We start from the raw sequence: 57,671 nt of genomic DNA on the forward strand, positions 1-57,671 counted from the left end.
GCGCGCGTCGGCCGGGGGGGGGCTGCTAGGACCAGGTCCTTGACCGCGGCGGCTGCCAGCCGGCCAGCCCCGGCCGGGCCGGCCCCCCCCCGGGGGGGGCCCCCCGGGGGGGGGCCCCCCCCGGGGGCCCCGCCTCTCGTGGTGCGTGCGGTCAGCCGCGCGCGAAGGCCTGTTCCAGCAGGGTCTTCTGCTGGGCCTGGTGCAGCTTGGCCGTACCGGCCGCCGTCGAGGCCGACGCCGGGCGGGAGACCACCTTGACGTACGGCACGTCCATCGGCAGTGCCAGGTGGATGAAGCCCCACGCGCCCTGGTTCTGCGGCTCGTCCTGGACCCAGACCACCTCGGCGTCGCCGTACTTGGCGAGCTCCGCGCGGATCTGCTCCTCCGGGAACGGGTAGAGCTGCTCCAGGCGGACGAGCGCCACGCCCTCGTCGCCGCGCTTGGTGCGCTCGGCGAGCAGGTCGTAGTACACGCGGCCGGTGCACAGGATCACGCGGTCCACCTTCGCCGGGTCCGCGGTGGTGTCCGCGAGAACCTCGCGGAACGTGCCCTCGGTGAAGTCCTCCGCCGCGGACGCCGCCGCCTTGAGGCGCAGGAGCTGCTTGGGCGTGAACACCACGAGCGGACGGCGCGGCCGGGCGTAGGCCTGACGGCGCAGCAGGTGGAAGTACGACGCCGGCGTGGACGGCTGCGCGGCCGTGATGTTGTTCTCGGCGCACAGCTGCAGGAACCGCTCGATGCGGGCCGACGAGTGGTCGGGCCCCTGGCCCTCGTACCCGTGCGGCAGCAGCATGACCACCGAGGACGACTGGCCCCACTTCTGCTCGGCGGACGAGATGAACTCGTCGATCACCGTCTGGGCGCCGTTGACGAAGTCGCCGAACTGCGCCTCCCACAGCACCAGGGCGTCCGGGCGCTCCACGGAGTAGCCGTACTCGAAGCCGAGCGCCGCGTACTCCGACAGCGAGGAGTCGTAGACCCAGAACTTGGCCTGGTCGCTCGACAGGTACAGCAGCGGGGTCCACTCGGCACCGGTCTCGCGGTCGTGCAGCACCGCGTGGCGCTGCACGAACGTGCCGCGGCGCGAGTCCTGGCCGGCGAGGCGCACCGGGGTGCCCTCCACGAGCAGCGAACCGAAGGCCGCGAGCTCGCCGAAGCCCCAGTCGATGCCGCCTTCCTTCGCCATGAGCTGGCGCTTCTCCAGGAGCTGCGCGAGCTTGGGGTGCACCGTGAAGCCCTCGGGGGGAGTGGTGTGCACGTCGCCGACGCGCTGCAGCAGCTCCTGCGAGATCGCGGTCTGCCAGCCGACCATCGTCCCGGCGTCCTCACGCTGGGACTCGGGCCGCTCCAGGCCGGCGAGGTGCTCGGTCTGCGGCGCGGGCGTGAACCCGGACTTGGTCTCGGTGAACACCCGCTCGAGCTGCGACTGGTAGTCCTGCAGTGCGCCCTCGGCCTCCTCGACGGTGATGTCACCGCGCGCGACCAGGTTCTCGGTGTAGAGCTTGCGCACCGAGCGCTTGGTCTCGATGAGGTTGTACATGAGCGGCTGCGTCATCGACGGGTCGTCGCCCTCGTTGTGCCCGCGGCGGCGGTAGCAGATGAGGTCGATGATGACGTCCTGGCCGAACTGCTCGCGGAACGCGAAGGCCAGCTCGGCGGTGCGCACGACGGCCTCGGGGTCGTCGCCGTTCACGTGCATGACCGGGACCTGGTAGCCCTTGGCCACGTCGGTCGCGTAGGTGGTCGAGCGGGACGCCGTCGGGCCGGTGGTGAAGCCGACCTGGTTGTTGACGACCACGTGGATGGTGCCGCCGGTGCGGTACCCGCGCAGCTGCGACAGGTTCAGCACCTCGGGGACCACGCCCTGGCCCGCGAAGGCGGCGTCTCCGTGCACCAGGATCGGCAGCACGGAGAAGCCGTCGCCACCGAGGTCGATGCGGTCCTGCTTGGCGCGCACGATGCCCTCGAGCACCGGGTCCACGGCCTCCAGGTGCGACGGGTTGGCCGCGAGGTAGACGCGCGTGGTGGCGCCGGACTCCGAGGTGAACGTGCCCTCGGTGCCGAGGTGGTACTTGACGTCACCGGAGCCCTGGACGCTCTTCGGGTCGAGCTGGCCCTCGAACTCCTTGAAGATCTGGCCGTAGCTCTTGCCCGCGATGTTCGCCAGCACGTTCAGGCGGCCGCGGTGGGCCATGCCGATGCCGACCTCGTCGAGGCCACCCTCGGCGGCCTTCGACAGGATCGCGTCGAGCAGCGGGATGAGGGACTCGCCGCCCTCCAGCGAGAAGCGCTTCTGCCCGACGAACTTGGTCTGCAGGAACGTCTCGAACGCCTCGGCGGAGTTCAGGCGGCGCAGGATGCGGAGCTGGTCCTCGCGCGGCGTCTTGGCGTAGCCGGCCTCCAGGCGCTCCTGGAGCCACTTGCGCTGCGCCGGGTCGGCGATGTGCATGTACTCGATGCCGATGGTGCGGCAGTACGAGTCGCGCAGCAGGCCGAGGATCTCGCGCAGCGTGGCCTTCGGCTTGGTGCCGAAGCCCGCCGTCGGGAAGGTCCGGTCCAGGTCCCACAGCGTCAGGCCGTGGTTCTGGATGTCCAGGTCGGGGTGCTTGCGCTGGCGGTAGGCGAGCGGGTCGGTGTCCGCCATGAGGTGACCGCGCGAGCGGTACGCCTGCACGACCTCGGCGATCTTGGCCGGCTTGGCGGCCTCGACGTCGGCGTCGACCGTGTTGTCGCGCACCCAGCGGACGGGCTCGTACGGCACGCGCAGGGCCGCGAAGACGCGGTCGTAGAAGCCGTCCAGTCCGAGCAGCTTCTCCGCGATGATCTTGAGGAACTCGCCGGACTGCGCGCCCTGGATGATGCGGTGGTCGTAGGTCGACGTGAGCGTCATGACCTTCGAGACGCCCATCCGGGCGAGCTGCTCCTCGGACGCGCCGGCGAACTCGGCCGGGTAGTCCATGGCGCCGACGCCGACGATGGTGCCCTGACCCTGCATGAGCCGCGGCACGGAGTGCACGGTGCCGATGCCGCCCGGGTTGGTCAGCGAGATCGTGGTGCCCTGGAAGTCCGGGACGCCGAGCTTGCCGCCGCGAGCCTTGCGGACCAGCTCCTCGTAGGCCGCCCAGAACTCGGCGAAGTCGAGCTCCTCGGCCTTCTTGATGCTGGGCACCAGGAGCTGGCGCGAGCCGTCGGGCTTGGCCAGGTCGATCGCGAGGCCGAAGCCGACGTGCGCGGGCTGGTTCACCCCCGGCTTGCCGTCCACCTGCTCGTAGTGGGCGTTCATGACGGGCATGTCCGCCAGCGCCTCGACCAGCGCGAAGCCGATGAGGTGCGTGAACGAGATCTTGCCGCCACGGCCGCGCTTGAGGTGGTTGTTGATGACGATGCGGTTGTCGACCATCAGCTTGGCGGGCACGGCGCGCACCGAGGTGGCGGTGGGGACCTCGAGAGAGGCCTCCATGTTCGTGACCACGCGCGCGGCCGGGCCGCGGAGCTTCTGGACGTCGTCGACGGCGTCCGGGTGCGCCACCGGGCGCTCGAACGTGTCCGCGTAGTGCGTGGTGGGCGGGGTGGCGATGGGGTTCGCCGGGTTGATCTTCGGGTCGGCCGGGAGGACCTTCTCGCGCACCGGCTGGCCGGCCTCCGAGGCGGCGGTGCCGCCCGTGACCGGGGCCTGCTGCGCGGGTGCTGCCGGCGCGGGGGCGGCCTCGGCAGGTGCCGCGGGGGCGGCCGCCGGGGTCGCGGTGGGGGCCGCTGGACCGCCGTCCTTGGCGGACCCGTTCTCCCCCGGGGTGTAGTCGGCGAAGAAGTCCCACCACGCGGGGTCCACCGCGTTCTTGTCCTTCAGGTACTGCTGGTAGAGCTCGTCCACAAGCCACTCGTTGGCTCCGAATGACGAGCTCGCCACGCTGATCGACTCTGAACCAGCCTTAGGGGACACGCGCGGATCGCCCACCTTCACCACAGTTGCGTTCGTAGCGCGCCACGTCTGGTCGCGGCGCGCGCAGCCCGAATGTTTTCGGACCCTCCAAGGGTAGGCCCTTTCAGCCCTCCGGTGGGGTGTGGTCGCACGGGCCCAGCCGTGTGCCACGGCACCAATGAAGGTGGTTCGTCATGCTTCCCGCAGCCAGAGCAAAACGCGGGCAACATTCGCCCTCGAAGAGGCCAACGCCGCGTTACGGGGTTTTGTTGCAGGCTGGACGTTCTTTGCGTGTGTGACGGAAATCACGGGACTCCGTCTCACGCTCCGACCGACAGGACCCCTAGGCTGCTGGGTTTCCTGCGGGCTTCGCCCGGTTCACACCGTGTGCGTGGTTGTGACACCCGGTGCCGGGTGTGCCCGCGCGGGGAGGGTGACGCGCATCGTCGCGCCCCGCTCGGAGTCCACCACCTCGACGTGCCCGCCGTGCAGCTCGACCGCCCAGCGGACGATGGCGAGGCCGATCCCGGTCCCGCCGCTCGACCCGACCGTGCCGCCGGCGGTGCTGCCGACCGTGCTCCCGGCCGTGCCGCCCGCGGCGTCCGCGAACGGCTCTGACGACGAGCCGTTGCGCCCCCTGCCGTCGCCGGACCCCGTGCCGCGGACGAACCGCTGGAAGATCCGCTCCCGGTCCGCCGCTGCGATCCCGGGACCCTCGTCACTCACCTCGAGCACGACGTCGGCCCCCTCGCTCCCGTCCACCGGGTAGGCGTCCAGGCGCACGACGCCACCGGCCGGCGAGTGCCGGATCGCGTTCTGCAGCAGGTTGGTGACCACCTGGCGCAACCGCTCGGCGTCGCCCTCGATCACCAGGTCCTCCGGGGTGACGTCCACGACGTAGTGCAGGTCCTTCGCCGCGTCGACCATCGACAGGTCCTCGGCGCAGTCCTCCAGGAAGTCGCCCACCGCGATGGTGCCGACGTTGAGCGCCGACGCGCCCGCCTCGATGCGCGACAGGTCCAGCAGGTAGGTGACGAGCCGGGTCAGCCGCTCCGTCTGCGCGTGGGCCTGCTCCAGGGCTGCCGGGGTGGGCGGCACCACGCCGTCGACCATGTTCTCGAGCTGGGCCTGCAGGGCGGCGACCGGCGTGCGCAGCTCGTGCGACACGTTGGCGATCAGGTCCCGGCGGGTCTGCTCCACCGACGCCAGGTCCTCGGCCATCCGGTTGAAGGCGTGCGCGAGCTGACCCACCTCGTCGCTGCTCGTGGCGCGCACCCGGCGCGTGTAGTCGCCGTCCGCCATGGCCTGGACGGCCTCCGTGATCTCGCGCAGCGGCGACGTCATGCCGCGGGCCAGGACCTGCGTGACCAGCAGCGACAGGATGATCGCGAGCGGGAACGTCCGGCTCGGGCCCAGCGACGCCTGCAGGCCCAGCCACGTGATGAGCACGGCGGCGGTCACGGTGGCCGCCACCAGCACGCCGAGCTTGATCTTGAGCGAGCTGAGCGGGTCGAGCGGGCGCACGTCCGGCACGCGGGGACGGGGCACGTGCGGCCGCATCATCGGGACACCTGGTCGTGAGACCCGCTCACTGGCCGGCGGGCGGCTCGAACGCGTAGCCCACGCCGTGCACCGTGCGGATCAGGTCGGGGCCGAGCTTGCGGCGCAGCGCCTTGATGTGCGAGTCGACGGTGCGGGTACCGCTCGCGTCCGCCCAGTCCCACACCTCGGCGAGCAGGCGCTCGCGCGTGAGCACGGTCTTGGGGGACCCGGCGAGCATGACCAGCAGCTCGAACTCCGTGGGGGTCAGGTGCACCTCGTCGCCGGCCCGGTACACGCGCCGCTGGGCGCGGTCCACCGTGACGTCGCCCATGGTCATGGGCGGGTCGGCCGGGGTGGTGGCGGCGGCCTGCGCGGCGCGGTCCACCCGCCGCAGCAGCGCCTTGATGCGGGCCACGAGCTCGCGCATCGAGAACGGCTTGGTCATGTAGTCGTCGGCGCCCACACCGAGGCCGACCAGCATGTCCGTCTCGTCGTCGCGCGCCGTGAGCATGAGGATCGGGGTCGGGTGCTCGGCCTGGATGCGGCGCGTCACCTCGAGGCCGTCGATCCCGGGCAGCATCACGTCGAGCACGACGACGTCGGGGCGCAGCCGCGAGGCCGCGTCGACACCGGACAGCCCGTCGCGGGCCACCTCGACGCGCCAGCCCTCGGCGGACAGGCGCTGAGCGATCGCCGTGGCGATCGTCGGCTCGTCCTCGACCACGAGCACGGTCGCGCTCTGCTGGCCGGTCGAGGCTGCGGCCGACGCCGTACCGGGCTGCTGCGGGGCCCCAGACGGCTGGGGAATACCAGATGACATAGGTCAATCATGCCCGTACTTGCCTGACAAGACACTGAGACGAGCCTGAGAGTCCGCCTCCCGCTACGATCTGTCGCACGATGATCGAGCGATATCCCGACCGGAATTCCTGGAAGATCCTGCACCCCCCGAGTGCCTTCCGGAGCGCGAGATGACCGGCGACTGGATCATGGTCGCCGTCGGCGTCATCCTCACAGCAGGTACTGCTGTCTTCGTGGCAGGGGAGTTCTCCCTCGTCACCATCGACCCCGCCGTGATCGGCGACTCCGACGACTCGGAGGGGGACAGACCCGGCCGGACCGGGTCCGGATCCACCTCCGCCCATGCCGCCCGGCCCGCGCTGGGGCACGGCATGCGGGACCGCAGCGTGCGCACCGCCCTGCGGCACCTCTCCACGGAGCTGAGCTCCGCCCAGGTCGGCATCACGCTGACCACGATCCTGCTCGGGTACACGGCGCAGCCGGCCCTGAACTCCCTGCTGTCGGCGGCCCTCGGCACGGCGTCCGTGCCGACCGCGGTCTCCGCCGGCCTGGCGGGGGTCCTGGCGCTCGTCCTGGTGAACGCCTTCTCGATGGTGTGCGGCGAGCTGATCCCCAAGAACTTCGCGCTCTCGGCCCCGCTGGCCACCGCGCGCCTGGTGGTGCCGGTGCAGCGCGTGTTCACGATCACGTTCAAGCCGCTCATCGCGGTGCTGAACGGGTCCGCCAACGCGCTGCTGCGCCGCCTCGGCGTGGAGCCGCGGGAGGAGCTGTCCGGCGCGCGGTCTGCGTCCGAGCTCGCCTCGCTCGTGCGGCGCTCCGCCGAGGAGGGCACGCTCGAGGAGTCGGTGGCGACCCTGCTGACCAACTCGATCGAGCTGGACACGCTCAGCGCCCGTGACGTCATGACCGACCGGCTGCGCATGTCCGTGCTGGACCGTGGTGCCACGGCGGCCGACGTCGTGGCGCTCGCCCGGCGCACGGGCCACTCGCGGTTCCCCGTGATCGGCGAGGATCGTGACGACGTGGTCGGCCTGGTGCACCTGCGGCGTGCCGTCGGGGTGCCGCACGACCGGCGCGACGAGGTCCCCGCGGCCGCGCTCATGGTGGAGGCCCCGCGGGTCCCGGAGACCGTGCGTCTCGGCCCGCTGCTCGTGGAGCTGCGCGAGCTCGGCATGCAGATGGCGGTGGTGGTCGACGAGTACGGCGGCACGTCCGGCGTCGTCACGCTGGAGGACGTGGTCGAGGAGCTGGTGGGCGACGTCGCGGACGAGCACGACCCGCGGCGCGCCGGTGCCGCCCGGGCCGCCGACGGGTCCTGGATCGTCCCGGGCGTGCTGCGCCCCGACGAGCTGATCGAGTACACGGGCATCGAGGTGCCGGAGGGCGCGGCGTACGAGACGCTCGGCGGGCTCGTCATGGCCGAGCTGGGACGGATGCCCGCCGTCGGCGACGAGGTCACCGTCCGGAACGCGGCGTCGCGCGTGACCCTCCGGGTCGAGGCGATGGACGGGCGGCGCGTCGAGCGCGTCCGGGTCCGGCCGCTGCCCGGCGACGGCACGGGCGACGACGCGTCGCGCATCGAGAAGGGCACGAACCGATGAGCACGACCACCGCACTCGTCGTCGGGCTCGTGCTGCTCGCGGGCAACGCGTTCTTCGTCGGCGCCGAGTTCGCCGTCATCTCGGCACGGCGCAGCGCCATCGAGCCGCTCGCCGCGGCGGGTGACCGCCGCGCCGCGACCGTGCTGTGGGCGATGGAGCACGTGTCGCTCATGCTGGCGTGCGCGCAGCTCGGCGTGACCGTCTGCTCCACGGGTCTCGGCATCGTGGCGGAGCCGGCGCTCGCCCACCTCCTGGAGGGCCCGCTGCACGCCCTGGGCGTGAGCGACGAGCTCACGCACCCGATCGCGCTGGTCGTCGCGCTGTCGCTGGTCGTGTACCTGCACGTGGTGCTCGGCGAGATGGTGCCGAAGAACCTCGCCGTGGCGGGTCCGGACAGGGCGGTCATGTGGTTCGGGCCGCCGCTGGTGCTGCTCGGACGGGTGCTGCGCCCCGTGATCGGCGCGCTGAACTGGATCGCCAACCACGCGGTGCGCCTCGCCGGTGTGGAGCCGAAGGACGAGGTGGCCTCGGCGTTCACGGCCGAGGAGGTGCAGTCCATCGTGGAGCACTCCCAGGCCGAGGGCGTGCTGCGTGACGAGCAGGGCCTGCTCGCGGGTGCCATCGAGTTCTCCAACCGCACCGCGGGCGACGTGATGGTGCCGGTCGACGGCCTGGTCGCCGTCGACGAGGCCAGCACGCCCGACGACATCGAGCGGCTCGTGTCCAGGCACGGCTTCAGCCGGTTCCCGGTGGTGGCCCGCCGGGACGAGGGGGACGAGCTGGTCGGGTACCTGCACCTCAAGGACGTGCTGTACGCCACCGGCCCGGCACGCTTCGAACCGGTGGCCGCCTGGCGGGTGCGCGCCCTGGCCGCCGTCGCACCGGGCGACGAGGTCGAGGACGCGCTGCGCGTCATGCAGCGCTCCGGGGCGCACCTGGCCCGGGTGGAGGACGCCGAGGGGCAGGTGCTCGGCGTCGTCTTCCTGGAGGACATCCTCGAGGAGCTGGTGGGCGAGGTGCGCGACGCCATGCAGCGTCGTTGATCGCGGGTTGACCGTCCGCCGGCTCCCGGTCGCGCACGGGTAGGGAACGCGTCACGCACGGGTAGCGCACTTCGCCCGTCAGGGCTTGGCAGGGGGCTCGACCAGGGTTAGTGTCGCGTGCGACATGTTCACCGCGAGGGGCCGCGGACACACGATGACGGAGGGCCAGTGGAGTCCACGGCTGTGACCAGCGTGCAGCCCGCGCCCATGACGCGCCGGGCACGGCGTGAGGCGGAGCAGCAGGCCCAGGCGCTCCGCGCCCGCGGAGCACGGAACCACCCGACGCACCCGCCGGTGGCACATCCTCCCGTCACGCACCCGCCTGTCACGCGCCCGCCCGTGCCGCACCCGCAGGCCTCCGCGCCGTGGTCGGCCGCGGGCAACCGGATCGCCGCGGAGACCCGGGTCGCGTTCGCGCAGCCGCCCGTCCCCGCGTCGCTGATCACCCACCAGACCCTTCCCGTGGCGCCGATGTCGGTGCCGCTCCCGGCCGTGCAGGTCACGCCGCTGCCCGCGGCGGCTCCCGGCCGTCCGTCGGTGCCGACGGCGCGGCCGCCCCGGCTACCGCACCCCTCGGGCGAGATCCCGCTGCTTCCGCGGCCCGTGCCGGCCACGCCCACCGCGCCGCCGGCCGCCCGGGGTACGGCCTCGTTCGACCAGCTCGTCACCGGCGCGATCCCGCGGCCGGTCCGCGCACCCTCGGTACTCGCGGGGCAGCGCCTCATCTCGCGGGCCACGGTCATCGGCACGCTTGCCGCGGCGACCATCGCGGCCCCGTTCGCCCAGGGCCTGGCCCCGTCGGGCGAGTCCCCGTTCGAGGTCGAGGCGCCGCCGACCGGGCCGAACGTGCTCGACCTCGTGACCCAGCCCGTGGAGCGGCCCGAGACGTCCGGCGCGGTGCTGCGCGCGGAGGCGATGACGCGGCCCGAGTCGGCGGCGAGCCGGTCCTTCGACCGCAGCCCGCTGCCGGACTGCGACGTCGACGCGCCCGTCGAGGGCACCAACGGTGCGCTCGCGGACCACTCGCTGTGCGAGCTGTGGCAGGCGGGGGAGTACCTGCGGCCCGACGCCGCGATGTCGCTCAGCGCCCTCAACGAGGCGTTCCGCGCGTCGTTCGGGCGCGAGATGTGCCTCGTGGCGAGCTACCGCGACCTGGACACGCAGTACGAGCTCAAGGCGTCCCGCGGCTGGTACGCCGCGTCGCCCGGCACGTCGATGCACGGCTGGGGCCTCGCGATCGACCTCTGCTCGAAGGAGACCGGCGACAGCGAGGTCTTCTCGTGGCTCTGGGCCAACGCGCCGTCCTACGGGTGGCAGAACCCGTCGTGGGCGCAGCTCGGAGGCAGCAAGTACGAGCCGTGGCACTGGGAGTTCGTGTCCGGCGTCGTCGAGAAGGGTGAGTGGCACGGGTAGAGCCCGGTGCCCGCGCCCGCCCCTGTCAGAGGCGTAGGTGCGTGTTGGGCCCGAAGTCCTGCCGGAACACGGGGCCCTCGCTCGCGAGCTCCGCGGCGAAGGCCGGGGCCCAGCCGCTGTAGGGCTCCATCGCGAGGGACTCGTTCGAGAAGCGGCGGTCGTCGGTGATCTCCGTGACGCAGAAGTCCGGGATCTGCAGGCCCGTGACCGGGCCGGAGCGCTCGCACTCGGCCACGACGAGCGGGTGGTTGGCACCGCCGAACACGTCGATGGACCAGCCGTCCGCGCCCAGCCACGCGGCGTACCGCACCTTGACGATCGGGGCACCACCGCGGCGCACCAGCTCGACGCCGACGTTCGGGTCCAGCTCGCGCTCCGCCTCGTACCGGGTACCGCCCACGGCGGGACCCTTCACGGTGACGGCGGCGAAGTCGATGTCGGCGGTGTGCGCCCGCAGGAGCTCCGCCGGGTCGGTGTCCGCCGTCAGGTCGGCGTCGACGTCGCCGGCCTGGACCCGGACGCGGAGGGCGTAGCCGTCGTCGGCCAGGAAGTAGGACTGCACGATGAGGGCGGGTGCGTCCCGGAGCTCGTCCGGGAGGTCGCGCACGAAGAACCGGCGCTCGAACTCGAAGTCGGCGTAGCCGCGGTCGGGATCGGTCTGGCCGGGTTCGTAGCGGTCGTCGCTCATGAGGCCCCTCGCCCTGCTGGGTGCGCGGTGCTTGTCCGCGGATGATTCAGGAAGTCTACGCAACCGGGGCGGTGTCAGGCGTGCGTCCCGCCACGAACTGGGACAACGTGGCCGAGAGCTCCTCCGGGCGCACGGCGATGCTGCCCGGCTTGAGCACCACGGGCGTGCCCACCAGCGACGCGTGCACGGACGCCGCGACGCGCCGGACGACGGTGCGCTGGCGGGCGACGACAGCCCGCGGGTCGGCGACGTCGACGGCGAGCACCCGGCGGAAGGCCAGCCGTGCCTCGCGGACCCCGGTGACCTCTGACCAGAGCACCTGCTCGACGCCGAGGTTGGGCAGCCAGTCGACCAGGCCGTCGCCGTCCAGCGTGAGCACGGGCCAGGTGGGCAGGAGGAGACGGCGCAGCACGATGAGACCGAGTCCCGTGAAGACGAGGACGCCGATCGCGCTCACCGACACCACGGCCAGCGCCGCGCGGGAGCCGCTGGTCTGCGCGAGGCCGAAGCCCAGCCAGGCGACGACGGCGCAGAGCGCGACCAGGGCCAGGGCGCCGAGCGCGAGCAGGAGGACGTGGGCGCGGGACGGGTAGAAGTCCACGGACTCGTCGGGCATACCGGGACAGTAGCCGCAGCGTGGGATGTATCGGTAGTTCAGCCGACCAGGAGGCGTGCGCCGGCCACCGCGGTCATCACCAGCACGACGGTGCTGAAGACGGGGCCGGAGACGCGGTGCGCCACTAGGCGGCCGAGCAGGAGGCCCGCGACCAGCCCCGGGAGCAGGACGAGCGAGATCCGGAGGGAGTCGGCCGAGACGAGGCCGAGCCCCGCGCTGAACGGCAGCTTGGCGATGTTCACGGTGAGGAAGAAGAGCGCGACCGTGCCGAGCAGGCCCGCGCGGGAGACGCCGGTGCGGAGCAGGTAGAGGCTCATGGGTGGGCCGCCGGCGTTCGCGATCATGGTCGAGACGCCGGCGATGGCGCCCAGGGTAGCGCGGGTCAGGCGTTCGCGGGCGTTCGGTGTGCTGCTGTGGGCTCCGGTGGCGGTCTCGGCACCCGGGCGGCCGGCCGCGCGTCGTGCGGTGACCTGCCGCACGAGGTCGCCCAGTCCCGCGAGGAGGAGCAGGGCACCGACGATCCGTGCGCTGACGTCGGGCGGGGCCCAGCGCAGGGCGGCGAAGCCCACGACGAGGCCGAGGGTGACGCTGGGGAGCAGGGTACGCAGGATCTGCCACCGCACGTCGCGGCCGTAGGTGGCGACGGCGACGAGGTCACCGACGATGAGCAGGGGCAGCGCGACGCCGGCCGCCGGGACGGGCGGGAGGACCGACGCGATGACGGCGGCGCCCAGTGCGCCCAGGGGCGGCAGGCCGGTCTTGGCCAGGCCCATGAGGAGGGTGGCGAGGGTGCCGCCGATGACGACGGTGGTCGTGAGGTCGAGGGTGGGGGTCATGACGGGGCGGACATTACGGGGTGCGGTGGGTGATGTCGGTGCCGGTGGCTGGTCTGGGTGCTGCTTGCCTGGCATCCTGACCTGCCGTGACGCAGTTTCCTGGGGGCGTTCCACTCATGGGATGGCTTCTCGTCGCGTCGGGTGTCCTCGGGGCGATTCGTCTCTGGCGTGAAGCCAAGAAGTACCGCACGAAGGCAGTCCCAAGGCCTGGCGGGCGGATGGCCAGAATTAGTGAGGGACTGGCACTCGCCCTCGCGTGGCTCATGGGCGGGGCGCTGGTTCTCTTTCCTGTGGCCCCGGCGGCTTCCGTGGTGATGGCGGTGGTCGCCGTTCTGTGCCTTCCCGTCGTAGTCGTCTGTACGGGGCTGGTTGCTCTCTTCCGGGTCGATGAACTCGCCGAGTGGATGGGCTGGCCACGATCTGAGGGACGGTGGCGCCGTGGCGTTCTCCAGGGCGTGGGTTTGGCGCACACCGTCGGGGGCGTCGGGATCTCGGTGATCATTGTGCGCGCGGCCCTGGCGCTACTCGATGGGTGAAGAACGTGTCTGCCGGCGATCTGCCAGGGTCGCGTTCGAGCCGTCAGATGACGGGACGAAGGTGCGCTTCTACCCAGTCATTGCGCCCAGAATCCCGCTCGGTTCTGGGCGCAATGACTGGGTAGAAGCGCACTTCCCGTGGACGGCCGCGGACAGTCGGCCACCCGCCGGGCTCGCAGCGAGGGATTCGCCGACCGGTTGACCCAGAGTGTCGGAGGCAGAGTGTCGGAGGCGCGCCTCGACCCACGCGCGCGCCGCGCACTGTGAGGCGTGGTGGGGAACTGTGCCCGGCCCTGGACAGTGAAAGGGCCCCTCATCTGGCGTTATGCCTGATGAGGGGCCCTTTCTCGGTGGGTGCGCCTGAAGGGATTCGAACCCCCGACCTTCTGCTCCGGAGCCAAGCTGGGTCGGTTTTGGGCGCCGGTCGGCTAGTGCGCGCAGCGATCCCGTCGTCCAGACCTGTTCCGGGGCGTCCAGCGTAGGACGCTGCTGTAAACCAGCAGATAGTCCAGCAGACGGGGGCTCCGAAGCGGCCAGGTCAAAAACCACCCGCTGTCCCCGTTCGGTCGTGGACCAAGCCGGGGCATGCTGTGCACGTGATGTCATCGGAAACGGAGCCCCTGCGTCCTGAGCTCTGGGATCATGTCCTACCCGCAATCAAGGCTGCTCGTGACGCTGGCAGGGCCTATGCCCGCAGCGGCCGGTACGTCCCTCGACTCCCACTGGTCGAGTACACGCAAAATGACGCTGGTTGGCCCGACGTGACACGAGACCGACTGGGAGCCGGTTCGGGCCGCGGGCCGATGAACTGGTGCGACCTGTTCTCGTTCCACGACGGACCCACCACCCATGTCTTCGTCCCAGCCGAGCCCGATCTGGCCCGTGCCGTGCATGACGTCGTACGGATGGCGTTGCGTGACCCTGACCTCCTGCGTGGGCTCAGCCGGATCGCGCCACTGGTCCCAGAGGAAAAGCGTCAGGGGCAACTGGAGTGGGAACTGATTGGACAATTCATCGGGCGCATACTTAACCGCGCTGACGCTGTCCATGCCGAGACCGATCAGGAACTCTTCGCGATCTACCGTCAAATCGAGCAGGCGCGATTCGCTCCACGGCTCACTGGGGATGTGATTATCCCGCTAGTGGCGGTCAGCTTCGATACGACGGAGCCAATCCATGTGGACGGGGAAACTTGGATCGAGCCCTTGACCGAGGCTGACCACCGCTCCCGGTCTATGAACTGGATCAGGCACGACGGTGTATCAGCGTGGGTCGCGGCGGCGGCAACCCACGCCGTCGTCACACGAGGCGTGACGTTTGCCAATCAGGTCCACCCGTTGGGAGTGGGATCGCAAGGGGGTTTGCCCCCGGAATTTCAGTATTCGATGGCTCACGCTGTTGCTGAGGCAACCTATATCGTGGCAGGTTCAGTTACGGGGCACGCGCAAGTTCTGGTTCGACCCCACGGTTGGGCCGACGACTGGCTTCACGACTTGCCCCCGCTCTGGTCCGCATGGGAGGCCCGGGCATACCCAGAGTCACTAAACGAGCGGTCGTGGCTCAACGAGCGGACGCCTATCAGTGGTGAGCAAACTGCTGAGGTGGCTCAGGTATCGAAGGCCCTGCGCACGGCGCCGGCGAACGTCAAACTCGCCGCTCGTCGCTGCCGACAGAACGTATTCCGCGGAGATGTTGAGGACATGGTGCTTGATTCCGCGATCGGGCTGGAAGCGCTCCTCGGCAAGGACCGTGATGCGCTGACGCACCGGATGGCGCAACGTGCGGCACTTATTTTGGCCGAAGATGTCGAACCGTCATTGACCTATGACGTACTCAAGCAATTTTACGGTATCAGGTCGACAATCGCTCACGGCGGAAAGCCAAAGCGATGGACGCTGAAGGTTGGAGACGTAAATCTGGATGTGGCTCAGACGGGCACCTTCTTCCTGAAGATGCTACTCCGAAATATTCTGCTGGCGAAGGAGCCATGGACTGCCGAGTCAGTCGATGAACTGATGCTAGAGCGATTTGCTCGGGAGTGAATCAATGCTCTTTGAGGTGCCGATAGAGCCGGGCGCAAATAATTGCGCTGGCTCGTGCTGGCGCTGCTCCCGTTCGGCCTTAGGGGCCGAGATGCGGTTTCAAGGCCTTCCTAGGCGGCAGTTCGGCGCTCCAGGTCGACCGTTACAAGGGTCTTGTCGTCATGGACTTTGGAGCGTGGCCATTGCTGACCGCTGAGGTCAGCCTCGGTTCCGCCGGGTGAACATGCAGGGCGTACCCCAGCAGTTAGTCCAGCAGTAGCGGAGAACTCATCAATCGATCAGAGAATGAAGAAGGCCGTGACCAGCGTTCGCGCTGGTCACGGCCTGTTTTTGTCTGTGCGCCTGAAGGGATTCGAACCCCCGACCTTCTGCTCCGGAGGCAGACGCTCTATCCACTGAGCTACAGGCGCGGGGCCGTCGGCAGAGAGACCTTGCTCTCGTAACGGCCGAAGCGAGACTACCAGGTAAGCGGCCCGTCATGTGCATCGGTGCGCGTGACGTGCGCCAGGCCCGGAGCGATGCTGCAGCACGGCGCACGGGCCGCGTCACCGCCGCCCGCCACCTGTGGACAACCGGGGCGGCCGACCCGGACCGGCCCGTAGAATCGATCCGTGACCCCCACCGAGCTCTCCGAAGCGCTGAGCGCTGCCCTGGCCGCGGCCGTCGCCGACGGCACACTCGCCCTGCCTGCCGACGCCGTCCCGGCGTCGGTCCACGTGGAGCGACCCAGGCAGCGAGAGCACGGGGACTGGGCCACGAACGTGGCCCTCCAGCTCGCGAAGAAGGCGGGCACGACGCCGCGGGCGCTCGCCGAGGACCTGGCGGCCCGCCTCGGGGCGACGCCGGGCATCAAGTCCGTGGGCGTCGCCGGCCCGGGCTTCCTCAACATCACGCTCGACGCCGCGGCGGCGGGCGAGCTGGCGCGCACCATCGTCGAGGCCGGCGCGGCGTACGGCCGGGGCGACGCCCTGACCGGCCAGGTCATCAACCTGGAGTACATCAGCGCCAACCCGACCGGGCCCCTGCACATCGGGCACACCCGCTGGGCCGCGCTGGGCGACTCCCTGGCACGCATCCTGCGCGCGGCCGGCGCCGACGTCACCGCCGAGTACTACATCAACGACGCGGGCGCCCAGATGGACCGCTTCGGCGCATCGGTGCTGGCGCGGGCCACGGACGGCGAGGTCCCCGAGGGCGGCTACCGCGGCGAGTACGTCAAGGAGCTCGCGACCAAGGTGCTCGCGGACCGCCCCGACCTGCCGGAGCTGCCGCACGACGAGGCCGTCGCGGTCGCCCGTGAGGCGGGCTACGCGCACCAGCTCGCGGAGATCCGCGAGGTGCTGGAGAACTTCGGCGTGCACTTCGACGTCTGGTTCTCCGAGCGTGACCTGCACAGCTCCGGTGCCGTCGAGAAGGCCGTCGCCCGCCTGCGGGAGCAGGGGCACGTCTTCGACCAGGAGGGCGCGGTCTGGCTGCGCACCACGGACTTCACGGACGACAAGGACCGCGTGATGATCCGGGCGAACGGCGAGCCCACCTACTTCGCCGCCGACGCCGCGTACTACCTGTCGAAGAAGGACCGCGGGTTCCCCGGCAAGATCTACCTGCTGGGCGCCGACCACCACGGCTACATCAACCGCCTCAAGGCCATCGCGGCCTGCGCGGGGGACGACCCGGAGACCAACATCGAGGTGCTCATCGGGCAGCTCGTCAACGTCGGGGGCGCCAAGCTGTCCAAGCGCGCCGGCAACATCATCGAGCTGCGCGACCTGGTCGACTGGATCGGCAAGGACGCCGTGCGCTACTCGCTCGCGCGCTACCCCGCGGACACGCCGCTGGAGCTGCAGGGCGAGGACATGCTCAAGCAGACCAACGACAACCCGGTCTTCTACGTGCAGTACGCGCACAGCCGGACCGTGCAGATCGGCACCAAGGCCGAGGAGCGGGGCGTGCGCCGCGCGGACGGGTTCGACCCGGCGCAGCTCTCGCACGCCTCGGAGACGGCGCTGATCGGCCGACTCACCGAGTTCCCGCGGATCGTCGCCCAGGCCGCGGAGCTGCGCGAGCCGCATCGCGTGGCCCGCTACCTGGAGGCGCTCGCCGGCGACTTCCACTCCTGGTACAACGACGACGAGAAGCTGCGCGTCACGCCGTACCCCGACGAGGACGTCACGGACGCCCACCGGGCCCGCCTGTGGCTGAACGACGCCGTCCGCACGGTGCTGGCCAACGGCCTGGACCTGCTGGGCGTGAGCGCACCGGAGCGGATGTGACCGGCGCGCCCTGGTCCACCGGGGTCGGCCGGCTGCCCGACGGCGCGCTGGCCGTCGCCGGCGTCGATGTCCGCGACCTCGTGGCCGAGCACGGCACGCCGGCCTACGTGCTGGACGAGGCCGACTTCCGGGCGCGCGCCCGCGCCTACCGCACGGCGTTCGAGGCGGCGTTCGGCGCCGTCGGCACCGGCGTGGACGTGTACTACGCCGGCAAGGCGCTGCTCACCGTGGCCGTGGCGCGCTGGGCGCGCGAGGAGGGCCTGCGGGTGGACACCGCCTCGGGCGGCGAGCTCGCCGTCGCGCTGCGGGCCGAGGTGCCTGGTGCGGAGATCGGCCTGCACGGCAACAACAAGTCCGACGCCGAGATCCGGCGTGCGCTCGACGCCGGCGTGGGCCGCATCATCGTGGACTCGCTGGTCGAGATCGAGCGCGTGGCGCGGCTCGCGGGGGAGCGCGGCGTCGTCACACCGGTGATGGTCCGCGTGACCACGGGCGTGCACGCGGGCGGGCACGAGTACATCGCGACCGCGCACGAGGACCAGAAGTTCGGGCTGTCGGTCAACGCGGCCGACGGGGCGGAGAGCCCCGCGATGACCGCGCTGCTCGCGGTGCTCAAGCACCCCGAGCTGCGGCTGCTCGGTATCCACTCGCACATCGGCTCGCAGATCCTCGACCCCGACGGCTTCGAGGCGGCGGCGCGTGTGGTGCTGCGGCTGCGGGCCGACCTGGCCGAGCGGTCGGGCGTGCTGGTGGACGAGGTCGACCTCGGTGGTGGGTACGGCATCGCCTACCTGCCGGGCGACGTCGCGCTCGACCCCGAGCGGGTCGCGAAGGACATCGCACAGTCCGTGGCGGGTGTCTGCCAGGAGCTGGGCACCAACCTGCCGCGGTTCTCGATCGAGCCCGGCCGGGCGATCGTCGGGCCCGCGGGCCTCACGCTCTACACGGTCGGCACGGTCAAGCCGGTCACGGTCTCGGCCGACGGCGGAACCGACTTCACCCGCACCTACGTGTCGGTCGACGGCGGCATGAGCGACAACATCCGCCCCGCCCTGTACGGGGCTGCGTACCACGCGGAGGTCGTGGGGCGGTCCTCGGACGCCGAGCCGATCCTCGCGCGCGTGGTGGGCAAGCACTGCGAGTCCGGCGACATCGTGGTGCACGAGGTGCAGCTCCCGGCCGACGTGCGCGCGGGCGACCTGCTCGCCGTCGCCGCCACGGGCGCGTACGGGCGCTCCATGGCGTCGAACTACAACATGCTGCCCCGCCCGCCCGTCCTGGCGGTGTCCGACGGCGCCTCCCGGGTGCTGGTGCGGCGGGAGACCGAGGACGACCTGCTCGGGCTCGACCAGGGCTGACCCGCCCGATGACCTGACGGCACGGCGTCGAGCGGGCATGGCAGTCCGGCCACGCATCCGCTCGACGGTGGTGCGCGGTCTCCGGCCGTCATGGTCCCGGTCACCTCCGCCGGGTGGCTGCCTGCGCTGCGTCCGCCGTCACCACGCCAAGCCCGACACCGCGCCGGCCTCGCCCCGGGGGTGGTGGGGTGCGGAGAGAGAACGGCGGCCGGTGCGGCGTCGGGCGGATGGAAGGGGCGCCCCGACCGACGGCGGGGCGCCCCGGCTCTGTGACCGGTCGGATGACCGGCCGCGTGACCGGTCGGATGACCGGCCGCTCGACCGGTCCGATGACCGGCCGCGCGTCCGGTCGAGGTGCTACGGCCGGTCGACCGCCGAGTCCACCAGGTGACCCTGGTAGGCGGGGCTCGTGAGGAACGGCGGGAAGTCGTCCTGCAGGGCCACCTGGCGGAAGATCGCCGCCGCGTCCTCGAGCCGGTTCCCGTGCTCGTGCGGCAGCGACGCGACGACGTCGAGCAGGATCGCCTCGACGCGCTCGCGGGTCACGGGCTGCTGGTCGTCCTCGGTCACGGTGCCGGACGCGATCCACTGCCACACCTGCGACCGCGAGATCTCCGCCGTGGCGGCGTCCTCCATGAGGCTGTCGAGCGCCGCGGCCCCGGTACCGCGCAGCCAGGCGTCGAGGTAGCGGACGGCGACCGACACGTTCGACCGCAGGCCGGCCGAGGTGACCGTCGCACCGGCCCGGCGGGCCGAGGCGATGTCGAGCAGCTCGTGCTGGCCCACCGTGACGTCGTCCCGCAGGCGCGACACCTGGTTCGGCGCGTCGCCCAGGACGGCGTCGAACTCGGCCTGCGCCACCGGGATGAGGTCGGGGTGGGCCACCCAGGTGCCGTCGAACCCGTCGGACGCCTCACGCTTCTTGTCGGCGCTCACCTGGGCGAACGCCCGCTCCGTGACCTCCGGGTCGCGGCGGTCGGGGATGAACGCGCTCATGCCGCCGATGGCGTGCGCCCCGCGCTTGTGGCACGTCGCCACGAGCAGCTCGGTGTACGCGCGCATGAACGGCGCGGTCATGGTCACCTGGGCGCGGTCCGGCAGCACGTACGACTCCCCGCGGGTGCGGAAGCACTTGATCACCGAGAACAGGTAGTCCCAGCGGCCCGCGTTCAGGCCCGCGCAGTGGTCGCGCAGCTCGTAGAGGATCTCCTCCATCTCGAAGGCCGCGGGCAGGGTCTCGATGAGCACCGTGGCGCGCACGGTGCCGCGCGGGATGCCGAGCGCGTCCTGCGCCACCTCGAAGACCTCGTTCCACAGCCGTGCCTCCCGGTAGCCCTCCAGCTTGGGCAGGTAGAAGTACGGGCCCCGGCCGCGCGCGACGAGCTCGGCCGCGTTGTGGAAGAAGTAGAGACCGAAGTCCACGAGGCTGCCCAGGGCGTTGCTCGTGATGCCGTGCGCGTCCGTGTACCGCAGGTGGGCCTCGTCGAGGTGCCAGCCGCGCGGCCGGAACACGATGGTCGGCAGGTCGGTGATGTCCGACGACCGCAGCCGGTACTCCTTGCCCGCCTCGTTCGTGAACGCGAGGGTGCCGCGGATGGCGTCGTGCAGCGCGAGCTGTCCCTCCACCACGTTGGGCCACGTGGGGCTGGAGGCGTCCTCGGCGTCGGCGAGCCAGCACCGGGCGCCCGAGTTCAGGGCGTTGATCGTCATCTTGGGGTCGGTGGGGCCGGTGATCTCGACGCGGCGGTCCTCCAGCCCCGGCGCGTTCCGGGAGCCGGCGACCCGCCAGTCCGGGTCGTCCCGCACCGGCCGGGTGGAGGCCCGGAAGTCGGGGTCGGTACCGTCCGCGATGTCCTGCCGGCGCAGCTGGCGCTGGGCGATCAGGTCGTCGCGGGCGGCGTCGAACCGGTCATGGAGCAGGGCCAGGAACCCGAGGGCCTCCGGTGTGAGGATCTCGTCGTACCGCGGCCCCACGGAGCCGGTCACGGTGATCACGCCGCGGCGGGCACCGGTCCCGGAGGCGCCCACCCCGCCGTTCGGCAGGGTGCTGGGCGCCGAGCTCCGCGGCGCGGGGGCGGCGGCCTCTGACGTCCGGGCGGGGGCGGGCGACGGCGCGGGGGCGGGCGACGGCGCGGCCGGCGCGGAGACCGACGCCGTCCGCGACGCCGGAGGTGTGCCGATACCGGCCAGGCCGGCGTCGGCGTCGTACGGGCTGGTGCCCTGGGCGCGGGTGTCGATGGTGGCGGTCATCAGAACTGCGCCTCCTCGGTCGAGCCGGTCAGTGCGGTGGTGGCCGAGTCCGGGTTGAGCGCGGTGGCGACCCGGTCGAAGTAGCCCGTGCCCACCTCGCGCTGGTGCTTGGTGGCGGTGTAGCCGCGCTCCTCGGCGGCGAACTCCAGCTCCTGCAGCTTCACGTAGGCCGACATCTGCTCGCGGGCGTAGCCGTGGGCCAGGTCGAACATCGAGTAGTTCAGGGCGTGGAAGCCGGCCAGGGTGATGAACTGGAACGTGAAGCCCATGGCGCCCAGCTCGCGCTGGAACTTCGCGATCGTGTCGTCGTCGAGGTGCTTCTTCCAGTTGAACGACGGCGAGCAGTTGTAGCTCAGCATCTGGTCGGGGAAGTCGGCCTTGACGGCCTCGGCGAACTTGCGCGCCAGCTCCAGGTCCGGTGTGCCCGTCTCCATCCAGATCAGGTCGGAGTAGGGCGCGTACGCCTTGGCGCGGGCGATGCACGGCTCGATGCCGTTGGTGACCTTGTAGAAGCCCTCGTTGGTGCGCTCGCCGGTGATGAACGGGCGGTCGCGCTCGTCGACGTCCGAGGTGATCAGCGTCGCCGCCTCGGCGTCGGTCCGGGCGATCACGATCGACGGCACGTCGGCGACGTCGGCCGCGAGACGGGCGGCGTTCAGGGTGCGCACGTGCTGCTGCGTCGGGACGAGCACCTTGCCGCCGAGGTGGCCGCACTTCTTCTCCGAGGCGAGCTGGTCCTCCCAGTGCACGCCGGCGGCGCCCGCCTGGATCATCGACTTCATCAGCTCGTACGCGTTCAGCGGGCCGCCGAAGCCGGCCTCGGCGTCGGCCACGATCGGGGCGAGCCAGTCGCGCGTGGGGGCGCCGTTCTCCGAGACGTCGATCTGGTCGGCGCGCAGCAGGGCGTTGTTGATGCGGCGCACGACGGCCGGCACGGAGTTGGCCGGGTAGAGCGACTGGTCGGGGTACGTCTGGCCGGAGAGGTTGGCATCGCCGGCGACCTGCCAGCCCGAGAGGTAGATGGCCTGGAGCCCGGCCTTGACCTGCTGCACGGCCTGGTTGCCGGTCAGCGCCCCGAGGGCGTTGATGTAGTCCTCCTCGTGCAGCTGCTTCCAGAGGCGTTCGGCGCCGCGGCGGGCCAGCGTGTTCTCCTCGCCGACCGAGCCGCGCAGCGCGACGACGTCCTCGGCGGTGTAGGTGCGCTCGATCCCGGCCCAGCGGGGATCGGACGCCCAGGACCGCCGCAGCTCGTCCGCGGTCTGCACCTGGTCGCCAGCGCGGGGAGTCGCCGGCACCGCGGTCGTCGCGGACGTGGTCGCCTCGGACGTGGGATGGATCGTGGGTGCGCTCATGGCGGGTCTCCTTCTCGGGACGGAACGTTGTCACCGCGTCTGCCGGTGACGTGTTACGACCTTCCGCCCCGCACAACCCCCTTCTCAAGCAGATCTGAGTAGAAGTTCTTCTGTTCTTCTGTTGATCGGAAGGCTTTCCGTATGTCACCCTCGGGCATGGCAGGAACCCCAGGAAATCGCAGAACCGCGCGAAACGCGACATCCTCGCGTTCTCCGCAGAGCGGTCAAAACGCTTCTAGGGTCACGGCGGCGACCACGGCGACGACGCCGCCGGACGCCGAGCCGGACGCCCTCACGATCGGTCGCCGCATCCGCCACCTGCGCACCGGCAAGGGCATGACCCTGGAAGACCTCGCGGCGGCCATCGATCGTGCTCCGTCGCAGGTCAGCACGCTGGAGAACGGCAAGCGGGAGCCCAAGTTCTCGCAGCTCCAGGCCATCGCGCGGGCGCTCGACGCCGGCGTGGACGACCTGCTCTCGGCCGAGCCGCCGTCGGAGCGGGACGCGCTGGAGATCGAGCTGGAGCGCGCGCAGCGCGGCCCCCTCTTCGCGTCGCTCGGTATCGACGGCGTGCGCATCGGCAAGTCGCTGCCCCACGACGCACTCTCGACGATCCTGGCGCTGCACCGCGAGCTGGAGCGCCTGCACACCGAGCGTGCGGCCACCCCGGAGGAGGCGCGCCGGGCCAACGGCGAGCTCCGCGACGAGATGCGCGCCAAGGACAACTACCTGCCGGAGCTGGAACAGGTGGCCAAGGGCCTGCTGGCCGACGTCGGGCACACCTCCGGGCCGCTGCCCCAGCGCATGGCCGCCGAGATCGCCGCGCACCTCGGCTTCACGCTGCACTACGTGAGCGACCTGCCGCACTCGACGCGGTCGGTGATCGACACCCGCAACCGGCGCCTCTACCTGCCGTCCAAGGGGTTCCGCGGCCGGTCCAACACCCGCTCCGCGCTGCTGCAGGCACTCGCCTCGCACGTGCTGGAGCACACGGAGCCGGGGCACTACGGCGAGTTCCTGCGGCAGCGGGTCGAGGCCAACTACCTCGCGGCCGCGCTCATGGTGCCCGAGAAACCGGGCGTGAAGTTCCTGCGCGACGCCAAGGACGAGCGGGCGATCGCCATCGAGGACCTGCGTGACGCGTTCGGGGTGTCGTTCGAGACCGCCGCGCACCGCTTCACCAACCTCGCCACGCGCCACCTCGGCATCCCGGTGCACTTCATGAAGGTGCACGAGTCCGGGATCCTGCACAAGGCCTACGAGAACGACGGTGTCCGGTTCCCGTCCGACGCCCTGGGCGCCGTCGAGGGCCAGCACGTGTGCAAGCAGTGGACGGCGCGCCGGGTGTTCGACGTCGAGGACCGGTTCAACCCGTATGCGCAGTACACCGACACGTCGTCGGGCACGTACTGGTGCACGTCCCGCGTGGAGAACACCTCGGACGGCGCCTTCTCGGTGTCGGTCGGCGTGCCGTTCGCGCACGTCAAGTGGTTCTCCGGGCGGGAGACCACCCAGCGCGCGGCCTCCCGTTGTCCCGACGAGTCGTGCTGCCGGCGTCCGCCCGCGGAGCTGTCGGAGAAGTGGGGCGACTTCGCCTGGCCGTCCGCGCGGCCGCACGCGTCGATGCTCGCCGCGATGCCCTCGGGCGCGTACCCGGGCGTGGAGACGACGGAGGTCTACAAGTTCCTGGAACGGCACGCTCCGGAGGACTGAGCCCCCCCGGACCGACGAGCGCGGACCTGGTGGCGGATTCGGGGCTCTTACCGCCACCAGGTCCGCACTCGACGTCAGGGGGAGGTCGTGAGCCCCAGCATGTGGTCGCGCTGACGGGCCATCTCGTCGGCCAGCACCTGCACGACGGCGGCCACGGCCGGCCGGCGCCACGACTCGCTGCGGATCACGGCCCAGTAGGGCAGCCGCTCGGTGACCTCGTCGGGCAGGAGCCGCACCAGGTCGTCGTGCCGGTCGGCCATGAAGCAGGGCAGGAAGCCCAGTCCAGCGCCGGCGCGCGTGGCCTCGACGTGCACGAACACGTTGGTCGACGCCAGGGCGTCCGGCATGCCCGGGACCAGGCGCCGGGGCGCGTCGAGGTCGTTGACCTGGAGCATCGAGTCGACGAAGTAGACCAGCCCGTGCCGCGACATCTCCTCGACCGTGGCGGGCGTGCCGTGTCGCGCCAGGTAGTCCCGCGAGCCGTACATCCCGAGCACGTACTCACCCAGGCGCACGGCCTTGGCCCGCTGCACGTTGGGGTCCCCCACCACGACGTCGACGTCGACCCCCGACCGGTGGTGGGTGGCCACGCGGGTGACCGTGACGAGCTCGACGGACAGCTCCGGGTGCTCCCCGCGGAGCCGGGCGATCGCGGGGGAGGCCACGTAGGCGCTGAACCCGTCGGTCGCCGTCATCCGCACGACGCCGGTCACCGGGTCGGCCTCGGTGTCGCCGCCCACGAGCCGGTCCACGGCGTCGGACACGGCCTCCCCGGCCCGGGCCGCGCGCCGGCCGAGCGCCGTCAGCTCCCAGCCGTCGGCGCCCTTGACCAGGAGGCGTCCGCCCAGGGCACGTTCCAGCGCCGTGATGTTGCGGGCGACCGTGGTGTGGTTGACGCCGAGCGCGCGGGCCGCCGTCGTGTACCGGCCGGTGCGGGCCACGGCCAGGAGCACCAGGAGCTGGTCGGCGACCTGGCCGGCCGGCGGGTCGTTGCGGGCTGACATGCGGTGACGCTACCAAGTGTGCATTCCTGCACACGCCGTCTGCCGAGTTCGTCATTGCTGCGCACAGTGCTTCCGGGAAAACTCGGGCGGGTCATCCGTGGCGGTCCGCGCGGACCACACCGGGCCGGCCACGTCCCGTGTCAGAGTCGACACCTAGGAGCAGCAGCATGTCCGCACAGCAGAGCCAGGGCGCACCGGGGGACCGGTCGCTCATCCGGCGCATCGTCGCCGCCTCGATGGCCGGCACCGTCGTCGAGTGGTACGACTTCTTCCTCTACGCGACCGCCGCCGCGCTCGTGTTCAACAAGGTGCTCATGCCCGAGACGGGCAACGCCTACGACGCGATCATCGCCGCGTTCGTCACCTACGCGGTGGGCTTCGTGGCCCGTCCGCTGGGCGGCGTCATCTTCGGCCACCTGGGCGACAAGCTCGGACGCAAGTACACGCTGCAGTTCACGATCGTGCTGATCGGCGTGGCGACCGTGCTCATGGGCTGCCTGCCCACGTTCCAGCAGGTCGGCTTCCTCGCCCCGGCGCTCCTGGTGATCCTGCGCTTCGTCCAGGGCGTGGCGCTCGGCGGCGAGTGGGGCGGCGCCGTGCTGCTCGTCGCGGAGCACAGCCGCGACGACGAGCGCGCCCGCTGGACGGCGTGGCCGCAGGCCGGCGTGCCCGCGGGCAACCTGCTCGCGACCGTCGTGCTCTACACGATGTCGGCCACCCTGACCGACGAGGCCTTCCTCGCCTGGGGCTGGCGCGTCGCGTTCTGGCTGTCCGCCGTCGTCATCGTCGTGGGCTACTACGTGCGCACCCGCGTCTCGGACGCGCCCATCTACGAGGAGGCGAAGGCCGAGATCGACGAGGGCGACAAGGGCTACGGCGTGCTCGAGGTGATCAGGCGCTACCCGCGTGGCGTGCTCACCGGCATGGGCCTGCGGTTCGCCGAGAACATCCTGTACTACCTCGTGGTCAGCTTCTCGATCGTCTACCTCGGCACCGCGCTCGGCATGGACACCACGCGCATCCTCGGTGTGGTCGCGGCCGCGCACGCGTTCCACTTCGTGGTGATCCTCGCCGTCGGGCGCCTCGCGGACCGCGTGGGCCGCAAGCCGCTGTACATCACGGGCGCCGTGCTCGGCGCCACCTGGTGCTGGTTCGCCTTCCCGGCCATGGACACCCAGAACGCCTGGGTGATCCTGGTCGTACTCATGGCCGGCCTGCTGTTCCACGCGCTGATGTACGCCGTGCAGCCCGCGATCATGGCCGAGATGTTCCCCACCCGGATGCGCTACTCCGGCGTCTCGATCAGCTACCAGGTGACCTCCATCGTGGCGGGCTCCCTGGCGCCGATCCTCGCCACCACCTGGCTCAAGAACACCGGCTCCTGGTGGCCCACCGCCGTCTACATGGGCGTCGCCGCCCTCATCACCCTCGTCGCGGCGATCGCGCTGCGCGAGACCAGGGGCGCATCGCTGCACGCCCTGGACGCCGAGGACCAGGCACGCGAGCAGGCGCTCGCGGCGAAGGGACTCGCACGGGACTGAGTCGCGCGGGCTCCCGGTCGTCAGGCGGCCGGGAGCCCGCCGGGCGGCCCGCCGGGCGGCCCGCACGGCCGCGAGCACGCGGGCGAGAGGACGAGCGGTGGAGGCGTACGTGGTGGAAGGCCGAGGAGAAGGACCGACGATGGAGCTGACGCTGACGGGCCGCCGGGCCCTCGTGACGGGTGGCGCGAGCGGGATCGGCGCCGCGTGCGCTCGCGAGCTCGCCGCACGCGGTGCCCACGTGACGGTGGCGGACGTGGACGGCGACGGCGCCAAGGCCGTCGCCGAGGAGGTGGGCGGCGAGGCCTGGGTGGTCGACCTGTCCGACACCCGGGCCCTGGACGACCTGCGGCTGGACACGGACGTGCTGGTGAACAACGCGGGCATCCAGCGCGTCAGCCCCATCCAGGACTTCGTGCCGGACGACTTCCGGCTGGTCCAGCGGATCATGCTGGAGGCGCCGTTCCTGCTGGTCCGCGCCGCCCTGCCGGGCATGTATGCCCGAGGCTGGGGGCGGGTGGTCAACATCTCGTCGGTGCACGGGCTGGTGGCCTCGCCGTTCAAGGCGGCGTACGTGGCGGCCAAGCACGGCCTGGAGGGCCTGTCCAAGGTGACGGCCCTGGAGGGTGGCGAGCACGGCGTCACGAGCGTGTGCGTCAACCCCGGCTACGTGCGCACGCCCCTGGTGGAGAAGCAGATCGCCGAGCAGGCTCGGGTGCACGGGATCGGTGAGTCCGAGGTGATGGCGAAGGTCATGCTCGCGGAGTCCGCGGTCAAGCGGCTCGTGGAGCCGCACGAGGTGGCCGCGCTGGTCGGCTGGCTCACAGGCCCGGACGCCGCCATGGTGTCCGGTGCCTCGTGGGCCGTCGACGGCGGCTGGAGCGCCCGGTGACCCCCGGGCACCCGGGGTGTGACACTGGCTCATGGCACGACCTGCCGGTACTGACCTGATGAAGGAGTCGACGATGACTGGAGCACGCACCGGGTTCGACAAGGTGGTCGCCAGCGCGGCCGAGGCGGTGGCCGACATCCCGGACGGCGCCTCGCTGGCCGTGGGCGGGTTCGGGCTGTGCGGCAACCCGATCGCGCTGATCGAGGCGCTGCTGGCGCAGGGCACCAGCGGCCTGTCCGTGGTGAGCAACAACTGCGGCGTGGACGACTGGGGTCTCGGGGTGCTGCTCGGCGCGCAGCGCATCGCCAAGATGACCAGCTCCTACGTGGGCGAGAACAAGGAGTTCGAGCGTCAGTTCCTCTCGGGCGAGCTCGAGCTGGAGCTCACCCCGCAGGGCACGCTCGCCGAGAAGCTCCGCGCCGGTGGCGCGGGCATCGCGGCCTTCTTCACGCGGACGGGCGTGGGCACGCAGGTGGCCGACGGCGGCCTGCCGCGCAGGTACGACGGCGCGGGCGGCGTGGCGATCGCGTCGCCGCCCAAGGAGGTGCGCACGTTCGGCGACGATGGCGCCGAGTACGTGCTGGAGGAGGCCATCAGCACCGACTTCGCGCTGGTGCACGCCCTGCGCGGCGACCGGCACGGCAACCTCGTGTTCAACAGGTCGGCGCGCAACTTCTCGCCGCTCGCCGCGATGGCGGGGCGGGTCTGCATCGCCCAGGTCGAGGAGCTCGTCGAGCCGGGGGAGATCGACCCGGACAGCGTGCACCTTCCGGGCGTGTACGTGCACCGGCTGGTGCACGTCGGCACCGACATCGAGAAGCGGATCGAGCGGCGCACGGTGACGGAGCCCGCGCCGTCGGGCACGCCGTCGGGCACCTCGACGAGCAAGGAGGGCTGAACCATGGCACTGACGCGACAGGAGATGGCCGCGCGCGCCGCGCGCGAGCTGGCCGACGGGATGTACGTGAACCTGGGCATCGGGCTGCCCACGCTCGTGCCGAACTACGTGCCGGCCGACCGGCACCTGGTGCTGCAGTCCGAGAACGGCATCCTCGGGGTGGGCCCGTACCCGACCGAGGACGCCGTGGACCCCGACCTGATCAATGCGGGCAAGGAGACGGTGACCCTGCTCCCGGGGTCGTCGATCTTCGACTCCGCCACGTCGTTCGGGATGATCCGCGGCGGCAAGATCGACGCCGCGATCCTCGGCGGCATGCAGGTCTCGGCCACGGGCGACCTGGCCAACTGGATGATCCCCGGCAAGATGGTCAAGGGCATGGGTGGGGCGATGGACCTCGTGCACGGCGCGGGCCGGGTGATCGTGCTCATGGAGCACGTGGCGCGCGACGGGTCACCGAAGATCCTGCGCGAGTGCTCGCTGCCGCTGACCGGCAAGGGTGTGGTGAACCGGATCATCACCGACCTGGCGGTGCTCGACGTGACGCCGTCCGGGCTGGTGCTCCGGGAGCTCGCGCCCGGCGTGACGGCCGAGGAGGTCGTCGAGAAGACCGAGCCGGAGCTCGCCGTCGAGCTGGTCGGCTTCGCGGGCTGAGCTCGTGCGTGACCGGTGCGCCCTCGACCGCGGGGCTCGCCGGTGAATCCGGGGGATACGCTGGGAAGAACGGCCAAAGGAGGTCTCATGAGTGACGCATTTTCCGCCCCCACGGGTGCCACGAGCACCGGTCCGGGCGCCACTGGTTCGGGCGCGACACACGGCGCCGACGACGTGGTGATCGTCTCCGCGGCACGGACGCCGCAGGGACGGCTGAAGGGTTCGCTGTCCGCGCTGAGCGCCGTGGAGCTCGGCGCCGTCGCGGCACGCAAGGCGCTGGAGGGCGCGGGTGCGCTCGCGGCCGACGTGGACAAGGTGGTCTTCGGCCAGGTGATCCAGGCGGGCGCGGGGCAGAACCCGGCCCGGCAGACGGCCGTGGCCGCCGGGGTGCCCTGGGACGTGCAGGCCGTGACGGTGAACAAGGTCTGCCTGTCCGGGCTGACGTCGATCATCGACGGCGCCCGGCTGCTGCGCACGGGCGAGGCGTCCGTGGTGCTGGTGGGCGGGCAGGAGTCGATGACCAACGCCCCGCACATCCTGGCGGGCGCGCGGACCGGGTTCGGTTACGGCTCGGCCGAGCTGGCCGACTCCGTGGCGCACGACGCCCTGACCGACGCGTTCGACGACGTCTCCATGGGCATCTCGACCGAGGAGCACAACACCGGCGACGTGTTCGTGTCGCGCGAGGAGCAGGACCAGATCGCGGCGGCCTCGCACCAGCGTGCCGCTGCCGCGGCGAAGGACGGGTACTTCGAGGCGGAGCTGGCGCCCGTGTCGGTGCCGCAGCGCCGCGGCGAACCCGTCGAGGTGCGCACCGACGAGGGAGTGCGGCCCGACACGACGCCCGAGTCGCTCGCGCGGCTGCGCCCCGCGTTCACGAGCGACGGGACGCTGACGGCGGGCAACTCGTCGCAGATCTCGGACGGCGCAGCGGCGCTCGTGCTCACCACGCGCGCCCGGGCCGAGGCGGCTGGGGTGCCGGTGCTCGCGACGGTCCGCTCGCACGGCCAGGTGGCCGGGCCGGACAACTCGCTGCACTCCCAGCCGGCCCGGGCGATCGGTCAGGCCCTGGAGCGTGAGGGCTGGTCGGCGTCCGACCTCGACCTCGTGGAGATCAACGAGGCGTTCGCCGTGGTGGTCGGGGTGTCCGCGAAGGAGCTCGGCGTGCCGCTCGACATCGTCAACGTGCACGGCGGCGGCATCGCGCTGGGACACCCCGTGGGGGCGTCCGGCGCGCGCATCGCGGTGCACGCGGCGCACGAGCTGGCCCGGCGGGGCGGTGGCCGGGCCGCCGTCGGCCTGTGCGGCGGCGGGGGCCAGGGTGAGGCGCTGCTGCTGGAGGTCTGACGCCGCCGTCGGCTCAGCGCCGGGTCAGTGCGCCTCGCGGTCCTCGGCGTCGCCGATGTAGGCGCGGACGTCGTCCGCCCGCCCGTCCAGGTTCATGTCCGAGGTACGGGCGCGGCGGGCGTCCCAGCGCAGCGAGACGCCGCCCAGGATCGCGGCGAGCACCGAGGCGCCGAGGATCGCGATCTTGGCGCCGTCGGTGTGCTCGGAGTCGCCGAAGGACAGCTCGCTGATCAGCAGCGACACGGTGAAGCCGATACCGGCGAGCAGCCCCACGGGCAGCAGGTCGCGCACGCCGATGCCGTCGGGCAGCCGCAGCGGCGTGACCCGGGTGACCAGCGCCGTGGTGCCCAGCACGCCGACGAGCTTGCCCACCACGAGCCCGGCGGCGATCGCGGCGACCACCGGCTGACCGACCACGGCGCCGGGTCCGCCGCCGTCGACCAGCGAGACGCCCGCGGCGAAGAACGCGAACACGGGCAGCGCGATCCCCGAGGAGATCGGCCGGAGCCGGTGCTCGTACCGGGCGGTGCGCGCCGTCGGCTCGCCGTGGCGGGCGATCGCCGGGACGGTGAAGCCCAGCAGCACGCCCGCGATGGTGGCGTGCACGCCGGAGGAGTGCATCAGCGCCCACGCCACGACGGCGAGCGGCAGCAGCACGTACCAGCGCGGCGCGCGCGAGCGCACGTGCCAGGCGTACAGCGCCACGCACACGAGTGTGCCCAGCAGCGGCAGCCAGTGGATCTCGCTCGTGTAGAAGATCGCGATGACGACGATCGCCAGCAGGTCGTCGACCACGGCGAGCGTGAGCAGGAAGGTGCGGATGGCGGCGGGCAGCCCGCGGCCGAAGATCGCGAGGACGCCCACCGCGAACGCGATGTCGGTGGCCGTCGGGATCGCCCAGCCGTGCAGCGCCCCGGGCTCGTCGAGCAGCAGCAGGGCGCCCACGTAGATCAGGGCGGGCATCGCCATGCCCCCGACCGCGGCGATCATCGGGACCCCGGCCTCCTTGGGGTTGCGCAGGCTCCCCGCGACGAACTCCTGCTTGAGCTCGACGCCGACCACGAAGAAGAAGATCGCCAGCAGGCCGTCCGCGGCCCAGGTCGCGAGCGTCAGGTCGAGGTGGACGGGCAGCGGACCGATCGCGGCCGGCCCCACCACGGTGCCCGACAGGGCCTGGTAGGACTCCCGCCACGGCGAGTTGGCCCACACCAGGGCGAGGAACGCCGCACCGATGAGGAGCGCACCGCCCGTCGTCTCACGCGACACCCACTTGCGCAGGCGCTGGATCCGGGTGGGGGCAGGGGCGGTACCGCTCAACGGGCGTCCTCTCGGGCTGCTGCAGGTCGTGTGGTGCGGACCGATCCGACCCGGTCTCCACCGACCAGGCCTCCCGGCACGCCCGGATCTTTACCCTACCTGACCCCTCCTCGACGCTACCTCGACCCCGGATCGGCGCACGCGGCACGCAGCTTGGTGATCGTGTTCCAGTTCCGCGCCGTGGTGGGCACGCCCACGGCCCGGTCGATCACGGTCGCCGTGAGCTTCGACCGGCCGATGCCGTCCACGTAGTGCACGTACAGCACGCCCGCGGCCGTGGCCAGCATCTCGCGCCCGGCGTTGGCCAGGTCGAGCCGCGCCACCCCGGCCGCGTCCACGTCGCCGAACGGGACGTGCACCTGGAGCCGGGCCGGGTCGTCGCGTGCCGCGGCCGGGAACGGGTTCGCCCGCGCGATCTCCTCCAGCCGCGCACCACTCAGTCCGACGGCGGCCACGGGCCGGCCCACGCGTTCGGTCAGCCGCTCCTGCACGCGCCGCACGACGTCGCCCGGATCGGCGCCGTCCGTGGCGACCACGAGGTTGCCGCTGTTCAGGAGGGTTCGGGCGTCGCCGAGGCCGACGTCCTCGGCGGCGCCGCGCAGGTCCGCCGACGAGACGCGCAGACCCGGCCCGATGTTCACGGCGCGCAGCAGGATCGCGAGATGAGGCATGCGTCCATCCTCCCGCTACGGCACGCCTTCCTGCGAGTTTTGCGATTCTTTGACTCGTGGGTGAAGCCATTGCCACCATGTGAACAGTTCGTGACAACTTGCGACCCGCCGAGGGATAACTCTGGCCACAGGATGGCAGTGCGCGTAGGTTCCAGTTCAGGGACGGCACCCAGTCGCCCCTTCGGGAGGCCAACCTATGGAGTGCTTGCTCCGTGGAGAAGGGCCGGTCCCGGCTCTGCGCCACGACGCGGCGCGCCGAGCCGGTCGCCCGGCCCATCCACCAGCCCCGGTTCGACCGGGTCGGTTCCGCCGACAGGCGGTGCCCGCCAGGTAGCGACGAGGCTGTCACGGCGTTTCGGCGCCGGAGGGAGAGCCGCAGTGAGCCATTCCGCATCGACCACCCGTCCGACCGACCAGAGTGCCGACGCCGCAGCCGGCGCGGTCGGTGACGATCGCAGGACCTTCGTCATCGACACGTCTGTGCTGTTGAGCGACCCGAAGGCGATGTTGCGGTTCGCGGAGCACGACGTCGTCCTGCCGATCGTCGTGATCACGGAGCTGGAGGCCAAGCGTCACCACGCCGAGCTCGGGTACTTCGCCCGCAGCGCACTGCGGATGCTGGACGGGCTGCGGGTGCAGCACGGCCGGCTCGACTCGCCGGTCCCCGTGGGGGACACGGGCGGCACGCTGCGCGTGGAGCTCAACCACGTGGACCCGACCGTCCTGCCCGCCGGGTTCCGCCTGGGGGACAACGACACCCGGATCCTCGCGGTGGCGGCCAACCTCGCTGCCGAGGGCAACAGCGTGACCGTGGTCTCCAAGGACCTGCCGATGCGGGTCAAGGCGTCGGCGGTCGGTCTGCAGGCCGAGGAGTACCGGGCCGAGCTCGCCGTCGACTCCGGCTGGACCGGCATGCGCGAGATCGACCTCTCCGACGAGCAGATGGGCGCTCTCTGGGAGAACGAGTCCGTGGAGATCGCCGCCCTGGACCCGGCGACGGTCGAGGCGGCGTCCCCGCTCCTGGTGCACACCGGCATGGTGGTGCACTCACCGGGTGGTTCCGCGCTCGGGCGCGTGACCGCCGACAAGCGCGTGCAGCTCGTGCGGGGCGACCAGGAGGTGTTCGGCGTGCACGGCCGCTCGGCCGAGCAGCGCGTGGCGATCGACCTGCTGCTCGACGACGAGATCGGCATCGTCTCGCTCGGCGGCCGGGCCGGCACGGGCAAGTCGGCGCTCGCCCTGTGCGCCGGGCTGGAGGCCGTGCTGGAGCGGCAGCAGCACCGCAAGGTGGTCGTGTTCCGGCCCCTGTACGCGGTGGGCGGTCAGGACCTGGGCTACCTGCCCGGATCCGAGTCCGAGAAGATGAACCCGTGGTCGCAGGCCGTCTACGACACCCTCGGCGCGCTGGTCTCGCCCGCGGTCGTCGAGGAGGTCATCGCCCGCGACATGCTCGAGGTGCTGCCGCTCACGCACATCCGCGGGCGGTCCCTGCACGACTCGTTCGTCATCGTCGACGAGGCGCAGTCGCTGGAGCGGAACGTGCTGCTGACGGTGCTGTCCCGGATCGGTCAGAGCTCCCGCGTGGTGCTCACCCACGACGTCGCCCAGCGCGACAACCTGCGCGTGGGGCGGCACGACGGCGTCGCGGCGGTGATCGAGGCGCTCAAGGGGCACCCGCTGTTCGCGCACGTGACCCTGACCCGGTCCGAGCGTTCGCCGGTCGCGGCGCTGGTGACAGACATGCTGGAACGCCTGGACGTCTGAGGCGACCCCACGCTCCGACATGTCAGAAGCTCAGGCCACCTCGGTGACCTGAGCTTCTGACACGTGCGGAACTTCTGACACGCGAGAGGCGCGCCGCCGGACGGAACCCCCCAGCCCCGCAGTCCCGCGGTACGCCTCTCGATGCGTGCACGACCGACAGTAGCAGACTTAGGTAAGCCTAACCAAAGAGACGGCCAACCTGGCGATCGTCTCAATTAGGGGTGTGTCGCCCTTGTCGGATATAGCATCGGGGCATGCTGATAGCCGAAGACTTCCTGCTGCTCGCCGTCGACGACGAGACGGGCAAGACCGCCAACGTCGACAACCTGGGCGTTCGCCTCGCCGGTGCACTCCTGGCCGACCTCTCCGACGCGCGCAAGACCCTGCTGCGGGGTGCTCCGGAGGCCGGTGCCACCAAGGAGGAGCGCGAGAAGGCCGGTGACGCGACGATCATCGTCACCGACAACAGCCCCGCGGGCCACATCGCCCTCGACGCCGCGCTGCAGGCCGTGCTCGCCACGCCGGACGCCCCGGCGCGCAAGGTCGTCGAGGCGATCTCCAAGGACGCCGAGGAGAACCTCCTGGCGGCGCTCGTCGAGCGCGGCATCCTGGAGAAGGAGGAGTCCAAGCTCTTCCGCATGCTCCCCGTGACCCGCTGGCCGGCTGCCGACTCGAGCCACGAGACCGCGCTGCGGGCGAACCTCACCAAGGTGCTCGTCGAGGGCGCCGAGCCCGACGAGCGCACCGCCACCCTGATCTCCCTGCTGCACGGCTCCGGCCTGATCGCCGGCCTGGTCGGCAAGGAGCAGCGCAAGGCCGCCCAGGAGCGCGCCGAGGAGATCGCCGGCAGCGAGTGGGGCGTCGCCACGGTCGCCACGCAGGTCGCCATCGCCGCCTCGGTCGCGGCCGTCGCCACCGTCGGTGCCGCGGTCGCCGCTGCCGTGATCCTGCAGGCCCAGAAGGACGACGCCGAGGGCGCCGCCCCGGCCGAGGCTGCCCCGCCGGTCGAGACGCCGGCGGTCTGACCGGACCTTACGCCGGCCCGGACCTCACGCCGGCCCACCCGGCAGGGTGCCGAACGTAGGTTTCGTCGTGCCAAGACCCGCTCATCGAGCGACGAAGCCTGCGTTCGCGCGGGGTGCTCGGGCGGCGGTGGTCTGCTGGACCCGGCATGGCAGAGCGCCTGTCCCGTTCCTCCCGATCAGCGGGTGGGACGGGACAGGCGCTCTCTGCTGTCCGGGGCCTGCGGCGTCTCAGGCCTGCGGCGGCCTCGTCATCGACAGCACGTCGAGGGCCGTGTCGAGCTGCTCCTCGGTGACCTCGCCGCGCTCGACGAAGCCGAGGTCGAGCACGGCCTGGCGCACCGTGATGCCCTCCTTGACAGCGTGCTTGGCCACCTTGGCGGCGGCCTCGTAGCCGATCGCGCGGTTCAGCGGCGTGACGATCGACGGCGACGACTCGGCCAGCGCGCGGGCGCGGTCGACGTTCGCGGTGATGCCGACGATCGTCTTGTCCGCGAGCACGCGCGACGAGTTCGACAGCAGGCGGATCGACTCCAGCACGCCCTGCGCGATCACCGGGATCTGCACGTTCAGCTCGAACGAGCCGCTCGCACCGGCCCACGCGACGGTGGCGTCGTTGCCGATCACGCGCGCGCACACCATGAGCACGGCCTCGGGGATCACCGGGTTGACCTTGCCCGGCATGATCGAGGAGCCCGGCTGCAGGTCGGGCAGCGCGATCTCGCCCAGACCGGTGTTGGGGCCGGAGCCCATCCAGCGCAGGTCGTTGCAGATCTTGGTCACGGAGACCGCGATGGTGCGCAGCGCGCCCGAGAGCTCGACCAGGCCGTCGCGGGCCGACTGCGCCTCGAAGTGGTCGCGCGCCTCGGTCAGCGGCAGGCCCGTGTCCTGCGCGAGCAGCGCGATGACGCGCTGCGGGAAGCCGGCAGGGGTGTTGATGCCGGTGCCGACGGCGGTGCCGCCCAGCGGGACCTCGGCGGCGCGGGGCAGCGCGGCCTGCAGGCGCTCGACGCCGTAACGGATCGCGGCGGCGTACCCGCCGAACTCCTGGCCGAGGGTGACCGGGGTGGCGTCCATGAGGTGCGTGCGGCCGGACTTCACGACGGTCGCGAACTCGTCCGACTTGGCCTGCAGCGCGTCGGCCAGGTGGTTCAGCGCGGGGATGAGGTCGTTGACGACGCCCGACGTCGCCGCGACGTGCACGGACGTGGGGAACACGTCGTTCGACGACTGCGAGGCGTTGACGTGGTCGTTCGGGTGCACGTCCTTGCCGAGCGCGTTCGTGGCGAGGGTCGCGAGCACCTCGTTGGTGTTCATGTTCGACGACGTGCCGGAGCCCGTCTGGTACACGTCGATCGGGAAGTGCCCGTCGTACTTGCCGGAGGCGACCTCGTCCGCGGCGGCGACGATGGCGTCCGCGATGTCCTGGTCGAGCACGCCGAGCTCCGCGTTCGCCGTCGCCGCGGCCTTCTTCACGCGCGCGAGGGCCTCGATGTGGGCCCGCTCGAGCGGGGTGCCGGAGATCGGGAAGTTCTCGACGGCACGCTGTGTCTGCGCGCGGTACAGGGCGTTCGCGGGGACACGAACCTCGCCCATGGTGTCGTGCTCGATGCGGTAGGCGGTCGTGGTGTCGCCGGGCTCGGCGGAGCCCGGCGAGACGACGGTGTCAGCAGTCATGGGTCTATCGTGCCGCAGCCTCGCTCGGGCGACGCACCGCAGGGCGTGACTCCTGTCACCCCGCGAGGGGCTCCTGCGCGGCCGGCGGCACCTCGCCGATGTCACCGATCACGTCGACCATGCGCGCGCTGCCCTCGGCGAGGTCGTACTCCAGGCCGACCACCGCGCACCGGCCCTCCTCGACGGCCCGGGCGAGCCCGGCCGAGTACCCGTGCAGCATCCCGACGGTGTGCTTCACGTGCTCCCGGCGCAGCAGGTCCTGGTCGGACAGGAGGGCCATGGTCGCCGCCTGGTCGCCCGAGGTGATGCTGGCGATCGACGGGATGACCCGGTCCACCACGGCACGCACGAACCCGCCGGGCTGCTCGCCCGTGGCGAGCGTGTGCGCCGCCGCGGCCACCGCCCCGCACGAGTCGTGCCCCAGCACCACGACGAGCGACGCACCGAGCACGTCCACGCCGTACTCGATCGAGCCGATCACGGTGGTGTCGACGACGTGGCCCGCGGTACGGACCACGAACACGTCGCCCAGGCCCTGGTCGAAGATGATCTCGGCGGCCACCCGGGAGTCCGAGCAGCCGAAGATCACGGTGTGCGGGTGCTGCGCGGCCTGGAGCTCGCGGCGCCGGTCGGCGCCCTGCGACGGGTGCGCGGGCGCGTCCGCGACGAAACGGTCGTTGCCCGAACGCAGCAGCGCCCAGGCGTCACGCGGCGTGAGCCGCTCCGGCATCGGGACCGAGCTCATGATCCGACCTCCTCACGACGGGGCGGGTTGGCACCCGCCCGGGACACGGTGACGGCCGCGACAGCGACGCAGCCCTCCAGGACCTGCCGCACCGTGGCGGCGTCGACCTCGTCGAGCGCGGCCCGCCGGCCGGCGCCCAGCAGGTCGTGCTCCCACAGGCCGTCGATCAGGGCGCCCATGAACGAGTCGCCCGCGCCCACGGTGTCTACCACGTCGACCTGAGGAGCCACGACCTCGACCTCGCCGGCGTCGGACACGGCGACCGCGCCCTTGCCGCCCAGGGTGACCACGACGAGCGCGGGCGTGCCGGCCTGCCACTCGCGGGCGACGGCCACCGGGTCGGAGCCCGGGTACAGCCAGGCGAGGTCCTCGTCGCTCACCTTGACCACGTCGGACAGGCGCACCAGCGCCTCCACGCGCGGGCGGACCTCGTCGGCCTGGCCCATGATCGCGGGCCGGGCGTTCGGGTCGTACGTGGTGGTCGCCGTCGCCCGGGCGGCCTCCAGGAGCTCGCGCACCTGGGTCGCGCCCGGCTCGAGCATCGCCGCGATGGACCCGGTGTGGACGGCCAGCGCGCCGTCGGCTCCGGCACCGGGGCCGCCCGGCAGCGCCGCGGCGGGGACCTGCCAGGTGAGGTCGAAGTCGTAGGTGGCCGAGCCGTCGTCGTCCAGGGTGGCGACCGCGACGCTCGTGCGAGCCGCGCCGTCGCTGCCCTCGACGAGGCGCACGCCCGATTCGGCGAGCCAGCCGCGCACCAGGTCGCCCCGGTCGTCCGCGCCGAGCCACGTCGCCAGCCGCACCTCGCGGCCCAGGCGGCCGAGCGTGAGAGCGACGTTGGCGATGCTGCCGCCGGGGTGGTCGGCGGTGGAGCCGTCGGGACGGCGCACCTGGTCCACGAGGGCCTCGCCCACGGCGAGGACGTGCGCGCTCACCGGGCCTCCTCCGGGGAGTCGGCGGAACCGGCCGAACCTGCCGAACCGCCGGAGGCCTGCTGCGCGGCCGCCAGGCGTTCACGGGCGCCGTCGAGCCACTCCTGGCAGCGGGCGGCCAGGGCCTCGCCGCGCTCCCAGAGCGCGAGCGATGCCTCCAGCGGCTCGCCGCCGGCCTCCAGGCGGCCGACCACCTGCACGAGCTCGTCGCGTGCCTGCTCGTAGCTGAGGGTGGCGACGTCGGGGGCGTCCTTCGTCGGATCGGTACCGGTCACAGCTTCTGTACTCACGGGGACAGTCAACAGCACGTCGCCGACATCCGTGGTCCGTTGTCCACAGGTTCGACGTCACCGTGGAACCAGCGTGGCGGAATCAGCTTGGCCCGGGCGGGTGCGGCGTCGGACCATGTGACGCATGGGCCATCTCGAAGCAGCGCACGTCGAATACCACCTGCCGGACGGCCGCACCCTCCTGGGGGACGTCTCGTTCCGCGTGGGCGAGGGGAGCGCGACGGCGCTGGTCGGGCCCAACGGCGCGGGCAAGACGACGTTGCTGCGGCTGATCACCGGTGAGCTCACGCCGCACGGCGGCTCGGTGACGGTCAGCGGCGGACTCGGCGTCATGCGGCAGTTCGTGGGGTCGGTGCGGGACGAGACGACGGTGCGCGACCTGCTGGTCTCCGTGTCCGACGCGCGCCTGCAGCAGGCCGCACGCGCCGTCGACGAGGCCGAGCACGCCATGCTGACGGTCGACGACGAGGCCGCACAGATGGCGTACGCGCAGGCGCTGTCCGACTGGGCCGAGGTGCGCGGGTACGAGGCCGAGACGCTGTGGGACGTGTGCACCATGGCGGCGCTCGGCATCCCGTACGACCGGGCGCAGTTCCGCGAGGTGCGCACGATGTCCGGCGGCGAGCAGAAGCGGCTCGTGCTGGAGGCGCTGCTGCGCGGCACCGACGAGGTGCTGCTGCTGGACGAGCCGGACAACTACCTGGACGTGCCCGGCAAGCGCTGGCTGGAGGAGCAGCTCCGGACCACCAAGAAGACCGTCCTGTTCGTCTCGCACGACCGCGAGCTGCTGTCCCGGGCGGCGAACCGGATCGTGTCGCTGGAGCCCGGGCCGGCAGGCGCCGACGCCTGGGTGCACGGTGGCGGGTTCGCCACGTTCCACGAGGCACGGCGCGAACGGTTCGCGCGGTTCGAGGAGCTGCGCCGACGCTGGGACGAGAAGCACGCCCAGCTCAAGAAGCTGGTGCTCACGCTGCGGCAGCAGGCGGCGAACAGCCCCGACATGGCCTCGCGCTACCGGGCCGCCCAGACCCGGCTGCGCAAGTTCGAGGAGGCCGGCCCGCCGCCGGAGCCGCCCCGCGAGCAGGACATCACGATGCGCCTGCGCGGCGGGCGCACGGGCCTGCGGGCCGTGACCTGCGAGGGGCTGGAGCTGACCGGGCTCATGAAGCCGTTCGACCTGGAGGTCTTCTACGGCGAGCGGGTGGCGGTGCTGGGTTCGAACGGGTCCGGCAAGTCGCACTTCCTGCGTCTCCTCGCGGGCGGCGACGTCGCCCACACCGGCTCGTGGAAGCTCGGCGCCCGGGTGGTGCCCGGCCACTTCGCGCAGACGCACGCCCACCCCGAGCTGTTCGGCCGCACGCTGCTCGACATCCTGTGGGAGGAGCACGCGCAGGACAAGGGCAAGGCGATGGCCCGCCTGCGGCGCTACGAGCTCAGCGCCGCGGCCGAGCGGCCCTTCGACCGGCTGTCCGGCGGGCAGCAGGCACGCTTCCAGATCCTGCTGCTGGAGCTCGCCGGCTCCACCGCCCTGCTGCTCGACGAGCCCACCGACAACCTCGACCTGGAGTCGGCCGAGGCCCTGCAGGAGGGTCTGGAGTCGTTCGAGGGGACGGTGCTGGCCGTGACGCACGACCGCTGGTTCGCGCGGTCCTTCGACCGGTACCTGGTCTTCGGGTCGGACGGTGTGGTGCGCGAGACCGCCGAACCCGTGTGGGACGAGCGGCGGGTCGAGCGGGAGCGGTAGGCCGTCCGGGGTACGTGCCGTGCGGGGGTGTCACAGATCCGGGGTGCTCCCGGTCGAACGCGTGACGGGCCGGTCGGCCCGTCACGCGCACGGCGCGGAACCCAGAAGGAGCACACCATGAAGATCGTGGTCATCGGCGGTACCGGCCTCGTCGGGAGCCAGGTCGTCCGCAACCTGACCGAGCACGGGCACGAGGCGGTGGCGGCCTCGCCGCAGACCGGCGTGAACACCCTGACCGGCGAGGGCCTGGCCGAGGCGCTGGACGGCGCCCAGGTGGTGGTCGATCTCAGCAACTCGCCGTCGTTCGCCGAGGAGGACGTCACCCGTTTCTTCCGGACGTCCACGACGAATCTGCTGGAGGCCGAGGCGAAGGCCGGGGTGCAGCACCACGTGATCCTGTCGATCGTGGGTGCCGACGGCATCGACGCCGGGTACATGCGCGCCAAGGTGCTGCAGGAGAACCTCGTCAAGGACTCGGGCAACGGCTGGTCGATCGTCCGGTCCACGCAGTTCTTCGAGTTCCTGAACGCGATCGCCGACGAGGCCACCGTCGACGGCGTCACCCATGTCGCGCCCGTACGGTTCCAGCCCATCGCGTCGGCGGACGTCGCGCGCTTCGTGGCCCGGACCGCTGCCGGCACGCCGCTGGACGCCACCATCGAGATCGCCGGTCCCGAGGTGTTCGGCTTCGACGAGATCGTGCGCAAGCACCTGGCGGCCAAGGGCGACGAGCGCGAGGTCCGGACCGACCTCGACGCCACCTACTTCGGTGCGCGGCTCGAGGACAAGGAGCTCGTGCCGCTGGGCGAGGCCCAGCTCGGCGAGGTCAGCTACGAGCAGTGGCGGGCGGCTCAGGCGTAGCCGGCCCCGCCCCGTCCTCCGGCGCGGCCTGGTCCCCCCAGGCCCGCCGGAGCGGCTCCGTCTTGTCGGGGTTCATCTGCCACATCAGCTCTCGCACACCCTCGTCGGTCACGGACACGGCCAGCACGCCGATCAGCTCGCCGTCGCGCTCCATGGCGAAGCCCTCCGTGCCGTTGACCGCGATCGGCCGCGTGGTGATGCCGGCCCAGAAGACCTCCGCGAAGGTGGACAGCAGCCGGGCCACCTTGGCGCGGCCCGCCACGGCCACCCGGGCCACGTGCTTGGCCCGGCCGTTGCTGTCGGCGCGGGTCACGACGTCCTCGGCGAGCAACCTCTCCAGGCCCTGCACGTCGCCGGCGCGTGCCGCGGCGAGGAACGCCTCCAGCAGCGCGCGGCGCTCCGTGGGGTCCACGGTGTTGCGCCGCTCGGACGCGATGTGCTTGCGGGCCCGGCTCACGAGCTGGCGTGCGGCCGCCGGGGTCGTGTCGACGATCCGGGCGATCTCCGGGTACCCGTAGTCGAACGCCTCACGCAGCACGTAGGCGGCACGCTCCGTGGGGGTGAGCCGTTCCAGCAGCACCAGCACCGCGACGTCCAGCGCCTCGGCGCGCTCGGCGCCGAGCGTGGGGTCCTGGCTCGTGTCCACGGGCTCCGGCAGCCAGGGCCCGACGTACGTCTCGCGACGCGACCGCGCGCTCTGCAGCACGTTGATGGCCAGCCGCGTCGCCGTCGTCGTCAGGAAGGCCTGCGGGTTGCGGACCACGGAGCGGTCGGTCGTCTGCCACCGCACCCACGTCTCCTGCACCACGTCCTCGGCCTCGGCCGCCGACCCGAGCATGCGGTACGCGATGCCGAACAGGCGGCGCCGGGCAACCCCGAACGCCTCCGCCGCGTCGTCCAGCGTGCCCACATCACTCGTCATCGTGCGCTCCTTAGCCCGGCTCCTCGGCCCGACCCGACGACGGTACGTGACGAAATGGCCTTGGGGTCGGTCCAGCGACGGGTGAACATGGTGGTCATGACCACACCCGACCCGATCTTCGTGGATCCCCGCCTCGCCCGGCTCTACGACGCGTTCGACGACGACCGTGGCGACCTCGACCTCTACGTCGGCCTCGCCGAGCGGCTCGGTGCGCGGACGGTGCTCGACGTCGGCTGCGGCACCGGCGTGCTGGCCCTGCTGCTCGCCGCGCGAGGGCTGGAGGTGACCGGCGTCGACCCGGCCGCGGCGTCCCTGGAGGTGGCCCGGGGCAAGCCGGGCGCCGAGGCGGTCAGGTGGGTCGAGGGCGGTGCCGACACCGTCGGGGCCCTCGGTCTCGCGGCCGACCTCGCCACCATGACCGGGAACGTGGCGCAGGTGTTCACGGGGGACGAGGACTGGGCTCGGGCCCTGACCGCGATCCACGCCGCACTCCGGCCCGGCGGCGTCCTCGTGTTCGAGACCCGCGTGCCGGAACGGCAGGCCTGGCTCGGCTGGACGCGCGAGCACCGGTCGGCCCGCCGGGTCATCCCCGGTGTCGGCGAGGTCGAGACGTGGAACGACCTCCTGGAGGTGGACCTCCCGCTGGTCACCTTCCAGGGCACCTACCGCTTCCCGCCCGGCCTGCTGCCCGACGGCGACGTGGTCACCTCGGTCTCGACCCTGCGCTTCCGCGAGCGGGACGAGATCGAGGAGTCGCTGGACGCCGCCGGCTTCGTGGTCGAGCAGGTGCTGGACGCCCCGGACCGTCCCGGCCTGGAGTGGGTCTTCGTCGCCCGCCGCTCCTGACCGGCAGCGCTCACGCGGACGGCAGGCCGCCGAAGAAGGCGCGGATGTCGGCCGCCAGGAGCGCCGGCTCCTCCATCGCCGGGAAGTGGCCGCCCTCGGTGAACTCGCTGAAGTGGCTCATCGCGTTCCACGGGTCCAGCGCACGGCGCATGAGCGGGTGCGTGTCGAACACGGCCCAGCCGGCGGGCACGTTCGACGGCGCGACCCAGCCGAGCCCCGAGTGCTCGGACTCGTAGTAGAACTGCGCGCTCGACGCCCCGCTGCGCGTGAACCAGTAGAGGCTGACGTTGGTCAGGAGCTGGTCGCGGTCCACCGCCTCGTCCGGGGTGGCGTGGGCGCCGTTGGTCCAGGTCTGGAACTTCTCGGCGATCCAGGCGAGCTGGGCGACGGGGGAGTCGGTGAGTGCGGGCCCGATGGTGTCGGGCCGGTGGTTCTGCATCTCGAAGTAGCCACGCTCGGCCTGGTCGGTGGCGCGGACCGCCTCGATCTGGGCGATCTCGTCCTGGGTCAGCCCGTCCGGGTAGGGGAACTTGTCGCCGACCATGGCCAGTGCCCGGCCGTCGCTGCCGGTGTGGGTGCCGATCACGCGGTCCGGGTAGAGCGCCGCGAGGCGGCCGGCGGTCCCCGCGCCGATGTCCGTGCCGTGCGCGGCGAACCGCTGGTACCCGAGCCGGGTCATGATCTCGGCGTACGCCGCGGTGGTCCGCGCCAGCTCCCAGCCCGTGCCGGACAGCGGGGTGGAGAACCCGAACCCGGGCAGCGACGGGATGACCACGTGGAACGCGTCGGTCAGCAGCGGGACCAGCCGCTGGTACTCGACGAACGAGCCCGGCCAGCCGTGGTTCAGGATCAGCGGCGTGGCCTGCGGGTTGGCCGAGCGCACGTGCACCACGTGAAACGTCTGCCCGTCGACGACGGTCGTGTACTGCTCCCACTCGTTGAGCCGCGCCTCCTGGGCACGCCAGTCGAAGCCGTCGCGCCAGTACCCGGCGAGCTCCCGCAGGTACGCCTGCGGGATGCCGCGGCTGAAGTCCGTCCGGTCCTCGCGGCCGGGGACGGGGAGCGGCCAGCGGGTGCGCGCGAGCCGGTCGTGCAGGTCGTCGAGGTCGGCCTGCGGCACGTCGATGCGGAAGGGGACGAGGGCGGTGTTCTCGGTCATGACACCTACTGTGTCGCGGGTAGCGGTCAGGTTCTGGCCGTTATCCGGAGAGACTTTCGGGTGCCGTCCCGCAGCCCTAGGGCTTGGCCGTGACCCTCGCGTCCAGTGCTCCCTCCGCCAGGCGTACGTGCAGATCGGCGCCGACCTCGACGTCGTCCGGCCGCCGGACCACGTGGCCGTCCGAGCGCTGGACGACGGCGTAGCCGCGCTCCAGCGTGGAGGCGGGGGAGAGCGCCCTGACCTGGGCGCCGAGCCGACCGATCTCACCGCTCGCCTGCAGCAGCAGGGAGTTGAGCGCGTGGCGGCTGTGCCGGAGCGCCTGGACCACGTCGCGCTCGCGCGACTCCAGCATGGTCTGCGGTGCGGCCAGCACCGGGCGGGAGCGGACGCCGTCGAGGCCGTGCTGCTCCCGGTCCAGCATCGCCGTGACCGCGCCGCGCATGCGGCTGCGGGCCTGGGTGAGCCGGAGCCGTTCCTCCGAGACGTCGGGCACGATGCGCTTCGCGGCGTCGGTGGGGGTCGAGGCGCGGTAGTCGGCGACCAGGTCGAGCAGCGGGGCGTCCGTCTCGTGCCCGATCGCGCTGACCAGCGGCGTACGGGCCTGCGCGACGGCGCGCACCAGCGACTCGTTGCTGAACGGCAGCAGGTCCTCGACCGAGCCGCCGCCGCGGGCGACGACGATGACGTCCACTGCCGGGTCCTGGTCGAGCTCCGCGATCGCGGCCGACACCTCGCGCACCGCGTTGACGCCCTGCACGGCGACCTCGCGGATCTCGAACCGTACCTGTGGCCAGCGGGCCCGGGCGTTCACCACGACGTCGTGCTCCGCCTTCGACTCGCGACCGCACACCAGCCCCACCACGGCGGGCAGGAACGGCAGGCGGCGCTTGCGGTCGAGGTCGAACAGGCCCTCCGCCGCGAGGACCTTCTTGAGCGCTTCGATCCGGGCGAGCAGCTCACCGACGCCGACGGCCTTGATCTCGCTGGCCTGCATCTGCAGCGTGCCGCGCTTGGTCCAGAACACCGGCTTGGCGTGCACGACGACGTGGTCGCCCTCGGCGGGCGGCTGCGGCAGCATGCCGAGCACACGGGAGAAGATCGTCACCGGCAGGGAGGCGTCCGCATCCGTGTCGCGGAGGGTCAGCCACTGCATGCCGGAGCCCGGACGGTGGTTGAACTGCACCACCTGGCCCTCGACCCAGACGGGCGGCATCTTGTCGATGTAGCCCCTGATCTTCTCCGACAGCACGCGGACCGGCCACGGGCTGGTGGCCGTGGTGTCGAGTGCCTTCACGGGGAGCTCGGTGGGCTGGGGCCGCAGGGTGGGTTCCGTCACGTGTCCAACCCTGCCACCCACCACCGACACAAGCCCTCCGCACACCGCCCCTAGACTGGCGACCGTGAGCGTCACGAGCCCTGAGCGTCCTGCTGAGACCCAGACCAAGCGCGTCCTGCTGGCCGCCCCGCGCGGCTACTGTGCCGGCGTGGACCGTGCGGTCGTCGCCGTCGAGAAGGCCCTGGAGACGTACGGCGCACCGGTGTACGTGCGCAAGGAGATCGTGCACAACAAGCACGTGGTGGAGACGCTGCGCGAGCGCGGCGCCATCTTCGTCAACGAGACCGACGAGGTTCCCGAGGGCAGCCGGCTCGTGTTCTCCGCGCACGGGGTGTCGCCTGCGGTGCGTGCCTCGGCGGTGGCACGGAGCCTCGACACGATCGACGCGACCTGCCCCCTGGTCACCAAGGTGCACAAGGAAGCGGTCCGGTTCGCCAAGGACGACTACGACATCCTGCTGATCGGACACACCGGTCACGAGGAGGTCGAGGGCACCGCCGGTGAGGCGCCCGAGCACGTGCAGGTCGTCAACTCGCCCGACGAGGTGGACCAGGTCGTGGTGCGCGACCCCGAGAAGGTCGTGTGGATCTCGCAGACCACCCTGTCGGTCGACGAGACCATGGAGACGGTGCGTCGGCTGCGCGAGAAGTTCCCGTCCCTGCAGGACCCGCCCAGCGACGACATCTGCTACGCCACGCAGAACCGCCAGGTCGCGGTGAAGAAGCTGGCGCCCGAGTGCGACCTGGTGATCGTGGTCGGTTCCGCGAACTCGTCCAACTCGGTGCGGCTGGTCGAGGTCGCGCTCCAGTCGGGCGCCAAGGCGTCCTACCGCGTGGACCGCAAGACCGAGATCAAGGACGAGTGGCTGGAGGGCGTCACCACGGTCGGCGTGACCTCGGGTGCCTCGGTGCCCGAGATCCTCGTGCAGGACGTCATCGCCCACCTCGCCGACCACGGCTTCGGCCACGTGGACGAGGTGCGGACGGCCACCGAGGACCTGATGTTCTCGCTGCCGCGCGAGCTGCGCGCGGGCCTCAAGGCCGCGGGCGAGGAGCCCAAGCGGCCCCGTCGCGAGACCCGCACGGAGCTCCCGCTGGCCTGAGACCGCCCGCCGACCCGGGACCGGGTTGGTCTGTGGGGCCGCGCGTGGCCGGTAGAACGTCTGGGGGCGGCCACCCCGGGTGGCCGACCTCCTGACGTTCTACCGACGGTTCTGGCCGTGGCCGTCGCCGTGTCAGCCAGCCTGGCCGACGGCGGGGGCGGAGCCGGTGTCGGTCGACGCCTTCTCGACCGCCTCCAGCGCGCGCTTGTCGGTCACGGCGAGCTCGGTGACCTCCAGCTCCTGCACCAGGATGCCGTCCGTCTCCTGAGCGCGGTCGATCGCGACGATCCCGCCCTCGTCCGCGGCCAGCAGCTCGGACTTGGTGATGGGACGGGGCACCTCCTCGACCCCCTTGAGCTCCTCCACGCTGTCCCGCTCGTCCACCACGTCGAGCTCGACCATGCGCCGCGCGGAGGTGAGCACGTTGCGCTCCAGCGAGCCGATCATCTGGTTGTAGCTCTTCGTCGCCGTCTCCAGCGCGCGGCCGGTCCGGGTGACGTGGCCCGTCATGGTGACCAGACGCGCGTACAGCTCCTTGCCGACGCTGAGCACCTTCTGCGCGTTCTCCGCGAGCGACTCCTGCCGCCAGGCGTACGCGACCGTGCGCAGCAGCGCGAGCATCGTGGTGGGCGTCGCGATGATGACGTTCTTCTGCGCCGCGTACTCGAGCAGCTCCGGCGACCGCTCCAGCGACGCCGACAGGAACGCCTCGGCGGGCACGAACATGACGACGAACTCGGGCGCCGGCTCGAACTGGTTCCAGTACTTCTTGGCGGCCAGGTCGTCCACGTGCTTGCGCATGTGCCGCACGTGCGCGTCGAGCCGCTGCTCGCGGTAGGCGGCGTCGTCCGACTGCTGGGCCTCCAGGAAGCCGAGGAAGGCCACCTTCGAGTCGACCACCACCCGCTTGCCGCCCGCGAGGTTGATCACCATGTCCGGACGGAGCGTGCCGTCCTCGCTGGTCACCTGGGCCTGCTCGGTGAAGTCGACGCGGTTGATCATGCCCGCGGACTCGACCACCTTGCGGAGCTGGAGCTCGCCCCACGCCCCGCGGGTCTGCGAGGAGCGCAGTGCCGTGACCAGGTCGGCGGTGCCGTTGCGCAGGTCCGCCGACACCTCGGCGACGTTGCGCATCTGCTCCACGAGCGCCCCCTGCCCCTCGATCCGTGCCTTCTCCGCCTGGAGCACCTCGGTGCGTACGAGCTCCACGGCCTTGGTCAGCGGGTCGACCAGCGACTTCACGGCTGCCTCCCGCTGCGCGAGCGCCTGCTCGCCGGCCGACGCCGACCGCTTGAGCCGCTCCTCGGCGAGCTCCAGGAAGCGCTTGCTGTTGGCGTCCAGCGCGTCCCCGGCGAGCGCCTGGAACTGCCGCCGGGCGTTCTCCTGCTCGGTACGCGCCGCGGCGATCTGCTCGGCGGCACGCTCGCGTGCTGCGGCGACCTGTTCCTCGGCCCGCTCGTGCGCGGCGGCGATCTGCGCCGCGGCGGACTCGGCCTGGGCACGCAGGCGCGCGGTCTCCAGGTCGGCCTCACGCTGGGCGGGCGCGATGCGCTGCGCATGACCGAGCCACCCCAGCAGCGCGCCCACGAGGAGGGCGCCGAGGGCCAGCAGAATCGTTGCGGCGATGTCCATGAGCGACAGGCTGCCACGAGCCACCGACACTCCGGCACGCTGACACCCCGGGCGGCCGGAATCGCCCGGTTTGTGGTTGGCGGCCCGCGGCCGCCGGATTCTCCGTCCACAGGTGGACCTGGTTTCTCGCCCGCACTCATCCCCGCGTCGGATCCACGATGTCCGAGGTCCCGGCTACGTTGGGTGCCATGACGATCCCCGCACCTCCGGGCAGCACAGGGACCCAGGGCGCTCCCGAACCTCCCCCGCACGACCCGACCGCGGCGCTCAGCGTGCGCGGCCTCTGGAAGCGGTTCGGCCAGAAGATCGCCGTCTCCGGCGTCGACCTGGACGTGCCCGCGGGCTCGTTCTACGGCCTGGTCGGCCCCAACGGCGCGGGCAAGACCACGATGCTCTCCATGGCGACCGGCCTGCTGCGGCCGGACTTCGGCTCGGCCTGGGTGCACGGCGTGGACCTGTGGGCACGCCCCGACGAGGCCAAGGCCACGCTCGGCATCCTGCCCGACGGCGTGCGCCTGTTCGACCGCCTGACCGGCCGCCAGCTCCTGACCTACGCCGGGATGCTGCGGGGGATGGACAAGGAGACGGTCGTCGAGCGCACCGCCGACCTGCTGCAGGCGTTCGACCTGGCCGGCGACGCGGACACGTTCGTCGTGGACTACTCGGCCGGCATGACCAAGAAGATCGCCCTGGGCAGCGCGATGATCCACGCCCCGCGCACCCTGGTGCTCGACGAGCCGTTCGAGGCGGTCGACCCGGTCAGCGCCGCCAACATCCGCGACATCCTCAAGGGCTATGTGGCGAACGGCGGCACCGTGATCGTCTCCAGCCACGTCATGGACCTGGTGCAGCGCATGTGCGACCACGTCGCCGTCCTGGCCGGCGGGCACGTGCTGGCCGCGGGCACCGTGGACGAGGTGCGCGGCGAGCAGACCCTGGAGGACCGGTTCGTGGACCTCGTCGGCGGCCGTCAGCACTCGGAGGGGCTCTCGTGGTTGCGCGGTTCCTGACCCTCAAGCTGACCCTCATGGGCAACACGTTCCGCAAGAGCGTGTGGCAGACGATCGGCCTGATCATCGCGTCGCTGTACGCGCTGGGCGTCGTCGGCACCCTGCTGGCTCTCGTGGGCGGGCTGGCCTTCCTGGAGGACCCGGCCTGGGCCGGTCTGGCCATCACGCTGGGCGGGGCGCTCACGGTGCTGGGCTGGTGGATCATCCCGATCTTCGCCTTCGGGGTGGACGCGACCCTGGACCCGCACCGGTTCACCACCTTCGCCATCCCGCGGCGCACGCTCGTGGCGGGACTGGCCGTCGCGGGGCTGATCTCGGTGCCGGGGTTCGCCACGGTGCTCCTCGCGCTGGGCACCGCCTTCGCCTGGGTGCTGGAACCGGGCGTGCTCCTGGTCGCACTCATCGGCGCGGTGCTGGGGGTGGCCACGTGCGTCATCGGGTCCCGGGCCATCACGACGGCGCTCGCACCCGTGCTGGAGTCGCGGCGCTACCGCGAGGTGGTCATGATCGTCGCGCTGGTGCTGGTCGTGATGATCGGCCCGCTCATCTCGTCGCTCTCCAACGGGTTCGAGGTCTCGGTCGACGGCAGCGTCGGCGACCAGCTCCGGCCGATGTTCGAGCAGGCGGCCGGCGTCGTCGGCTGGACGCCGTTCGGCGCGGCATGGTCGCTGGCGAGCACGGCGCACGACGGCGACTGGCTCGGCCTGGCCGGCCGGCTCGCCGTGGCGCTCGGCACCATCGCCCTGGGCTGGTTGGTCTGGGACCGGGCGCTGGGCAGGGCCCTGGTCAGCCCGCCCGTCGGAGACGGCGGGGGCGGCCGGGCGAAGGGCCTGGGCGCGTTCGGCCTGGTGCGGTTCTCGCCCACCTGGGGCGTCGCCGCGCGCACCGCCACCTACTGGCTGCGCGACCCGCGCTACTCCGGGTCCATCGCCGTCGTGCCGCTGCTGCCGGTCATCATCTACTTCACTACGCAGAGCACCGGCAACTACTTCATGCTGCTGGCCACCGGCCCGTTCGTGGCGTGGATCCTCGGCTTCAGCATCTCGAACGACATCGGCTACGACTACACCGCGTTCGCGCTGCACGTCGCCGCGGGCGTCGACGGCAAGGCGGACCGCTGGGGCCGGGCCATCCCGATGCTGCTGGTGGCCCCGCTGGTCGCGGCGATCACGGTGGTGGCCACCGTCTGGGTGGCCGACTCCTGGCACCTGCTGCTGCCTCTGCTGGGGCTGGCCCTCGGGCTCCTGCTGGTCAGTACCGCGGTGTCGTGCGCGGTCTCGGCGCGGCTCGTGTACCCGGTGGCCAAGCCGGGGGAGAGCCCCCTCAAGTCCCCGCAGGGAGCTGCGGTCGCCACGCTGGTCTCCCAGGGGCTCGGGTTCGTGATCACCCTGGGGCTGTCCGTCCCCGTGCTCGCGGTGGGGATCGCGGCGCTGGTGCTGGGCGGCGCGGTGTGGGGTGTCGCCACGCTGGTGCTGGGCGTGCTCTACGGGGCGCTGATGCTCGTTCTCGGGGTGCGGTTCGGGGCCCGCGTGTACGACAGGCGCCTGCCGGAGCTGCTCCAGCAGGTCCAGTCGTTCCCGTGACGGTCGCTGCCGGGCCACGGTGTGTCAGTGGTCCGGCGTAGCGTCCGTGTCATGAGGCACATCGAGGGCGAGGACCTGCGCGGGGCGCACTTCCGTGACGTCGACATGAGCGGTGCCCAGTTCCGTGAGGCCGTGCTCAACGGCGTCCGGATGCGGGGCGTGGAGCTCGTCGACGCCGACATCGACGGGGCGATCTACGGGCTGCGGGTCAACGGCGTGGAGGTGGCGCCGCTGGTCGAGGCCGAGCTGAACAGACGCCATCCGGAGCGTGCCCTGCTCCAGGACCGCACCGTGGCCGGGCTCCGCGCGGCCCTGGACGCCTATGCCCAGATGTGGGAGTCCACGTACGAGCGGGTCGCGTCGATGCCGGCGGGCACGGTGGACGTGTCGGTCGACGACGAGTGGTCGTTCGCGCAGACCCTGCGCCACCTCGTGTGCTGCACGGACGGCTGGCTGCGCTGGGGTGCGCAGGGCAGGCGGGACGCCGACGTGTTCTGGCCGGCCGGCGTTCCACACTCGCAGTTCTCGTCGCGGGCGGGTTCGATCGGGATCGACCCTGCGGCTGCGCCGTCGTACGACGAGGTGCTCGAAGTCAGGCGGCAGCGGGTGCAGGAGGTCCGCGACGTCCTCGCCGCGCTCACGCCCGAAGAGGCCGGCAGCCCGGCCGCGCCGCCGCCGTGGATGGACCAGTCGGAGCCGTTCACCGTCGGCAAGTGCATCGGGGTGGTGCTGTCCGAGGAGTGGGAGCACCATTCGTTCGCCACGCGGGACCTGGACCTCATCGACGCGGGCGCCGCCCCGTCGCCCGAGTCCACGTAAACTTGCGCGACGTGGCTCTCACTATCGGCATCGTCGGCCTGCCCAACGTCGGCAAGTCCACCCTCTTCAACGCTCTGACCCGCAACCAGGTGCTCGCGGCGAACTACCCGTTCGCCACGATCGAGCCCAACGTGGGGGTGGTCTCGCTGCCCGACGAGCGGCTGGACAAGCTCGCCGAGATCTTCGACAGCCAGCGGATCCTGCCGGCCACGGTGTCGTTCGTGGACATCGCGGGCATCGTCAAGGGCGCGTCCGAGGGTGAGGGCCTGGGCAACAAGTTCCTCGCCAACATCCGCGAGGCCGACGCGATCTGCCAGGTCACGCGTGCCTTCGACGACCCGGACGTGGTGCGTGTCGAGGGCTCGGCCGACGCCCCCGGCGACATCGAGACCATCTCCACCGAGCTGATCCTGGCCGACCTCCAGACCCTCGAGAAGGCGCTGCCGAGGATGGAGAAGGAGGTCAAGATCAAGCGCGGCGACCCCGTCCTGTACGCGGCCGCGAAGAAGGCCCAGGAGATCCTGGACAAGGGCATCACGCTGTACCAGGGCGCCGCCGACGCCGGCCTGGACCTCGCCGAGATCGCGAGCCTGCAGCTCATGACGGCCAAGCCGTTCATCTACGTCTTCAACACCGACGACGCCGGCCTGGCGGACACCGCCTCGCAGGAGGCGCTGCGCAAGGTGGTCGCCCCCGCGCAGGCGATCTTCCTGGACGCCAAGTTCGAGTCGGAGCTCGTCGAGCTGGAGCCCGAGGAGGCCGCGGAGATGCTGGCCGAGACCGGCCAGGACGAGTCGGGCCTGGACCAGCTCGCGAAGGTCGGCTTCGAGACCCTCGGTCTGCAGACCTACCTCACGGCCGGCCCGAAGGAGGCCCGCGCCTGGACCATCCACAAGGGCTGGACGGCACCGCAGGCGGCCGGTGTGATCCACACCGACTTCGAGCGGGGCTTCATCAAGGCCGAGGTCATCTCGTTCGAGGACCTGGTCGAGGCCGGGTCGGTCGCGGCGGCGAAGGCGGCCGGGAAGGCGCGGATCGAGGGCAAGGACTATGTGATGCAGGACGGGGACGTGGTGGAGTTCCGGTTCAACGTCTGACCTGCGGTATTAGGTGCAGGTCAGGGCGTTTTACGCCTTGGCAGTCCGCGAGGAGTCCGCAGTAGGAGCGAGTGCGGTTTGCATGAGAGAGCCCGCGGCGCGCCTGGTGCGATCCTCCGCTGTCGGCCACAGGTGGGCGTACGTGCGGAGCGTGGTCGTGGCGGACGCATGTCCGAGCGCCCGCTGGACGGTGACGACGTCGCAGTTCTCGGCGATCAGGCCCGACGCGTAAAAGTGCCGGAGGTCGTGGAGCGTGAAGCCGGTGACCTTGGCTTTGGCGACGGTCGTGCGCCAGCGATAGCCCACGGTGTTCTGGTGCGGTGGGTCGTCACCTGCCCCGACGAAGAGCCATCCGTCTCCGTGGGTGCCGTGCTTCTTGATGTGGGCTGAGAGCATCGTCGTCAGCTCGTCGGGGATGTAGACGTCGCGCTCGGATCCGTACTTCGGCGGCCTGATCTCGATCTTTCGGCCGTTTTCGCGCTGGATCTGCCGCGTCACATGAAGCGTCCGTCCCAGGAAGTCGATGTCGCCCACCTTGACCCCGGCCGCCTCGCCGAGTCGAAGCCCCGCAAACGCGCACAGCGCGATGAACGGCTTGAACGGTGACTCGGCCGAGGCGATCAGCTTTCCGACCTGTTCTGCTGTCGGAATGGTCAGGGCGTGCTCGGTACGCCGCATCCGAGGAAGCGTCACTCCGGTCGTGGGGTCAGTTCCGATGATCTTGTCTCGTACAGCGGCTCGAAAGACGCTACGCACATTGTTGTAGCGAGTCTTGACCGTTCCCGGCGCCAGGCCGTCAGTCGTCATCTTCTTGATCCAGCCCTCGATATGCGAGCGCTGGACGGACTTCATGGGCGTGTCCGTGAAGGTGGTTGAGGCGACGGCAAGAGCCATAGCGCGATCGGTTCCGTTCACCCAGACCTGACGGGCGGCCCACTGTTTGAAGTACGCCTGGAACGTGACCCGGCCTGCGCGTGGGTCCGCATAGATCCCGGTGACGATGGTCGCCGTGACTTCATCGAGCCAGGTCTGGGCATCGGTCTTGCGGTCGAAATGCCGGGCGTGCTCGTGGCCGGCTTCGTCACGGTAGCGGGCTCGCCACTTCCCGTTCGGTCTCTTCTTGATGGAGGCCATCGGTGTCCCTTCCTCTCGGGTGTGCGGCTCTTTCAGGTCGTTTCGGGTGTGGGCGGGTGGGATTCGATCAGCTCCACGCCGCGTTCGGCGCGCCAGGCGTCAGGCGAGAACGCCGTGCCATGGGCGTTGGTCAGGTTGTCGATCGCCTTGCGTTGCGTGTTGCCTGTCACGCTTCGATCCCTGCGGATGCGCGCGACGTCGGCCACGGTCTCGGTCACGCTCCCGAGTGCCTGTTCGATCAGGCCCGTCTGGACCTTGTCGGGCTGCCACTCGGGGAACGCGCAAGCGCGGTCGAGGGCTGTCCGGAGGTCTTCGTGTGCTTCGTTGAGCGTGTCGATCGCCCGGACGGCCTTCTGGTGCGCGGCTAGGACTTCCTCGGCGGCGTCGATCGCGTCGCGGGCGGACTGCGCGACCGATGGCATGGCCAGCAGGTCCTCGATCGAGATCTGGAGGACCACGGCAAGGTCAACGGCCTCGACCAGGCGCACGGGCCGGTCGCCCTTCTCGATCGCCCACATGGTGGCCTGGGACCACTTCCATCCGCGTTCGCGCATCGCGTCCGCGATGGCTTGCTGGGTGCGTGGTCCCCGGTAGCGGGCCACGTTCGTGCCGACGTTGATGTCTCGTTCTTCTGCCATACACCAACCGTACTAGCAATTCTTGTTTACAGCCACTAGACACTGTGGTGTACTTGACTTTCAAGTTTGCTACGACTAGGGGAAGTGGTCTTCATGGAGTCAGATCCGTTGCTGCGCACCCGGGAGGTGGCTGAACTCCTGGGTGTGCCTGAGAACACGCTGCGCTGGTGGCGGTACGTCGGTCATGGCCCGGAGTCGTTCCGGCTTGGCCCGCGCCGGGTGGTCTACCGGCGCTCGAAGGTGCTGGCGTGGCTGGCTGCGCAGGAGGCGGCTGGTGCCAAGCACACGATGGCCTGACTCCTTGTGGGATAGGCGGATGAACGGGGCTCGGACACTTCGGTGTCCGGGTCCCGTTCTCGTTGGTGGCAACGCCATCGGCCCGCGTCGGTCGGTCTCGGCGCTACGCCCTGAGATGTCCGCCGCCGCTGCGGAGCGCGCCATCGTCCGGGTGCACGGGGTGGGGCGGGTGCTCCGGCCCGCTTTTCCGTCCTGCCCGGCGTGCGCGAACGAGCAGCGCGACGGCGCGGCGAACTGGACGGCTACGGCACGCGCAGGGAACTGCGGCAGCGGCACGAGCTGCGGCATGCGGCTGGCTAGGTGCAGGCAGGCGGCGACGAACGAGGGGTTGTGGGTCGCCAGGAAACGCAGCACACCTCAGGCAGTTGAGGAGCGACGGGGCCGTTGGCGTTGGTGCGATTCGGCGCCGTTGGCGCGCCACGTGCGCACCCGGGCGCGCACCCGCCCGCGCCCGCCGTCCGCACGTCCCCGGGGTGGTGCTCGGTCATGACGGTGACCATCCATCCGATGAGCGTCGGCAACGGCACCGAGTACCTGACCGAGTCGGTAGCCAACGCCGACTGCGACGCCCCATGCCTGGGTGACGGTCTCGGCCTCGACCCGGTCACCGCGTACTACACAGCCGTAGGGACCCCGCAGGGCTACTGGCTCGGAAGCGGCGTGACCGACCTCGGCGGCGGTGCACTGACGGCCGGGGACCCTGTTACGACCACCCAAACTTCAGCGCCTCCTTGAAGCCGGGCGGGATCCGGTCACGACCGAACCCCTCGGGCGGGCCTATCCGAAGATCGCCCCGTTGCGGGAGCGGATCGAGACCCGGACCAGTGCCCTGGACCCGGACTTGAGTCCGGTCGACCGGAAGGCCGCGGTGGACGCGATCATCCAGGACGAGACCTGGGCCGGCCCCCGCAAGGCGGTCGCGGGGTTCGATCTGACGTTCTCCCCGACCAAGTCAGTGTCGGTGCTGTGGGGTCTGTCCGGCCGCAACACGCAGGCCGTGATCTTGGGCGCGCATCGGGCGGCAATGGCTGAGACCGTCCGGTTCATCGAAGAGCACATCGCCGCCACCCGGATGGGGACCGACGCCGGGGACGGGTCGATCATGCAAGCCGAGGTCACCGGAGTGATCGCCACCGCGTATGACCACTGGGACTCCCGGGCGCACGACCCGCAGTTGCACACGCACCTGGTGATCGCGAACAAGATCCGCACGGTCATCGACGGGAAATGGCGCACGCTGGACTCGCGGGCGTTGTTCAACGCGAACGTAGCGTTCAGCGAGCACTACAACGCGGTCCTGGCCGACCGCCTGACCGCGGCCCTGGGTGTGCAATGGGAGCGGCGTGTGCGGGGCAAGGACCGCAGCCCGCGCATGGAGATCATCGGCGTGAGCGACGAGCTGATCGAGGAGTTCTCCAACCGCTCGGCGGAGATCGAGCACTGCGCCGACCAGCTCATCAACGAGTATCGGGAGAAGCACGGGCGTGCCCCGTCGTCGGGCACGATCAACCGGCTGCGTGAGCAGGCCAACCTGGAGACCCGCCCACCCAAGACCATCAAGTCGCTGGAGGAGTTGACCGCGCAGTGGCGCGAGCGGGCCGGACGCATCCTCGGCCAGGACCCCACCGAGTGGGCACAAGGCTTGCTGTCTGCCGCCCTGACCGACCCTGGGCAGGTGTTCACAGCCGCCGATGTCCCCCAAGAGGTGGTGGACATGGCCGCCTCCGTCGTCCTCGGCGTGGTGGGGGACAAGAAGGCCACCTGGAAGCACTGGAACCTGTGGGCCGAAGCCGAACGCCAGACCATGCACTGGCGCATGACCACCCACCAGGACCGCGTTGAGGTCGTCACCCGGATCGTCACGGCAGCCGAGACCGGTTCGGTCACCCTGACTCCGCCCGAACTGGCACCCACACCGGTCGCGATGCAGCTCGCGGACGGGACCAGCTCCCTACGGCCGAAGCACTCGACCGTGTTCACCTCCCAGGCCGTCCTGGACGCCGAGAAACGCCTTCTCGCCCTCATGGATGACCGCACCGCACCCCGCCTGCCCGGCGACCTGCTGCGGATCGTCCTGAACGACGGGGTGCGCGACGGTGCACTGGACACCTCGCAGGCCGATGCCATCACAGTGGTCACTGGCTCAGGCCGCCGCCTGGACCTGCTGGTGGGTCCGGCCGGGACCGGGAAGACCACCACCCTGCGCGCGCTGCGGACCCTGTGGGAAGGACAGCACGGCCCCGGAACCGTCGTCGGTTTGGCGCCGTCCGCGGCTGCTGCTGACGTGCTGGCGACGGAGCTCGGGATCGAGTGTGAGAACACCGCTATGTGGCTCACCCGCCACCACCACAACCACGCCCAGTTCGAGGCGGGGCAACTGGTGATCGTGGACGAAGCATCCCTCGCCGGCACGCACACCCTGGACCGCCTCACCCTCGCCGCCGTGCAGGCCGGCGCGAAGGTGCTGCTCGTTGGAGATCCCGCGCAGCTCCCCGCCGTGGAGACCGGCGGAGCCCTGACCCTCCTGACCGGCGAACGCGCCCGCACGACCGGGGATGTGCCGACGCTGACCGAGGTGCACCGCTTCCACGCCGCCTGGGAGAAGCACGCGTCTCTGCGGCTACGTGACGGTGACCCTAGTGTCTTGACGGCCTATCAGGATCATGACCGCATCCAGGCGGGTGACACGGACACGATGACCGATGCCGCGTACACGGCATGGAAGGCCGACACCGACGCGGGACTGTCGTCGGTGCTGGT

Annotated in this window: 47 protein-coding genes and 1 tRNA gene (1 of these 48 running past the window's edge); 26 read left to right on the forward strand and 22 right to left on the reverse strand. The window is 71.4% G+C overall.

Annotated elements, in window-relative coordinates:
- Positions 1-151 precede the first annotated feature (151 nt).
- From ACIG47_RS02885 to ACIG47_RS02895, 3 genes are all read right to left on the reverse strand, one after another.
- Positions 152-3,955, reverse strand: coding sequence for a multifunctional oxoglutarate decarboxylase/oxoglutarate dehydrogenase thiamine pyrophosphate-binding subunit/dihydrolipoyllysine-residue succinyltransferase subunit (locus tag ACIG47_RS02885; RefSeq protein WP_397429530.1), 3,804 nt, complete (start codon positions 3,953-3,955; stop codon positions 152-154).
- Positions 3,956-4,297: 342 nt separating this feature from the next.
- Complete coding sequence (locus tag ACIG47_RS02890) at positions 4,298-5,482, reverse strand: sensor histidine kinase (protein WP_397429531.1); 1,185 nt, start codon at positions 5,480-5,482, stop codon at positions 4,298-4,300.
- A gap of 25 nt (positions 5,483-5,507) precedes the next feature.
- Positions 5,508-6,191: a response regulator transcription factor gene (locus ACIG47_RS02895; RefSeq protein ID WP_372494744.1), complete on the reverse strand. Its 684-nt coding sequence runs from the start codon at positions 6,189-6,191 to the stop codon at positions 5,508-5,510.
- Between the two features lie 241 nt (positions 6,192-6,432).
- Here ACIG47_RS02895 and ACIG47_RS02900 point away from each other — a divergent pair, with 241 nt between their 5' ends.
- The 3 genes from ACIG47_RS02900 (at position 6,433) to ACIG47_RS02910 (ending at position 10,319) form a co-directional block, all read left to right on the forward strand.
- Positions 6,433-7,863, forward strand: a complete 1,431-nt coding sequence (locus ACIG47_RS02900) for a hemolysin family protein (RefSeq protein WP_397414039.1) — start codon at positions 6,433-6,435, stop codon at positions 7,861-7,863.
- A complete protein-coding gene (locus ACIG47_RS02905) occupies positions 7,860-8,906 on the forward strand; it encodes a hemolysin family protein (protein ID WP_397429532.1) in 1,047 nt (348 codons plus the stop codon). Before ACIG47_RS02900 ends, ACIG47_RS02905 begins: the two co-directional genes overlap by 4 nt.
- A 168-nt stretch (positions 8,907-9,074) precedes the next feature.
- Complete coding sequence (locus tag ACIG47_RS02910; protein ID WP_397429533.1) at positions 9,075-10,319, forward strand: D-alanyl-D-alanine carboxypeptidase family protein; 1,245 nt, start codon at positions 9,075-9,077, stop codon at positions 10,317-10,319.
- Positions 10,320-10,344: 25 nt separating this feature from the next.
- Here the strand turns inward: ACIG47_RS02910 and ACIG47_RS02915 are convergent, their stop codons facing one another.
- From ACIG47_RS02915 to ACIG47_RS02925, 3 genes are read right to left on the reverse strand one after another with little or no spacing between them, the layout of a single operon-like run.
- Positions 10,345-11,007, reverse strand: coding sequence for a CYTH domain-containing protein (locus ACIG47_RS02915; RefSeq protein WP_397414033.1), 663 nt, complete (start codon positions 11,005-11,007; stop codon positions 10,345-10,347).
- Between the two features lie 55 nt (positions 11,008-11,062).
- Positions 11,063-11,623 carry an STM3941 family protein gene (locus tag ACIG47_RS02920; protein ID WP_397429534.1) on the reverse strand — a complete coding sequence of 187 codons (561 nt, stop codon included), beginning with the start codon at positions 11,621-11,623 and terminating at the stop codon, positions 11,063-11,065.
- A gap of 38 nt (positions 11,624-11,661) precedes the next feature.
- Positions 11,662-12,459, reverse strand: a complete 798-nt coding sequence (locus ACIG47_RS02925) for a TSUP family transporter (RefSeq protein ID WP_397429535.1) — start codon at positions 12,457-12,459, stop codon at positions 11,662-11,664.
- A gap of 86 nt (positions 12,460-12,545) precedes the next feature.
- Between ACIG47_RS02925 and ACIG47_RS02930 the strand changes: the two genes are divergently transcribed.
- Both ACIG47_RS02930 and ACIG47_RS02935 read left to right on the forward strand, forming a co-directional pair.
- A complete protein-coding gene (locus ACIG47_RS02930) occupies positions 12,546-12,995 on the forward strand; it encodes a hypothetical protein (RefSeq protein ID WP_397429536.1) in 450 nt (149 codons plus the stop codon).
- A 761-nt stretch (positions 12,996-13,756) separates the two neighbouring features.
- Entirely contained in the window at positions 13,757-15,037 is a 1,281-nt protein-coding gene (locus ACIG47_RS02935; protein WP_397429537.1) for a hypothetical protein, read from the forward strand.
- A gap of 337 nt (positions 15,038-15,374) precedes the next feature.
- On the opposite strand, the gene ACIG47_RS02940 is transcribed toward ACIG47_RS02935, so the two are convergent.
- Positions 15,375-15,447, reverse strand: a tRNA-Arg gene (locus ACIG47_RS02940).
- Between the two features lie 201 nt (positions 15,448-15,648).
- Here ACIG47_RS02940 and argS point away from each other — a divergent pair.
- Together argS and lysA are read left to right on the forward strand one after the other, a co-directional pair.
- Positions 15,649-17,310 carry an arginine--tRNA ligase gene (argS, locus tag ACIG47_RS02945; RefSeq protein ID WP_397429538.1) on the forward strand — a complete coding sequence of 554 codons (1,662 nt, stop codon included), beginning with the start codon at positions 15,649-15,651 and terminating at the stop codon, positions 17,308-17,310.
- Positions 17,307-18,668, forward strand: a complete 1,362-nt coding sequence (gene lysA, locus ACIG47_RS02950) for a diaminopimelate decarboxylase (RefSeq protein WP_397429539.1) — start codon at positions 17,307-17,309, stop codon at positions 18,666-18,668. The genes argS and lysA overlap by 4 nt, the downstream gene beginning before the upstream one ends.
- A gap of 357 nt (positions 18,669-19,025) precedes the next feature.
- Here lysA and aceB read toward each other — a convergent pair whose 3' ends face one another.
- Together aceB and aceA are read right to left on the reverse strand one after the other, a co-directional pair.
- The gene (aceB, locus tag ACIG47_RS02955; protein WP_397429540.1) at positions 19,026-20,918 is read right to left on the reverse strand and encodes a malate synthase A; all 1,893 of its coding nucleotides are present in this window, start codon (positions 20,916-20,918) and stop codon (positions 19,026-19,028) included.
- Positions 20,918-22,270, reverse strand: coding sequence for an isocitrate lyase (aceA, locus tag ACIG47_RS02960; protein ID WP_397414016.1), 1,353 nt, complete (start codon positions 22,268-22,270; stop codon positions 20,918-20,920). The genes aceB and aceA overlap by 1 nt, the downstream gene beginning before the upstream one ends.
- A gap of 156 nt (positions 22,271-22,426) precedes the next feature.
- On the opposite strand from aceA, the gene ACIG47_RS02965 reads away from it, so the two are divergent.
- Positions 22,427-23,983 (forward strand): helix-turn-helix domain-containing protein, encoded by a 1,557-nt coding sequence (locus ACIG47_RS02965; RefSeq protein WP_397429541.1) that lies wholly within the window; start codon positions 22,427-22,429, stop codon positions 23,981-23,983.
- 74 nt (positions 23,984-24,057) lie between these two features.
- Here ACIG47_RS02965 and ACIG47_RS02970 read toward each other — a convergent pair whose 3' ends face one another.
- Complete coding sequence (locus ACIG47_RS02970; RefSeq protein WP_397429542.1) at positions 24,058-24,987, reverse strand: LysR family transcriptional regulator; 930 nt, start codon at positions 24,985-24,987, stop codon at positions 24,058-24,060.
- 167 nt (positions 24,988-25,154) lie between these two features.
- Here ACIG47_RS02970 and ACIG47_RS02975 point away from each other — a divergent pair, with 167 nt between their 5' ends.
- From ACIG47_RS02975 to ACIG47_RS02995, 5 genes are all read left to right on the forward strand, one after another.
- The gene (locus tag ACIG47_RS02975; protein WP_397429543.1) at positions 25,155-26,528 is read left to right on the forward strand and encodes an MFS transporter; all 1,374 of its coding nucleotides are present in this window, start codon (positions 25,155-25,157) and stop codon (positions 26,526-26,528) included.
- 139 nt (positions 26,529-26,667) lie between these two features.
- The gene (locus tag ACIG47_RS02980; RefSeq protein ID WP_397414005.1) at positions 26,668-27,417 is read left to right on the forward strand and encodes a 3-hydroxybutyrate dehydrogenase; all 750 of its coding nucleotides are present in this window, start codon (positions 26,668-26,670) and stop codon (positions 27,415-27,417) included.
- Positions 27,418-27,490: 73 nt separating this feature from the next.
- Positions 27,491-28,315 carry a CoA transferase subunit A gene (locus ACIG47_RS02985; protein WP_397429544.1) on the forward strand — a complete coding sequence of 275 codons (825 nt, stop codon included), beginning with the start codon at positions 27,491-27,493 and terminating at the stop codon, positions 28,313-28,315.
- Positions 28,316-28,318: 3 nt separating this feature from the next.
- Positions 28,319-28,969: a CoA transferase subunit B gene (locus ACIG47_RS02990; RefSeq protein ID WP_397429545.1), complete on the forward strand. Its 651-nt coding sequence runs from the start codon at positions 28,319-28,321 to the stop codon at positions 28,967-28,969.
- 174 nt (positions 28,970-29,143) lie between these two features.
- The gene (locus ACIG47_RS02995) at positions 29,144-30,316 is read left to right on the forward strand and encodes an acetyl-CoA C-acyltransferase (RefSeq protein WP_397429987.1); all 1,173 of its coding nucleotides are present in this window, start codon (positions 29,144-29,146) and stop codon (positions 30,314-30,316) included.
- A gap of 24 nt (positions 30,317-30,340) precedes the next feature.
- Here the strand turns inward: ACIG47_RS02995 and nhaA are convergent, their stop codons facing one another.
- Together nhaA and ACIG47_RS03005 are read right to left on the reverse strand one after the other, a co-directional pair.
- Positions 30,341-31,633 carry a Na+/H+ antiporter NhaA gene (nhaA, locus tag ACIG47_RS03000; protein WP_397429546.1) on the reverse strand — a complete coding sequence of 431 codons (1,293 nt, stop codon included), beginning with the start codon at positions 31,631-31,633 and terminating at the stop codon, positions 30,341-30,343.
- A gap of 116 nt (positions 31,634-31,749) precedes the next feature.
- Positions 31,750-32,304, reverse strand: coding sequence for a DUF1697 domain-containing protein (locus ACIG47_RS03005; RefSeq protein ID WP_397429547.1), 555 nt, complete (start codon positions 32,302-32,304; stop codon positions 31,750-31,752).
- Between the two features lie 504 nt (positions 32,305-32,808).
- On the opposite strand from ACIG47_RS03005, the gene ACIG47_RS03010 reads away from it, so the two are divergent.
- Positions 32,809-34,068, forward strand: a complete 1,260-nt coding sequence (locus ACIG47_RS03010) for a PhoH family protein (protein ID WP_397414398.1) — start codon at positions 32,809-32,811, stop codon at positions 34,066-34,068.
- A gap of 254 nt (positions 34,069-34,322) precedes the next feature.
- On the forward strand, positions 34,323-35,093 hold the full coding sequence (locus ACIG47_RS03015) for a GPP34 family phosphoprotein (RefSeq protein ID WP_397429548.1): 771 nt from the start codon (positions 34,323-34,325) through the stop codon (positions 35,091-35,093).
- Positions 35,094-35,321: 228 nt separating this feature from the next.
- Here the strand turns inward: ACIG47_RS03015 and ACIG47_RS03020 are convergent, their stop codons facing one another.
- Genes ACIG47_RS03020 through ACIG47_RS03035 form a run of 4 tightly spaced genes read right to left on the reverse strand, consistent with a single transcriptional unit; the run spans position 35,322 to position 38,731 of the window.
- Positions 35,322-36,767 (reverse strand): class II fumarate hydratase, encoded by a 1,446-nt coding sequence (locus ACIG47_RS03020; RefSeq protein ID WP_397429549.1) that lies wholly within the window; start codon positions 36,765-36,767, stop codon positions 35,322-35,324.
- Positions 36,768-36,822: 55 nt separating this feature from the next.
- Complete coding sequence (locus ACIG47_RS03025; protein WP_397413993.1) at positions 36,823-37,512, reverse strand: carbonic anhydrase; 690 nt, start codon at positions 37,510-37,512, stop codon at positions 36,823-36,825.
- Positions 37,509-38,444: a carbohydrate kinase gene (locus ACIG47_RS03030; protein ID WP_397429550.1), complete on the reverse strand. Its 936-nt coding sequence runs from the start codon at positions 38,442-38,444 to the stop codon at positions 37,509-37,511. The genes ACIG47_RS03025 and ACIG47_RS03030 overlap by 4 nt, the downstream gene beginning before the upstream one ends.
- Positions 38,441-38,731 (reverse strand): exodeoxyribonuclease VII small subunit, encoded by a 291-nt coding sequence (locus tag ACIG47_RS03035; RefSeq protein ID WP_397413987.1) that lies wholly within the window; start codon positions 38,729-38,731, stop codon positions 38,441-38,443. Before ACIG47_RS03035 ends, ACIG47_RS03030 begins: the two co-directional genes overlap by 4 nt.
- A 124-nt stretch (positions 38,732-38,855) precedes the next feature.
- Between ACIG47_RS03035 and ACIG47_RS03040 the strand changes: the two genes are divergently transcribed.
- Together ACIG47_RS03040 and ACIG47_RS03045 are read left to right on the forward strand one after the other, a co-directional pair.
- Positions 38,856-40,475 (forward strand): ABC-F family ATP-binding cassette domain-containing protein, encoded by a 1,620-nt coding sequence (locus ACIG47_RS03040; protein ID WP_397413985.1) that lies wholly within the window; start codon positions 38,856-38,858, stop codon positions 40,473-40,475.
- A gap of 117 nt (positions 40,476-40,592) precedes the next feature.
- Entirely contained in the window at positions 40,593-41,336 is a 744-nt protein-coding gene (locus ACIG47_RS03045; RefSeq protein WP_397429551.1) for an SDR family oxidoreductase, read from the forward strand.
- On the opposite strand, the gene ACIG47_RS03050 is transcribed toward ACIG47_RS03045, so the two are convergent.
- Positions 41,302-42,258, reverse strand: coding sequence for an RNA polymerase sigma-70 factor (locus tag ACIG47_RS03050; RefSeq protein WP_397429552.1), 957 nt, complete (start codon positions 42,256-42,258; stop codon positions 41,302-41,304). The genes ACIG47_RS03045 and ACIG47_RS03050 overlap by 35 nt on opposite strands.
- Before the next feature lie 96 nt (positions 42,259-42,354).
- Between ACIG47_RS03050 and ACIG47_RS03055 the strand changes: the two genes are divergently transcribed.
- Entirely contained in the window at positions 42,355-43,104 is a 750-nt protein-coding gene (locus ACIG47_RS03055; protein ID WP_397413978.1) for a class I SAM-dependent methyltransferase, read from the forward strand.
- Between the two features lie 10 nt (positions 43,105-43,114).
- Here the strand turns inward: ACIG47_RS03055 and ACIG47_RS03060 are convergent, their stop codons facing one another.
- Entirely contained in the window at positions 43,115-44,263 is a 1,149-nt protein-coding gene (locus ACIG47_RS03060; protein WP_397429553.1) for an epoxide hydrolase family protein, read from the reverse strand.
- Between the two features lie 76 nt (positions 44,264-44,339).
- Positions 44,340-45,599, reverse strand: a complete 1,260-nt coding sequence (gene xseA / locus ACIG47_RS03065) for an exodeoxyribonuclease VII large subunit (protein WP_397413974.1) — start codon at positions 45,597-45,599, stop codon at positions 44,340-44,342.
- A gap of 64 nt (positions 45,600-45,663) precedes the next feature.
- Between xseA and ACIG47_RS03070 the strand changes: the two genes are divergently transcribed.
- On the forward strand, positions 45,664-46,701 hold the full coding sequence (locus ACIG47_RS03070; protein WP_397413972.1) for a 4-hydroxy-3-methylbut-2-enyl diphosphate reductase: 1,038 nt from the start codon (positions 45,664-45,666) through the stop codon (positions 46,699-46,701).
- Between the two features lie 132 nt (positions 46,702-46,833).
- Here the strand turns inward: ACIG47_RS03070 and ACIG47_RS03075 are convergent, their stop codons facing one another.
- Entirely contained in the window at positions 46,834-48,333 is a 1,500-nt protein-coding gene (locus tag ACIG47_RS03075) for a DNA recombination protein RmuC (protein ID WP_397429554.1), read from the reverse strand.
- Between the two features lie 188 nt (positions 48,334-48,521).
- Between ACIG47_RS03075 and ACIG47_RS03080 the strand changes: the two genes are divergently transcribed.
- From ACIG47_RS03080 to ychF, 4 genes are read left to right on the forward strand one after another with little or no spacing between them, the layout of a single operon-like run.
- Positions 48,522-49,343, forward strand: coding sequence for an ABC transporter ATP-binding protein (locus tag ACIG47_RS03080; RefSeq protein WP_397413967.1), 822 nt, complete (start codon positions 48,522-48,524; stop codon positions 49,341-49,343).
- Complete coding sequence (locus ACIG47_RS03085) at positions 49,325-50,926, forward strand: hypothetical protein (protein WP_397429555.1); 1,602 nt, start codon at positions 49,325-49,327, stop codon at positions 50,924-50,926. The genes ACIG47_RS03080 and ACIG47_RS03085 overlap by 19 nt, the downstream gene beginning before the upstream one ends.
- A 51-nt stretch (positions 50,927-50,977) precedes the next feature.
- Positions 50,978-51,745: a DinB family protein gene (locus ACIG47_RS03090; RefSeq protein WP_397429556.1), complete on the forward strand. Its 768-nt coding sequence runs from the start codon at positions 50,978-50,980 to the stop codon at positions 51,743-51,745.
- 11 nt (positions 51,746-51,756) lie between these two features.
- Positions 51,757-52,842, forward strand: coding sequence for a redox-regulated ATPase YchF (gene ychF, locus ACIG47_RS03095; protein WP_397429557.1), 1,086 nt, complete (start codon positions 51,757-51,759; stop codon positions 52,840-52,842).
- Between the two features lie 30 nt (positions 52,843-52,872).
- Here the strand turns inward: ychF and ACIG47_RS03100 are convergent, their stop codons facing one another.
- Both ACIG47_RS03100 and ACIG47_RS03105 read right to left on the reverse strand, forming a co-directional pair.
- Entirely contained in the window at positions 52,873-53,976 is a 1,104-nt protein-coding gene (locus tag ACIG47_RS03100; RefSeq protein ID WP_397429558.1) for a tyrosine-type recombinase/integrase, read from the reverse strand.
- Positions 53,977-54,008: 32 nt separating this feature from the next.
- Positions 54,009-54,614 (reverse strand): hypothetical protein, encoded by a 606-nt coding sequence (locus ACIG47_RS03105; protein WP_397429559.1) that lies wholly within the window; start codon positions 54,612-54,614, stop codon positions 54,009-54,011.
- Positions 54,615-54,707: 93 nt separating this feature from the next.
- Here ACIG47_RS03105 and ACIG47_RS03110 point away from each other — a divergent pair, with 93 nt between their 5' ends.
- The 3 genes from ACIG47_RS03110 to mobF form a co-directional block, all read left to right on the forward strand.
- Complete coding sequence (locus ACIG47_RS03110) at positions 54,708-54,911, forward strand: helix-turn-helix transcriptional regulator (RefSeq protein WP_397429560.1); 204 nt, start codon at positions 54,708-54,710, stop codon at positions 54,909-54,911.
- Positions 54,912-55,397: 486 nt separating this feature from the next.
- Positions 55,398-55,646, forward strand: a complete 249-nt coding sequence (locus ACIG47_RS03115; protein ID WP_397429561.1) for a relaxase domain-containing protein — start codon at positions 55,398-55,400, stop codon at positions 55,644-55,646.
- Positions 55,612-57,671 carry the 5' portion of a MobF family relaxase gene (mobF, locus tag ACIG47_RS03120; protein WP_397429988.1) on the forward strand. 1,381 nt of this gene lie beyond the right edge of the window, so the window shows 2,060 of its 3,441 coding nt (coding positions 1-2,060); its start codon is at positions 55,612-55,614; the stop codon falls past the right edge of the window. The genes ACIG47_RS03115 and mobF overlap by 35 nt, the downstream gene beginning before the upstream one ends.

The organism is Promicromonospora sp. NPDC052451 (genome assembly GCF_044547525.1).
Taxonomy (GTDB): domain Bacteria; phylum Actinomycetota; class Actinomycetes; order Actinomycetales; family Cellulomonadaceae; genus Promicromonospora.

Coding starts and splice junctions, on each gene's coding strand:
- ACIG47_RS02975 (WP_397429543.1), top strand. CDS start 25,155: ATGTCCGCACAGCAGAGCCAGGGCGCACCGGGGGACCGGTCGCTCATC.
- ACIG47_RS03055 (WP_397413978.1), top strand. CDS start 42,355: ATGACCACACCCGACCCGATCTTCGTGGATCCCCGCCTCGCCCGGCTC.
- ACIG47_RS02905 (WP_397429532.1), top strand. CDS start 7,860: ATGAGCACGACCACCGCACTCGTCGTCGGGCTCGTGCTGCTCGCGGGC.
- ACIG47_RS03025 (WP_397413993.1), bottom strand. CDS start 37,512: ATGAGCTCGGTCCCGATGCCGGAGCGGCTCACGCCGCGTGACGCCTGG.
- ACIG47_RS02985 (WP_397429544.1), top strand. CDS start 27,491: ATGACTGGAGCACGCACCGGGTTCGACAAGGTGGTCGCCAGCGCGGCC.
- aceB (WP_397429540.1), bottom strand. CDS start 20,918: ATGACCGCCACCATCGACACCCGCGCCCAGGGCACCAGCCCGTACGAC.
- ACIG47_RS03100 (WP_397429558.1), bottom strand. CDS start 53,976: ATGGCCTCCATCAAGAAGAGACCGAACGGGAAGTGGCGAGCCCGCTAC.
- ACIG47_RS03040 (WP_397413985.1), top strand. CDS start 38,856: ATGGGCCATCTCGAAGCAGCGCACGTCGAATACCACCTGCCGGACGGC.
- ACIG47_RS02915 (WP_397414033.1), bottom strand. CDS start 11,007: ATGAGCGACGACCGCTACGAACCCGGCCAGACCGATCCCGACCGCGGC.
- ACIG47_RS02980 (WP_397414005.1), top strand. CDS start 26,668: ATGGAGCTGACGCTGACGGGCCGCCGGGCCCTCGTGACGGGTGGCGCG.
- ACIG47_RS03080 (WP_397413967.1), top strand. CDS start 48,522: ATGACGATCCCCGCACCTCCGGGCAGCACAGGGACCCAGGGCGCTCCC.
- ACIG47_RS02900 (WP_397414039.1), top strand. CDS start 6,433: ATGACCGGCGACTGGATCATGGTCGCCGTCGGCGTCATCCTCACAGCA.
- ACIG47_RS02970 (WP_397429542.1), bottom strand. CDS start 24,987: ATGTCAGCCCGCAACGACCCGCCGGCCGGCCAGGTCGCCGACCAGCTC.
- ACIG47_RS03115 (WP_397429561.1), top strand. CDS start 55,398: ATGACGGTGACCATCCATCCGATGAGCGTCGGCAACGGCACCGAGTAC.
- ACIG47_RS02990 (WP_397429545.1), top strand. CDS start 28,319: ATGGCACTGACGCGACAGGAGATGGCCGCGCGCGCCGCGCGCGAGCTG.
- ACIG47_RS02965 (WP_397429541.1), top strand. CDS start 22,427: ATGGCAGGAACCCCAGGAAATCGCAGAACCGCGCGAAACGCGACATCC.
- aceA (WP_397414016.1), bottom strand. CDS start 22,270: ATGAGCGCACCCACGATCCATCCCACGTCCGAGGCGACCACGTCCGCG.
- ACIG47_RS03105 (WP_397429559.1), bottom strand. CDS start 54,614: ATGGCAGAAGAACGAGACATCAACGTCGGCACGAACGTGGCCCGCTAC.
- ACIG47_RS02920 (WP_397429534.1), bottom strand. CDS start 11,623: ATGCCCGACGAGTCCGTGGACTTCTACCCGTCCCGCGCCCACGTCCTC.
- ACIG47_RS03020 (WP_397429549.1), bottom strand. CDS start 36,767: ATGACTGCTGACACCGTCGTCTCGCCGGGCTCCGCCGAGCCCGGCGAC.
- ACIG47_RS03050 (WP_397429552.1), bottom strand. CDS start 42,258: ATGACGAGTGATGTGGGCACGCTGGACGACGCGGCGGAGGCGTTCGGG.
- ACIG47_RS02925 (WP_397429535.1), bottom strand. CDS start 12,459: ATGACCCCCACCCTCGACCTCACGACCACCGTCGTCATCGGCGGCACC.
- ACIG47_RS03045 (WP_397429551.1), top strand. CDS start 40,593: ATGAAGATCGTGGTCATCGGCGGTACCGGCCTCGTCGGGAGCCAGGTC.
- ACIG47_RS03015 (WP_397429548.1), top strand. CDS start 34,323: ATGCTGATAGCCGAAGACTTCCTGCTGCTCGCCGTCGACGACGAGACG.
- ACIG47_RS03060 (WP_397429553.1), bottom strand. CDS start 44,263: ATGACCGAGAACACCGCCCTCGTCCCCTTCCGCATCGACGTGCCGCAG.
- ACIG47_RS03005 (WP_397429547.1), bottom strand. CDS start 32,304: ATGCCTCATCTCGCGATCCTGCTGCGCGCCGTGAACATCGGGCCGGGT.
- ACIG47_RS03110 (WP_397429560.1), top strand. CDS start 54,708: ATGGAGTCAGATCCGTTGCTGCGCACCCGGGAGGTGGCTGAACTCCTG.
- ACIG47_RS03090 (WP_397429556.1), top strand. CDS start 50,978: ATGAGGCACATCGAGGGCGAGGACCTGCGCGGGGCGCACTTCCGTGAC.
- ACIG47_RS03075 (WP_397429554.1), bottom strand. CDS start 48,333: ATGGACATCGCCGCAACGATTCTGCTGGCCCTCGGCGCCCTCCTCGTG.
- ACIG47_RS02890 (WP_397429531.1), bottom strand. CDS start 5,482: ATGATGCGGCCGCACGTGCCCCGTCCCCGCGTGCCGGACGTGCGCCCG.
- ACIG47_RS03010 (WP_397414398.1), top strand. CDS start 32,809: ATGTTGCGGTTCGCGGAGCACGACGTCGTCCTGCCGATCGTCGTGATC.